At 58.4% G+C, this 57,671-nt stretch carries 52 protein-coding genes, 1 tRNA gene and 1 pseudogene (2 of these 54 running past the window's edge); 28 read left to right on the forward strand and 26 right to left on the reverse strand.

Annotated features, from left to right (window positions below):
- Together proB and obgE are read right to left on the reverse strand one after the other, a co-directional pair.
- On the reverse strand, window positions 1-1,012 hold the 5' portion of the coding sequence (gene proB / locus YH63_RS08170) for a glutamate 5-kinase (protein ID WP_046828034.1). Its footprint begins 134 nt before the window's first position; only the first 1,012 of its 1,146 coding nucleotides appear in the window; its start codon is at window positions 1,010-1,012; its stop codon lies beyond the left edge, outside the window.
- Window positions 1,013-1,058: 46 nt separating this feature from the next.
- Complete coding sequence (gene obgE, locus YH63_RS08175) at window positions 1,059-2,132, reverse strand: GTPase ObgE (RefSeq protein ID WP_046828033.1); 1,074 nt, start codon at window positions 2,130-2,132, stop codon at window positions 1,059-1,061.
- Between the two features lie 225 nt (window positions 2,133-2,357).
- Here obgE and YH63_RS08180 point away from each other — a divergent pair, with 225 nt between their 5' ends.
- Together YH63_RS08180 and YH63_RS08185 are read left to right on the forward strand one after the other, a co-directional pair.
- Window positions 2,358-3,278: a DMT family transporter gene (locus tag YH63_RS08180; protein ID WP_046828032.1), complete on the forward strand. Its 921-nt coding sequence runs from the start codon at window positions 2,358-2,360 to the stop codon at window positions 3,276-3,278.
- A gap of 5 nt (window positions 3,279-3,283) precedes the next feature.
- Window positions 3,284-4,210, forward strand: a complete 927-nt coding sequence (locus tag YH63_RS08185; protein WP_046828031.1) for a DMT family transporter — start codon at window positions 3,284-3,286, stop codon at window positions 4,208-4,210.
- A gap of 4 nt (window positions 4,211-4,214) precedes the next feature.
- On the opposite strand, the gene YH63_RS08190 is transcribed toward YH63_RS08185, so the two are convergent.
- The 3 genes from YH63_RS08190 to rplU form a co-directional block, all read right to left on the reverse strand.
- Window positions 4,215-4,802, reverse strand: coding sequence for a GNAT family N-acetyltransferase (locus YH63_RS08190; RefSeq protein WP_046828030.1), 588 nt, complete (start codon window positions 4,800-4,802; stop codon window positions 4,215-4,217).
- 132 nt (window positions 4,803-4,934) lie between these two features.
- On the reverse strand, window positions 4,935-5,204 hold the full coding sequence (rpmA, locus tag YH63_RS08195) for a 50S ribosomal protein L27 (protein WP_046828029.1): 270 nt from the start codon (window positions 5,202-5,204) through the stop codon (window positions 4,935-4,937).
- A gap of 56 nt (window positions 5,205-5,260) precedes the next feature.
- Window positions 5,261-5,761, reverse strand: coding sequence for a 50S ribosomal protein L21 (rplU, locus tag YH63_RS08200; protein ID WP_046828028.1), 501 nt, complete (start codon window positions 5,759-5,761; stop codon window positions 5,261-5,263).
- Window positions 5,762-6,128: 367 nt separating this feature from the next.
- On the opposite strand from rplU, the gene YH63_RS08205 reads away from it, so the two are divergent.
- From YH63_RS08205 to YH63_RS08235, 7 genes are all read left to right on the forward strand, one after another.
- Entirely contained in the window at window positions 6,129-7,205 is a 1,077-nt protein-coding gene (locus tag YH63_RS08205; protein WP_046828027.1) for an ROK family protein, read from the forward strand.
- A 202-nt stretch (window positions 7,206-7,407) separates the two neighbouring features.
- A tRNA-Ser gene (locus tag YH63_RS08210) sits at window positions 7,408-7,497 on the forward strand.
- Between the two features lie 316 nt (window positions 7,498-7,813).
- Window positions 7,814-9,865, forward strand: a complete 2,052-nt coding sequence (locus YH63_RS08215; protein WP_205717108.1) for a hypothetical protein — start codon at window positions 7,814-7,816, stop codon at window positions 9,863-9,865.
- Between the two features lie 389 nt (window positions 9,866-10,254).
- Entirely contained in the window at window positions 10,255-10,563 is a 309-nt protein-coding gene (locus YH63_RS08220) for a hypothetical protein (RefSeq protein WP_137325150.1), read from the forward strand.
- Window positions 10,560-12,308, forward strand: coding sequence for a relaxase/mobilization nuclease domain-containing protein (locus YH63_RS08225; RefSeq protein WP_137325151.1), 1,749 nt, complete (start codon window positions 10,560-10,562; stop codon window positions 12,306-12,308). Before YH63_RS08220 ends, YH63_RS08225 begins: the two co-directional genes overlap by 4 nt.
- A gap of 555 nt (window positions 12,309-12,863) precedes the next feature.
- Window positions 12,864-13,193 (forward strand): DUF2336 domain-containing protein, encoded by a 330-nt coding sequence (locus YH63_RS22005; protein WP_083992604.1) that lies wholly within the window; start codon window positions 12,864-12,866, stop codon window positions 13,191-13,193.
- A gap of 42 nt (window positions 13,194-13,235) precedes the next feature.
- Window positions 13,236-13,601, forward strand: coding sequence for a PilZ domain-containing protein (locus tag YH63_RS08235; protein WP_083992603.1), 366 nt, complete (start codon window positions 13,236-13,238; stop codon window positions 13,599-13,601).
- A gap of 218 nt (window positions 13,602-13,819) precedes the next feature.
- Here the strand turns inward: YH63_RS08235 and YH63_RS08240 are convergent, their stop codons facing one another.
- From YH63_RS08240 to YH63_RS08250, 3 genes are all read right to left on the reverse strand, one after another.
- The gene (locus tag YH63_RS08240) at window positions 13,820-15,820 is read right to left on the reverse strand and encodes a putative bifunctional diguanylate cyclase/phosphodiesterase (RefSeq protein ID WP_052753839.1); all 2,001 of its coding nucleotides are present in this window, start codon (window positions 15,818-15,820) and stop codon (window positions 13,820-13,822) included.
- A gap of 9 nt (window positions 15,821-15,829) precedes the next feature.
- Window positions 15,830-16,369 carry a heme NO-binding domain-containing protein gene (locus YH63_RS08245; RefSeq protein ID WP_046828018.1) on the reverse strand — a complete coding sequence of 180 codons (540 nt, stop codon included), beginning with the start codon at window positions 16,367-16,369 and terminating at the stop codon, window positions 15,830-15,832.
- 257 nt (window positions 16,370-16,626) lie between these two features.
- Window positions 16,627-16,845, reverse strand: coding sequence for a PilZ domain-containing protein (locus YH63_RS08250; protein WP_246658124.1), 219 nt, complete (start codon window positions 16,843-16,845; stop codon window positions 16,627-16,629).
- A 375-nt stretch (window positions 16,846-17,220) separates the two neighbouring features.
- Between YH63_RS08250 and YH63_RS21600 the strand changes: the two genes are divergently transcribed.
- Complete coding sequence (locus tag YH63_RS21600; RefSeq protein WP_170978672.1) at window positions 17,221-17,397, forward strand: hypothetical protein; 177 nt, start codon at window positions 17,221-17,223, stop codon at window positions 17,395-17,397.
- Between the two features lie 753 nt (window positions 17,398-18,150).
- On the opposite strand, the gene YH63_RS08255 is transcribed toward YH63_RS21600, so the two are convergent.
- Window positions 18,151-18,369 (reverse strand): hypothetical protein, encoded by a 219-nt coding sequence (locus YH63_RS08255; protein WP_046828017.1) that lies wholly within the window; start codon window positions 18,367-18,369, stop codon window positions 18,151-18,153.
- Between the two features lie 180 nt (window positions 18,370-18,549).
- Window positions 18,550-18,807: a helix-turn-helix domain-containing protein gene (locus YH63_RS08260; protein WP_046828016.1), complete on the reverse strand. Its 258-nt coding sequence runs from the start codon at window positions 18,805-18,807 to the stop codon at window positions 18,550-18,552.
- A gap of 96 nt (window positions 18,808-18,903) precedes the next feature.
- Here YH63_RS08260 and YH63_RS08265 point away from each other — a divergent pair, with 96 nt between their 5' ends.
- Entirely contained in the window at window positions 18,904-19,383 is a 480-nt protein-coding gene (locus YH63_RS08265) for a hypothetical protein (protein ID WP_046829667.1), read from the forward strand.
- A complete protein-coding gene (locus YH63_RS08270; protein ID WP_046828015.1) occupies window positions 19,380-19,889 on the forward strand; it encodes a hypothetical protein in 510 nt (169 codons plus the stop codon). Before YH63_RS08265 ends, YH63_RS08270 begins: the two co-directional genes overlap by 4 nt.
- Window positions 19,890-20,047: 158 nt before the next feature.
- Here YH63_RS08270 and YH63_RS08275 read toward each other — a convergent pair whose 3' ends face one another.
- From YH63_RS08275 to YH63_RS08290, 4 genes are all read right to left on the reverse strand, one after another.
- Window positions 20,048-20,827: a hypothetical protein gene (locus YH63_RS08275; protein ID WP_046828014.1), complete on the reverse strand. Its 780-nt coding sequence runs from the start codon at window positions 20,825-20,827 to the stop codon at window positions 20,048-20,050.
- 31 nt (window positions 20,828-20,858) lie between these two features.
- Window positions 20,859-21,656 (reverse strand): UPF0489 family protein, encoded by a 798-nt coding sequence (locus tag YH63_RS08280; protein ID WP_046828013.1) that lies wholly within the window; start codon window positions 21,654-21,656, stop codon window positions 20,859-20,861.
- A gap of 14 nt (window positions 21,657-21,670) precedes the next feature.
- Complete coding sequence (locus tag YH63_RS08285; protein WP_137325152.1) at window positions 21,671-22,318, reverse strand: hypothetical protein; 648 nt, start codon at window positions 22,316-22,318, stop codon at window positions 21,671-21,673.
- A 150-nt stretch (window positions 22,319-22,468) separates the two neighbouring features.
- Entirely contained in the window at window positions 22,469-23,833 is a 1,365-nt protein-coding gene (locus tag YH63_RS08290) for a DUF5623 domain-containing protein (RefSeq protein ID WP_246658026.1), read from the reverse strand.
- 252 nt (window positions 23,834-24,085) lie between these two features.
- Between YH63_RS08290 and YH63_RS08295 the strand changes: the two genes are divergently transcribed.
- Window positions 24,086-25,942, forward strand: coding sequence for an ATP-dependent nuclease (locus tag YH63_RS08295; RefSeq protein ID WP_046828011.1), 1,857 nt, complete (start codon window positions 24,086-24,088; stop codon window positions 25,940-25,942).
- A complete protein-coding gene (locus YH63_RS08300) occupies window positions 25,939-27,663 on the forward strand; it encodes a UvrD-helicase domain-containing protein (protein WP_205717109.1) in 1,725 nt (574 codons plus the stop codon). The genes YH63_RS08295 and YH63_RS08300 overlap by 4 nt, the downstream gene beginning before the upstream one ends.
- 171 nt (window positions 27,664-27,834) lie before the next feature.
- Here YH63_RS08300 and YH63_RS08305 read toward each other — a convergent pair whose 3' ends face one another.
- On the reverse strand, window positions 27,835-28,164 hold the full coding sequence (locus YH63_RS08305; RefSeq protein WP_137325153.1) for a hypothetical protein: 330 nt from the start codon (window positions 28,162-28,164) through the stop codon (window positions 27,835-27,837).
- 11 nt (window positions 28,165-28,175) lie between these two features.
- A complete protein-coding gene (locus YH63_RS08310) occupies window positions 28,176-29,831 on the reverse strand; it encodes a DUF6538 domain-containing protein (RefSeq protein ID WP_046828009.1) in 1,656 nt (551 codons plus the stop codon).
- 226 nt (window positions 29,832-30,057) lie between these two features.
- On the opposite strand from YH63_RS08310, the pseudogene YH63_RS22010 reads away from it, so the two are divergent.
- The 3 genes and pseudogenes from YH63_RS22010 to YH63_RS08320 all read left to right on the forward strand — a co-directional run.
- Window positions 30,058-30,243: pseudogene (locus YH63_RS22010) on the forward strand (DUF6538 domain-containing protein); the annotation flags it as partial.
- A 12-nt stretch (window positions 30,244-30,255) separates the two neighbouring features.
- A complete protein-coding gene (locus YH63_RS08315) occupies window positions 30,256-31,752 on the forward strand; it encodes a site-specific integrase (RefSeq protein ID WP_170978673.1) in 1,497 nt (498 codons plus the stop codon).
- Window positions 31,753-31,904: 152 nt separating this feature from the next.
- Window positions 31,905-33,017, forward strand: a complete 1,113-nt coding sequence (locus tag YH63_RS08320) for a hypothetical protein (RefSeq protein WP_137325154.1) — start codon at window positions 31,905-31,907, stop codon at window positions 33,015-33,017.
- An 83-nt stretch (window positions 33,018-33,100) separates the two neighbouring features.
- On the opposite strand, the gene YH63_RS22015 is transcribed toward YH63_RS08320, so the two are convergent.
- Window positions 33,101-33,319 (reverse strand): helix-turn-helix domain-containing protein, encoded by a 219-nt coding sequence (locus YH63_RS22015; RefSeq protein ID WP_083992602.1) that lies wholly within the window; start codon window positions 33,317-33,319, stop codon window positions 33,101-33,103.
- A gap of 405 nt (window positions 33,320-33,724) precedes the next feature.
- On the opposite strand from YH63_RS22015, the gene YH63_RS08330 reads away from it, so the two are divergent.
- The gene (locus YH63_RS08330; protein ID WP_052753836.1) at window positions 33,725-34,813 is read left to right on the forward strand and encodes a hypothetical protein; all 1,089 of its coding nucleotides are present in this window, start codon (window positions 33,725-33,727) and stop codon (window positions 34,811-34,813) included.
- A gap of 394 nt (window positions 34,814-35,207) precedes the next feature.
- Window positions 35,208-35,786: a site-specific integrase gene (locus YH63_RS21805; RefSeq protein ID WP_246658125.1), complete on the forward strand. Its 579-nt coding sequence runs from the start codon at window positions 35,208-35,210 to the stop codon at window positions 35,784-35,786.
- An 18-nt stretch (window positions 35,787-35,804) separates the two neighbouring features.
- On the opposite strand, the gene YH63_RS08340 is transcribed toward YH63_RS21805, so the two are convergent.
- The 5 genes from YH63_RS08340 to YH63_RS08360 form a co-directional block, all read right to left on the reverse strand.
- The gene (locus YH63_RS08340; RefSeq protein WP_046828005.1) at window positions 35,805-36,356 is read right to left on the reverse strand and encodes a hypothetical protein; all 552 of its coding nucleotides are present in this window, start codon (window positions 36,354-36,356) and stop codon (window positions 35,805-35,807) included.
- Window positions 36,353-36,703 carry an STAS-like domain-containing protein gene (locus tag YH63_RS08345; protein ID WP_046828004.1) on the reverse strand — a complete coding sequence of 117 codons (351 nt, stop codon included), beginning with the start codon at window positions 36,701-36,703 and terminating at the stop codon, window positions 36,353-36,355. Before YH63_RS08345 ends, YH63_RS08340 begins: the two co-directional genes overlap by 4 nt.
- An 11-nt stretch (window positions 36,704-36,714) precedes the next feature.
- The gene (locus YH63_RS08350; protein ID WP_137325155.1) at window positions 36,715-37,863 is read right to left on the reverse strand and encodes a hypothetical protein; all 1,149 of its coding nucleotides are present in this window, start codon (window positions 37,861-37,863) and stop codon (window positions 36,715-36,717) included.
- 108 nt (window positions 37,864-37,971) lie between these two features.
- Window positions 37,972-42,039 carry an Eco57I restriction-modification methylase domain-containing protein gene (locus YH63_RS08355; RefSeq protein ID WP_046828002.1) on the reverse strand — a complete coding sequence of 1,356 codons (4,068 nt, stop codon included), beginning with the start codon at window positions 42,037-42,039 and terminating at the stop codon, window positions 37,972-37,974.
- Between the two features lie 372 nt (window positions 42,040-42,411).
- Entirely contained in the window at window positions 42,412-42,837 is a 426-nt protein-coding gene (locus YH63_RS08360; RefSeq protein ID WP_083992600.1) for a helix-turn-helix domain-containing protein, read from the reverse strand.
- A 143-nt stretch (window positions 42,838-42,980) separates the two neighbouring features.
- Between YH63_RS08360 and YH63_RS08365 the strand changes: the two genes are divergently transcribed.
- From YH63_RS08365 to YH63_RS08380, 4 genes are all read left to right on the forward strand, one after another.
- Window positions 42,981-43,574: a hypothetical protein gene (locus tag YH63_RS08365; RefSeq protein WP_137325156.1), complete on the forward strand. Its 594-nt coding sequence runs from the start codon at window positions 42,981-42,983 to the stop codon at window positions 43,572-43,574.
- 290 nt (window positions 43,575-43,864) lie between these two features.
- Window positions 43,865-44,695, forward strand: a complete 831-nt coding sequence (locus YH63_RS08370) for a chromate resistance protein ChrB domain-containing protein (RefSeq protein ID WP_046828000.1) — start codon at window positions 43,865-43,867, stop codon at window positions 44,693-44,695.
- Complete coding sequence (chrA, locus tag YH63_RS08375) at window positions 44,692-46,095, forward strand: chromate efflux transporter (protein WP_083992599.1); 1,404 nt, start codon at window positions 44,692-44,694, stop codon at window positions 46,093-46,095. Before YH63_RS08370 ends, chrA begins: the two co-directional genes overlap by 4 nt.
- Before the next feature lie 92 nt (window positions 46,096-46,187).
- Window positions 46,188-47,513 (forward strand): NAD(P)/FAD-dependent oxidoreductase, encoded by a 1,326-nt coding sequence (locus YH63_RS08380; protein WP_046827999.1) that lies wholly within the window; start codon window positions 46,188-46,190, stop codon window positions 47,511-47,513.
- Between the two features lie 59 nt (window positions 47,514-47,572).
- On the opposite strand, the gene YH63_RS08385 is transcribed toward YH63_RS08380, so the two are convergent.
- Window positions 47,573-49,564 carry a DEAD/DEAH box helicase gene (locus YH63_RS08385; protein ID WP_046829661.1) on the reverse strand — a complete coding sequence of 664 codons (1,992 nt, stop codon included), beginning with the start codon at window positions 49,562-49,564 and terminating at the stop codon, window positions 47,573-47,575.
- Between the two features lie 255 nt (window positions 49,565-49,819).
- On the opposite strand from YH63_RS08385, the gene YH63_RS08390 reads away from it, so the two are divergent.
- Window positions 49,820-50,236, forward strand: coding sequence for a DUF1236 domain-containing protein (locus tag YH63_RS08390; protein ID WP_046827998.1), 417 nt, complete (start codon window positions 49,820-49,822; stop codon window positions 50,234-50,236).
- A 67-nt stretch (window positions 50,237-50,303) separates the two neighbouring features.
- Here the strand turns inward: YH63_RS08390 and YH63_RS08395 are convergent, their stop codons facing one another.
- From YH63_RS08395 to YH63_RS08405, 3 genes are all read right to left on the reverse strand, one after another.
- Complete coding sequence (locus tag YH63_RS08395; RefSeq protein WP_046827997.1) at window positions 50,304-51,104, reverse strand: FAD binding domain-containing protein; 801 nt, start codon at window positions 51,102-51,104, stop codon at window positions 50,304-50,306.
- Window positions 51,105-51,178: 74 nt separating this feature from the next.
- A complete protein-coding gene (locus YH63_RS08400; protein ID WP_046827996.1) occupies window positions 51,179-53,533 on the reverse strand; it encodes a xanthine dehydrogenase family protein molybdopterin-binding subunit in 2,355 nt (784 codons plus the stop codon).
- Between the two features lie 82 nt (window positions 53,534-53,615).
- Window positions 53,616-54,101 carry a (2Fe-2S)-binding protein gene (locus tag YH63_RS08405; RefSeq protein WP_046829660.1) on the reverse strand — a complete coding sequence of 162 codons (486 nt, stop codon included), beginning with the start codon at window positions 54,099-54,101 and terminating at the stop codon, window positions 53,616-53,618.
- 312 nt (window positions 54,102-54,413) lie between these two features.
- On the opposite strand from YH63_RS08405, the gene YH63_RS08410 reads away from it, so the two are divergent.
- From YH63_RS08410 to otsB, 4 genes are all read left to right on the forward strand, one after another.
- Entirely contained in the window at window positions 54,414-55,091 is a 678-nt protein-coding gene (locus YH63_RS08410; protein WP_205717121.1) for a 3-oxoacid CoA-transferase subunit A, read from the forward strand.
- Between the two features lie 51 nt (window positions 55,092-55,142).
- Complete coding sequence (locus tag YH63_RS08415) at window positions 55,143-55,796, forward strand: 3-oxoacid CoA-transferase subunit B (RefSeq protein ID WP_046827995.1); 654 nt, start codon at window positions 55,143-55,145, stop codon at window positions 55,794-55,796.
- Between the two features lie 294 nt (window positions 55,797-56,090).
- Window positions 56,091-57,590 carry an MFS transporter gene (locus YH63_RS08420; RefSeq protein ID WP_046827994.1) on the forward strand — a complete coding sequence of 500 codons (1,500 nt, stop codon included), beginning with the start codon at window positions 56,091-56,093 and terminating at the stop codon, window positions 57,588-57,590.
- A gap of 3 nt (window positions 57,591-57,593) precedes the next feature.
- Window positions 57,594-57,671 carry the 5' end (the start) of a trehalose-phosphatase gene (otsB, locus tag YH63_RS08425; protein WP_046827993.1) on the forward strand. Its footprint extends 735 nt past the window's final position, so 78 of the gene's 813 nt are visible here — the first part of the coding sequence; the start codon lies at window positions 57,594-57,596; the stop codon falls past the right edge of the window.

Genomic DNA, 57,671 nt, shown 5'->3' on the forward strand with positions numbered 1-57,671 from the left:
CCGCGTCATAGGCCACAAGGCCGCGGCCGATCTCGTGGGTGTCGGGCCCGCGCACCACCACGGCGTCACCGCGTGCGAATTGCCCGTCGACCCGGATCACGCCCGCCGGCAGCAGGCTCTTGCCGGCGCGCAGGGCCGCGACCGCCCCCGCGTCGATGGTGAGGGTGCCTTTCGGCTCGAGCGATCCGGCGATCCAGCGCTTGCGCGCGGTGACGGGATTGGCCGGCGTCAGAAACCAGGTGCAGGGGCCGCCATCGGCGATGGCCTGCAACGGGTGTTCGATCTTTCCGGACGCGATCAGCATGTGCGTGCCGGCGCTGGTCGCGATCTTCGCAGCTTCGATCTTGGTACGCATGCCGCCGCGCGACAATTCGGATTCGGCGGCACCTGCCATCGCCTCGATGTCAGCGGTGACGGATTCGACGACGGGAATGAGTTTCGCATTCGGATTGGCCGACGGCGGCGCAGTGTAGAGCCCGTCGATGTCCGACAGCAAAATAAGCAGGTCCGCGCTGGTCATGGTGGCGACGCGCGCAGCAAGCCGGTCGTTGTCGCCGTACCGGATTTCGTTGGTGGCGACGGTGTCGTTCTCGTTGATCACCGGCACCGCGCGCCATTCGAGAAGCTTGGTGATGGTCGAGCGGGCGTTGAGATAACGCCGCCGCTCTTCGGTGTCCTGCAGCGTGACCAGAATTTGTCCGGCGCCGATGCCGTAATGGCCGAGCACGCCGGACCAGATGCGCGCCAGTTCGATCTGGCCGACGGCGGCCGCCGCCTGGCTTTCCTCAAGCTTGAGCAGGCCGGCCGGCAGTTTCAGGCGGCTTCGCCCGAGCGCGATCGATCCGGATGAGACGACGAGCACATCCTTGCCCGCCTGATGCAACTTGGCGATATCGGCGGCGAGTGCGGCGAGCCAGGTCGTGCGGACTTCACCGGCGGCCGCGTCGATCAGCAGCGACGATCCAACCTTGACGACGATACGACGGAAATTCTTGAGCTTGGGGTTCAACATCGGAAATCAGCGTGTGGTGGGCATAAGTTGAATTGCGAGCAGCGTGTCAGCGGCCGAGCGGGGTCCAGCCCGATGGCTCCGGCTCTGCTTCCGGCGCGCTTTCGTTCGCTCGTTTGGCTTTGGTGGACACCGGCGCTTCGCCGATCACGGCCAGCAATGCCCGCAGCGCTTCCGGCACGCCCTCGCGCGATACGCCGGAGATCAAGAGCGGAGTCTTTTTCGCAGCCCGCTTAAGGCGCGCCTTCTGATCCTTGAGATGTTCGGGCGACACGGCGTCGATCTTGTTGAGAGCGACGATCTCGATCTTGTCGGCGAGGTTGCCGTCATAGGCTTCCAGTTCGCCGCGCACGGTCTTGTAGGCCTTGCCGGCATGCTCGCTCGTTGCATCGACCAGATGCAGCAAGACCCGACAACGCTCGACGTGTCCAAGAAATCTGTCGCCGAGACCCGCGCCTTCATGCGCGCCCTCGATCAGTCCGGGAATATCGGCCAGCACGAATTCGCGCCCGTCGATGCCGACGACGCCGAGCTGCGGATGCAGGGTCGTGAAAGGATAGTCCGCGATCTTCGGCTTCGCCGCGCTGACCACCGAGAGGAACGTGGACTTGCCGGCGTTCGGCAATCCCACAAGACCCGCGTCGGCGATCAGTTTCAGCCGCAGCCAGATCCAGCGTTCCTCGCCCGGCAATCCCGGGTTGGCGTTGCGCGGCGCGCGATTGGTCGAGGTCTTGAAATGGGCGTTGCCGAAGCCGCCATTGCCGCCTTGCGCCAGGACGAATTTCTCGCCGACCTCGGTGAAGTCGTGGATCAGCGTCTCGCGATCTTCGTCGAAAATCTGCGTGCCCAGCGGCACCTTCATCACGATGTGCTTGCCGTTGGCGCCATGGCGATCCGACCCCATGCCGTTCACGCCCTTCGGCGCCTTGAAGTGCTGCTGGTAGCGATAGTCGATCAGGGTGTTGAGGCCGTCGGCGACCTCGACGATGACGTCGCCGCCCCGGCCGCCATTGCCGCCTGACGGGCCGCCGAACTCGATGAACTTCTCGCGGCGAAATGCCACGCAGCCGTTGCCGCCGTCGCCGGAGCGGATGTAGACCTTGGCTTCGTCGAGAAATTTCATCGGTTTTCCGTTACGCCGCGATCGGCAAAAGCCCGGCTTTTCGGGTCCGATCGCGCTTGTGTGTATGCGCCAATGTATGCGCCATGGGTGCCTGAGCGGCAACCCATTCATGCATGATATGGCTACAAAGGCTGCATTTGTAACGGTTGCCGAACCGCTATCCGCCTTCTAAACGACGTCATCGGTTCGTTTTTTTGACGAATTAACGCTATCCGGCGGCACCCCATGACCATGCTTGCGAAAATCTCCGCCAATGCCGGAAACCGCTCGGCTGGGCTCGCGGGCATCGCGCTGATGCTGCTGGCCGTCTGGCTGTTCTCGTTCGGTGACGCGGTGGGGAAATACATCGTCGCCACCTATTCCGTGGGGCAATTGCTGCTGCTGCGCGGTCTGGGCTCGATGATCCTGCTGTCGCCGCTGATCTGGCGCAACCGGTCGCAGTTTACGCGGATTCGCGGGCCGGGTTTGCAGCTTCTGCGCGTCGTGCTCTCCACGGCCGAAGTCGCCGCATTCTTCGCCGCGTCGATCTACCTGCCGCTCGCCGATATCATCACCTACTATCTGGCGGCGCCGATTTTCGTCACCGCGGGAGCGGCATTTTTCCTTGGGGAGCGGGTTGGCTGGCGAAGATGGGTCGCAATCGCGATCGGTTTCAGCGGCGTGCTGATCGCCCTGCAACCCTCGGCTCAGACGGTGAGCTGGCCAGCGATGATCGCGCTCGGCGGCAGCATGTCGTTTGCCGGGCTAATGCTTGTGACGAGGTCGCTGCGGGATACGCCCGACATCGTGCTGGCGTCGAGCCAGTTTGCGGGCACCATCACCTTCGGCGCGATCATGGCGCCGCTGGGCTGGGTAACGCCGCCGCTGGCGGATCTGGGTCTTTTCCTGCTGGCCGCCTGTATTTCGGTCGGCGCGCTGCTCAGCCTCAACCGCTCCCTGATGCTGGCGCCGGCCAGCGTCGTGGTGCCGTATCAGTATTCGATGATCGTCTGGGCGGTGATCTTCGGATACGTAGCGTTCGGCGACGTGCCCTCCGTTGCTACACTGTTGGGAGCCGCGGTCATTATCGGCGCCGGCTTCTACATTTTCCTGCGCGAGCGCGCTCTTGCGAGCGAAGACCCGGTGGTGGTGCCCCCGCCGGGCTGACGCACATGACGAGTCCACTCAACCCTTCGAGCGGTGTAACGCCGCGATCCTCGACGCTGTCTGGCATTCTGTTCATGCTGGCGGCCATCACGATATTCTCGCTGGTCAATGTCTTCAGCAAGATGATGGTGACGGCTTATCCGCCGGCGCAGCTTTTCTTCATCCGCGGTTTTGCGGCTATTGCGACGTTGCTGCCGTTTCTCGCGCGGGACAATTTTGCGGCGGTACGCAATGTGCCGCGGCCCGGATTGCAGGTGCTGCGAATGGCGCTGTCGGTCGCCGACGGAATGCTGTTCTTTACAGCGATCAAGTACATTCCGCTGGCGGATGCGACGACCTGCTATCTCGCGGCGCCGATCTTTGTCACGGCCTTCTCTGCGATTTTCCTGCGCGAACATGTCGGCTGGCGACGCTGGACGGCGGTGGTCGTCGGTTTCATCGGTGTGCTGATCGCGCTGCGCCCGACCGGCGCGGCTATTTCCTGGCCGGCATTGATCGCGCTGGCCGGATGTCTGTGTCAGTCGGTCTTCATGATCGTGACGCGCTACGTGCGCGGGACGTCGAATTTTTTTCTGGCCATGACTCAGGTCGTGGGCTCGTTCGTCTTTGGTGGAATCGTGTCCGCCTTCATTTTCCTTCCACCGACATGGCTGATTGTCGGCCTGTTGCTCGTCAGCGGCACAGTCAATGTGGTCGCCGTGCTCTGCCTCAATCGCTCGCTGATTCTGGCACCCGCCAGCGTAGTTGCGCCGTTCCAGTACACCATGATCGTGTGGGCCATCGTGCTCGGATTCCTGGCGTTTGGCGATGTGCCGTCGCCGAACACGATGATCGGGGCAGCGATTGTCGCCAGCGCCGGAATCTATATTTTCCTGCGCGAACGAAAGGTGATGCACCGCGAGCCGGAGCCCAATCCACCGACGGTGGTTTGAGGCATCACCGCCGCGTCGAGTTGCTCCAGCTTTTGATCGACGCCCACACGCTGCGCTCCAGCTTGAAGCGGTCGACCGGGGTCGATGATCCAAGCGCCAGGGAGCGGTGCAATTCAACGCCGGTCCACTGGAAGCCGCACTTCTCCAGCACATGACGCGACGCCGGGTTCAGCACCCGCGCTCCGGACAGCAGTTCGTCGATGGCGAATTCCTCGAACGCATAATCGATGACGGCACGCGCGGCCTCCGTCGCATAGCCCTTGCCCCAGTGATCGACACCGAAGCAGTAGCCGAGTTCCGGCGCGTTTTCGTTTCCCCAGCTCACGCCGACAAGCCCGATCGCGGCACGCTCGTGCTCGACCAGGAATACGGTGTCGATGGTGGCGGCGATGGTGGTCACGAAGCTGATCGCATCGTCGACCGTATAGGGATGCGGGACGCGGCGTAAATTAATCGACACGCGCTTGTCGCCGACGACACGCGCAATGGCTTTTACGTCCGCGAGCGTCGGCTGACGCAATACCAGCCGATCGGTCTCGAGGACGACGGCTCTTGATTCCCGCAACGTGGGCGTTGGCTTTTCCAGTAACATGGTCAGGCTCCGTGATGTGCCCGTCCCCAAAACGAGCAAAACAAAAGGGGAGGCCGGTTACCCGTCTCCCCTTCGAGCCTTCCAGTGCTCTGCCGGTTCAACGAGACCCGGCAGACGCGATGTGTCTACCGTTTATTCAGCCGCTTCCGCCGTCGGAATAACCGAGACGAAGGTGCGGCCGTTGGCTTTGGCGCGGAATTCGACTTTGCCTTCGATCTTGGCGAACAGGGTATGATCCGTGCCCATGCCGACGTTAAGGCCGGGATGCCAGGTCGTGCCGCGCTGACGTGCAATGATGTTGCCCGGAATCACGTGCTCGCCGCCGAACGCTTTGACTCCGAGGCGCTTGCCTGCCGAGTCGCGTCCGTTGCGCGATGAACCGCCTGCTTTTTTGTGAGCCATGGCTCCGTCTCCAAAATTCGCTTTAAGCTATAGACCGATTCCTTGACGGAATCATTTCACTTTTCGTCGCTCTTCGCCTTCGGCGCGGCTTTCTTGGCCGCGGTCTTTGGCTTGGCGGCGGCTGTTGACGCTGCCTTCTTGGCCGGAGCCTTCTTGGCGACCTTGGCCGGAGCCTCGTCACCGTCCACCGGAGCGGCTTCGATCTTCTTTTCGCGCTTCGGACGCGGACCCACGGTCGGGGCCTTGCCGTCGGTCAGAATCTCGGTGACGCGGATCACCGTGATTTCATCGCGATAGCCGCGCTTGCGCTTCGAATTCTTGCGGCGGCGCTTCTTGAAGGAAATCACCTTCGGGCCGCGCTTGTGGTCCAGCACTTCGGCGGCCACGGATGCGCCCGAAACGAACGGGAATCCGAGGACCGGCGTGTCGCCGCCAACCACCATTACTTCGCCAAGCTGCACGATCGTTCCGACATCGCCGGCGATCTTGCCAATCTCGAGCACATCATCCGGAACGACGCGGAACTGCCGGCCGCCGGTTTTGATGACTGCGAACATCGTTTTTATCCTTCGTGTTCGATTCCGATGCTCGGATGAATCCGGCCCGGCTTCTTGTTCAGTCGCTATGGGTTCACCGCGATCATCATTTGATCATCGCGAAATCTCTGCGCTATCGGGGCTGCTCTCGTACTGGAGCGGTCCGGCCGATCGCACAAAAACAAACGGCGCGAGAAATTCCCGCGCCGGGTGAGGGGTCTTACATCGGGAAAACGCCATGAGTCAAGAAAAAGCGCCCCAAAAACCGGCCAGAAATAAGGGATTTCGGGTCTTTCGGGGCGTCTCGGACCGCCAGCGGCAAGCTGCCCCGAAACCATCCGGTTCCCCGGTCGTTATACCCCGCAACAGAGGCAAGGGGCATCGGGATATGGCTGAAGACACGCTGACGACCGCCGGTATCGGCAATCATGGGGCGGCACGCCTGCCGTCGGTCGATATCGACAGCTACAATATCGAACTCAAGGATGAAGACGGCTTTCTGGGCGACCGCGCCAGCAAGGGGGCGTTTCAGGATATCCTCGATAAGTGGCGGAAACCATTGAAGAAAAATGGCGATGACCCGCTCGGCGCCAAATCGACGGAAGACATCAGCAAGAAGAGGCTGGATGAGATCCTCGTCGGCGAGGATGTCGAAGCCGCAGCGCTGATCCACAGCGCCATCGAGGAGTTCGCGCAGGAACTTGCTTACGTCACGGGTCGCTTCCTCAAGACCAAGGCCTGGGACAAGACCGAGGCGATCATCGTCGGCGGCGGCTTCCGGCAAAGCCGGATCGGCGAACTGGCGATTGCCCGGGCGGACATCATTCTCAAGGCGGGTGGCGCAAAAGTCAGCCTGATCCCGATCCGGTTTCACCCGGATGAGGCGGCGCTGATCGGCTGCGCGCATCTGGCGCCATCATGGATTTTCGAAGGGCACGACAGCATCATCGCTGTCGATATCGGCGGCACCAACATTCGCTGTGGTGTGGTCGAAACCCGCCAAAAGAAGACGCCTGATTTGTCGAAGGCGTCGGTCTGGAAATCCGAACTCTGGCGTCATGCCGATGACGAGCCGACCCGCGAGGGCGCGGTGAAAAAGCTGGCCGGATTGCTGAAGGGCTTGTTGAAAGAGGCGGAAAATAAAGGCCTCAAGCTTGCACCGTTTATCGGCGTCTCGTGTCCCGGCGCGATAGATGCGGACGGCTCGATTGAAAAAGGCGCGCAGAACCTGCCGGGAAACTGGGAAAGCAGCAAATTCAACCTGCCCGCCAGTCTGATCGAACTGATCCCGAGCATCGGCGATCACGACACCGCGGTGCTGATGCACAATGACGGCGTGGTGCAAGGCTTAAGCGAGATTCCCTTCATGCAGGACTACAAGCGCTGGGGTATCCTCACCATCGGCACCGGGCTCGGCAACGCGCGCTTCACCATGCGCAATCCGAAAGAGAAGAAGAAAGGGTGAGGCGCGAAGCTTGCGGCGGGGGCATGCACGGGTTCGAGGTTTGGTGCCGCGCCCCGGAAGGCTGTCGTGGCCTTGGCGTTTCTGGCGAGCCCAATCCATTCCCTCAAAATGGCACGAAAAGGCTGCCGGTGCCTTGTCTGGACCGGCATCCTCGCATAGAACTCGCCCCGCGACCCGGCGGGAAACCGCCGTTTTGGTACCTGGAGAGGTGGCAGAGTGGTCGAATGCACCGCACTCGAAATGCGGCATAGGTGCAAGCCTATCGGGGGTTCGAATCCCTCCCTCTCCGCCACTCGCTAATGCAACGCGAAAAACCCAATAAAACCGGGCATTTCTCAAACCGTCAGAAAATGACGGTGTAGAACCACGGTGTAGAACCGTGCGGGCCCAAATTGTCATCATTTAGGTGCCGACGGAAGCCAAATCCTCTGCCTTCGAGCAGTAGCATGCTTAGCAATAAAGCAGCCTGACGGGCCAGTATGGTTAACAAGGGTTAACCGTAGAATTCCTTTGGAATTGACCAAACCCCTCATCCCGGCCAATTAATTTCAGGTCGAGCCACGCCTGCGCTGGTTTTCCGGAGCCGTAGGAGCTTCCGGATTAGTCGAATGGATCCCGGTGGCCCGCCACAAGCGGTGTTCCGGGACGGGGCGGCCTTCTACGCATCGAATCTGATGCGGCCTACTCGTCGAAAGGTCCGGAAGCCGGACACGTCCCTCAAAAATCAATGCACGAACCGGCTTCTCGCCTGTAGTTGTCGCGATCCGCCATTGGCGCCCAAATCGCTGGTAGCTGCCTTCTTCGGTCGGGAGTCGGAGAGTGCGCAAACGGACGACGGCGAAAATATGAACAGAGCTCCTCTCATTAGAACGCGCGCGCAGGCCGCCAATTCCAACCGACGCATTGCGCTCGATCACAACTTGGCCGACCGATTGGAGCGTCGTGGTGTTCGCGCCTACAAGGCGGGAGCCCCCGAGTACTATGTCGATCTCGCGACAAAAGGTGAATTCATCGAGTCGCGTGGCCGGCCGTTAGTCAACAGTGCACTGTTCGGTTCGCAGTATATATTGGAGGTCATGCGCCTGCGGCGCGAACTGATTTCATATGAGAGGCAGCACGGGCGCGCTGATAACATCGTCTCAATCACGATCCGACCGCGGCGCGATCTGCACGATCCAGCAACCGGTGAACTGCTTCTCGATCCGCGCGGTAATACTCCCGTCCGCAGCCTGCGACGAGCCCACACACTCACACGAACAGAAATCCAGGGCGCTTTGGAGTACATGCAGAGCGACGGTTGCCAGTGGTTGCGGCCGCTCGTCGTGGGCCGGCATTGGGATCCCCTCGATGGCGGTGCTGCCTTCGATATCCACGCTCATGTTACCGCGCAGATCGACCCAAACCACTCATCTGCCGTTGTTGACTATCTGTACGGCAAATTCGGGAGCGATCGGGTTTGGCTTAGCTGGGTGGAGGAGCCTGGTGTCCGGCGCGACTTAATTGCGACGGCTTGCTACCCGGTAGCTAAGCTCGCGAATCGGGGGTTCAGCGATGTTACCGACAAGCATTTGCGTGAATTTTTTGAGCAGACTACCCGTCTGCGCCGGTTCGATGTCGTGGGTCCTCTTCGCGGTGCGAGGTCAAAGAGATCCAAATCAACCAGCACGGGTCTCGCCGCCGAATTAGCTGCTATTGCCGCAAAGTCGGACGAACTGTTGGACGCGATGAGCGCCGACGAAATTCTGACGCCAGTTGATGAGATCGATGACACCATAGTATCGGCAGAAGCGCAGCGGGACCGCAGCCCGATGGTCTCGCCGTCGGAATCTCGCGCCTTTGGCACGACGGACGGGACCGGCGCCGGTGATACCGCGACAGGCCGATCGCCACGACTGATTTGCTACCAATTCGCCTATATCGGTCAGACTTTGCGCTGGGTAGCACGCGTGGCAGACTATACGGGATGGAATGATCTTGCGTCGCGGTACGACTTGCGCCGCGACATTGCCTACGCGGAGGAACTGGCCGCGCAAGCGGCACACCTCTTGTACTTGACCCCGGTAACTCCCGAATCTTCTACGGACGAATCTACGGTCCTCGAATCTCTGATCAACTACGAGACCTTAAACGAGTGGGACCGTCAGCCGGAGGCCGCGACCCAGGCCTCCAAGTCCGGACACCCGACGGCGGAGCCGCAGAGTCATCAGTCCGCCGGCGGCAAGAGCCAGCCGGAGCCGGAGGCCGCCACCCAGGCCTCCAAGTCCGGACACCCGACGGCGGAGCCGCAGAGTCATCAGTCCGCCGGTGGCAAGAGCCAGCCGGAGCCGGAGGCCGCCACCCAGGCCTCCAAGTCCGGACACCCGACGGCGGAGCCGCAGAGTCATCAGTCCGCCGGTGGCAAGAGCCAGCCGGAGCCGGAGGCCGTCACCCAGGCCTCCAAGTCGAGACACCTGACGGCGCCGCAGATCTTAACTCCCGAATCGGGCGGTATGCCGCGCAGTATGGGATCCGGAAATAACTTAGAGGAGATGATCACAGTGGAGCTGAAAGTGGAGGGTGGCAGCGGTAGCACTACGGCAAGCGTGAAGATCGCGTTGCCACCCTCGCTATTCGCGCATAGGGGATCAGCTAACAGTCTTCCTCCATCTGCTCCCATGTAGAAATTCGCGTCCAAGCGATGTCGACGTCTTGGACGCTTCTAAGCCTTGCCGAAAATTGAGCCGTCTTAAGTCCGAATAATTCAGCGTTGCGAGCGACATTTCGCTGGCGCCGATCACCGCGCAACTTTCGCTCGCGTATCTGATCGTCATCCTCGCGTACACCTCAGGTACACTGTGATCGCGCGGAAGAGATTTTAACTTCCCAATCGACATTTCTCTGACGTCCAGCACAAACATCTGTGGCCACAACCACTTGCGCATGACGCGCGCACGATTCATCGTGATTGCGTGGCCCAAGCGAAGATTAGTGCGGAGAGACAGCAAGCCATGCGCGTCGTGGACACGCAGCTTGAAGGGGCTCCGCCCCGTTGACCCCGGAGGCTAGAACATTGGCGGAGAACGTCATCAAATTCAGAGTGGCCGGGGGCGACAAGCTCCTATTCGCGAAGGCCGCCGCCGATGCCGACATGACGCTCTCGTCATACTTGCGCCGCGCCGGCCGCATGGCCGTGACCGGCCGGATGATGACACGGCCGATGCTCACCGAAGCGGCACACATGCGCCGCCTCGCCAATAGGCTTGCCACGATGGCCGAGAGCAAAGAGGTTGATCCCGAGACACTTGCGGCGTTCGCAAAATCCGTCGCCGGCGAGATTCACGCCATCGCCTCGCGCCGTCTCAATCAGGTTGCGCCATGAACCTGAAATCCAAGCGCGTGAAAGCTCGTGGCCAAGCAGTCCAGCGTCTTATTAATCACCTCACCAATGGCGACGACAACGATGAGGTTGAACTCGTTCGCGGCAATATGGCTGATCTGAAAGATTGGCGGGACGATGCGCTCCGGTTCGGGCGCGAATACAGCGTGCGACATTGGATCGCTTCGCCAGAGCGAGAAATTACGACCGAACAGTTCGATACTTTGATCGGTTGGCTGGCGGCCGAGTTTGGCTTCGATCCAGCCGTCGCGATCGCCTGGAAGCACCGTAAACAGCGAGCGACGCCAGACGGCTGCCCACATTTTCACATTCTTGTGAACGAGGTCGATCCAGCCTCGGCGGGTTCGGTGATGTCGTCCTCGCATGACTATGCCCGGCACCAAAAAATTTCGATAGGGTTATCACTGATGTGGGGCCATCCGGTGACCATCGGTCCGCACTGCAAGTCTGCGGCCGCAGCGCTGAAGGCCGAAGGCTTTGAGGTCCCCGACGAACTCTCTCGGCAGTCTGGCAATCATGGGCAGGGCTTTGATGAGCGTTCCCATCAACGCCTCAAGCGCAGCGGCATTGATCTGCCGCGTATTCGGGTGCTGGTCACCGAAGCTCTTGCTGCCTCGCAAAGCCTTGAGGAGTTCGAGGGCAAGCTCGCTGCGATCGGGCTGCGGTTGGAAGCTGGCCGAAAGGGCGGAATGCCGGTCCTGATAGCGAGCGACGGGGCTACGTTTGTAGGGTCGCTGTCGCGGCTGACGCGTTTCAACAAAGCTGAGCTCAAACAAAGGATGATATTCAATGGCCGATACTCTTCGTCAGCCACCTACCGCGGAGCAGCTCCTCCGGTTTCTGATTCAGCAGATGAAACCGGTCTCGAAGCTGGCAAGCGCGATGGAGGATCCGAACCAGCCCGCAGCCCTCGACACCCTGATCCGGCTGCAGGAGGAAACAGTTCTGGCGGTGGATCGGATACACGAACGCCTGGAGCGGTTGGAATCGCGGTTCAGCCAGCCGCCGCCGCCACGGCGCTGATGCTGCGCATCGGTTGCCATCGGCAACATGTAAGACTCTTGGATCTGCTCTCCATTGCGCGGCGAGCCGCCATGGCTCCGCCAGAGCGCGTCGATTTTGAGTTGCATGAAAGTATCGAAACCGAAACGGCGATCTTAAATCAATCCGACGATCTACCCGAGCCATCTGCTCTTCTGGCGGCGAGGCGCGCTGTCGACAAAGCGACAGGGCGGCTTCGTGAGCTTGAACGTCGATCGTCAGATCTTGATCGGCGGATCGAATGTCTGCCGACGCCAACCATCTGGAATCACTTGATGAGATCGTCGCGTGAAGCGGAAAAAGAGCGGCTTCAAACAAAGTCCGAAGCAATTTTCGCAAAGGTCAGGACGGCTCGATCAGCACTCGCCAGCGCGAAACACGCCCTCGCTACCCAGCAGGCGAAGTTCGCGCAGGAACGCAGCCAGCACAGCGCAGCACTCGCGACACGCCAACAGCAGGCGATGAAGTTCATCAAGATCGGAGAAATCGCGAGAACCCGCCTCGCTCGGAATCCTGAACTTGGGTTTGCCGGCCTCGCCCATGTGCTGCGGCTTGCGGCACTGCCTCGGGCGCGGCACGCCGCCTTGGGCGGTGATGAGCACAGCGAATTTGGTGGCCGGGACGACGTTGTGCTCTATGACGAATGGGGCAAGCCGTACAAAGCCAATCCGCAGGCGTCTTGGTAAGCTTGCTCTCAATTGCCGCAAGCCGCCGTGGACGAGCGGCGCGGCGGGCCATGCGACCCGCCATGGATATCGCAGCGATGAGCGAAACCGCCTGCGTTGAGTCTTTTTTCGATTTGACAGCATGAATCGGATCGCATGGACTTGCGGTTGCAGCCCTTGCCTCGGGCGACGTTCGTGATGGAGCCATTACAGGATCCCGCAAGCTTATCGTCGCAGTCGTTACGGAGTTTCTGCAACTCCAATTTCGGATGGGAATATGCTGTCAAGGGTGCCGGCTGGCTACAAGATCGCGTTCAAGGCAAAGAATGAGGTCCGCTCTATCCTGGAGTTTGTTCCCGAAGGTCAGCCGAGGCGTCGGCGAGGCCACCCATGCGATCCACTTCCAGCTCAGCGCGATGGCGCTCGCGAATGTCGAGGGCAAGTCCCGCGCAGGCAAAAAACAGGATCGCCAACGATACCACCGCGACCCCGAGCGCAAGCCAGCCCGCCGGCGTATTTCGACCGGGTCCGTTTGGTCGGCCGGGACGAAGTCGTGACTTCCAACGCCAGTAAGATCTGAACGCGCTCCGGACATTTGCCTCGACTCGCCAATATGAGGAAACAGTGGCGGGCCTTTCGCTTCTGTGCTCGACGTCCATCGAAATCATAAAGCCACTGATGGAGAGCCCCCGCGACGAAGGTCTACTTATTGCCTGCAAGGGAGCGGGTCTCAGTTGGCAAACCGTTCGCGCCATCCTGGCGTGCAAGTTTCCGCCCGGGGAGATACCGCACAAATCGATGGAAAAGCTTGAAGCAGAGTTTGGAAAGCTGACCAGGCCGAACGCCGAACGCTTGCTGCGGTTTTGGCAAGTGCGACAGGCTGAAGCGCCTAGCAGCCTTGCATAGACCTTATCAGCTTGCCGACCTTAGCACGGATGGAATCGTCATATGGCATATGGAAGCAGAAAGAGCGAGCGGGTCAATTTCGAGCGCGGGATCGATGTCCATATCATGGGCATTGATGGAACGTGGCGCCGGGAATGCACGATGTGCGATGTATCGCAAACCGGCGCCCGCTTGGCCGTCAAGGGCACAACAGAAGGGCTCGATCTGAAAGAATTCTTTCTTCTGCTCTCAGCGACGGGTCTCGCTTACCGGCGATGCGAACTCGTGCGGCTGAGTGGCGATCAAATTGGTGTGCGCTTTGCCCGAGCAGAATCTGCCAAGAACTCGGCAGTTCGCCGATCAGCCGCATCTTTGGTGCGTTTACCGCCGATTGATTCTGATACGAGTTGTTCGAAACCAAAACGCTGAGAGAAACCTTTCTCAAGAAGGGGACTCGCCTCTTCTGCTTGTCCGATTAGGTCCGCTCGCGTCTGCTTGAGGTCAAGTACGAAGAACCACGGCCTGGATGGAATGTCTGTTTTGCACTCGGTATCGGAAACTCGCCAAATTGCGTCCAGCTCCCCGACCTCCCGTTGCAACGGTCTGCTTTAAGCTAACACCTGCGTGGGAAGCTCAAGATGCGCCGATCAGTTGGTGGTCCGTGCCGTAACCTTGGAGTGCGGTGCAGAGCTGTCCAGGAGCGCTTCGAGGTCGTTTGACGGAAGCGGTTTCGAGAAATAGTAGCCCTGCGCGTAGTGGCATCCCATATCCGCGAGTTGCCGGATCTGCCCTTCATGCTCCGTACCTTCGGCGACGACATCGATTTTCAGATTTTCCGCGAGATCGAGAATCGCGCGGATGATCTGTGTCCCTTCGACCGTGATGCCGAGGCCGGTTACGAAAGACCGGTCGATCTTGAGCGTATCGACCGGAAGACGATGCAGATAGTTGAGCGATGAATATCCTGTTCCGAAATCATCGATGCTGATCCGCACGCCGAAGTCGTGCAGCGCCTTGAGAACAAGGATCGTTCGCTCGGGATCGCTGATAGTCACGGTTTCCGTGATCTCCAGCCGGACGCTGCGCGGTTCCAGCCCCGCGCCGGACACAGCGCGCCGGACTTGATCGATGAAATCGGGCTGAATGAACTGGCGCGGCGAAATGTTGATGCTCATGGTGAGCGGCTCGGGCCGAGAGAATTTGGCCTGCAGTTGCGCCAGCAACCGACACGCCTCGCTCAACACCCAGCCGCCGATCAGAACGATCAGCCCGGTGTCCTCGGCGACCCCGATGAAGTCGCCCGGGGGAACGAGATCCCCCGGTCCGCGCTGCCAGCGTATCAGCGATTCAAAGCCGACGATGTCGTGGGTCTCGAGTGAGACGATCGGCTGGTAATGCAGGATGAATTCATTGTTGGCGAGCGCGCGTCTGAGGCTGCCTTCGAGCCTCAATCGCTCGACCGCAATGTCGTGGAGGCCAGTATCGTAGAGCTCGACACGCCCGCGGCCGAGCGATTTTGCGCGGTACATGGCGAGATCGGCATTGCGCAGCAGGGTTTCCGACGATTCTTCCGTGCCGGTGATATTGGTCACGCCGATGCTGGCGCTGGCATAGATTTCCTGGCCACCGATCAGGATCGGCGTTCGGAGCGTTCCGATCAGCAGCTCCCCGATTTGCATCGCCTTGTCCGGACTGTCGAGTTCCTCGAGCAGTACGGTGAATTCGTCGCCTCCAAGCCGGGCGAGCGTATGGGCTACGGAATCCTGCTGCAGAGCGCCATTCAGACGCTGCGCGATCTCGATCAGAAGATCGTCGCCCGCGGCGTGGCCCAAACTGTCGTTGACCAGCTTGAAACGATCGAGATCGATGAACAGAACAGCAAAACATTCACCGGAAATGCGTTTTGCGCGAGCGATCGCACGGTTCACGCGATCACGAAACAAGACCCGGTTCGGCAGGCCGGTCAGACCGTCGTGTGAGGCGTCATGGATCAACCGGTCTTCAGCTTGCTTGCGTTCGATCACGCGGCCGAGCTGGATGCCGATCTGGCCCAGCAGCGTGAGCAGCGCCGCGTCGGGCTCTTGCTCCTTGTAAGAGAAAAACTCCACGACCGCGGCCACATCGCGCCCAACGAGGATCGGAAACGCCATGCCGCTTTTAATGCCGCACGCGGCAACCGCGTCAGCGCGCAGAATATTCCGGTCGATGGCCAGGTGCTGTAGCCAGACCGGTGTTGCCGAGGCGAAGACGCGGCCGGGAAGTCCTTCACCACAAGCGAATGACGTCGCCGTCGTTGCCTGGATCATCGGTTGCAGCGCATCCGTGTCCGTCGCATAACGCACTTGCAGGGGTTCAAGGCGAAGGTCTTCGCTGCTGCGATGGACGATATAGGCTTGACCGAGCGGCCATTCCGTGAACTTGCAGATTTCCTTGATGGCGAGGTCAAACGTGTCCTCAATCGAGGTGCTCTGATTCGAAGCCGCTGCGATGGTCTCCAGCAGTGCTAATTGCTGCTGTTTTTCATAGAGCTCGCGTAGACCCTTCTCAGCGATTGCCTCAGCCTCTAGTCGCGCGGCACGCTCGCGCTGCAGCCGACGCTCAATTCGGAGGATTTGGAGGGCGGGGTCGGCCGCAACCTGTGGCAACATGTGTTGCACTCAGGCAGCCCACTTGATCTCTAGCAAACATTTCTCGTCGCCATTGTGCATGCACTCGCGATGATGAACGTCGGCGTGATCGTGGTAGTGGTCGGCGGCGCCTTCAATGAAACCCTGTGCCAGCATGCACAGCTTGCGCTGCGAATGGTAGGCCATCATCATTGAACCGTTATCGCTTGGTTTGAAATGGAAGAACGGGCACGATGCTCCCGTGTAGAGCTTGCGGACCTCGGGATGGATAATCTTGTTGACGCTGAGAACAAAATCCCGTGAGGACTGATGCGACTCGAACAATGACGGGTAACGCGTGGCCAGCAGCGGCATTGCCGACTGTCCGAACCAGCGCAGGATTTCGCCGGGCGTTTTGCCGAGTACTTCGGCGGAGGTTGTGACCAAGGAGACGAGTTCCTCGTCTGCGTAGTTGCCAAGCGAAGTGTAGGCGCCATCGACGCCGGCCTTGTCGACCAAATCTTCCCAGACATCCTGGCTGAACTGTTGGGTAACGACTTCTTCCAGGACATTGAATATAACACCCTTCATGACTCAACCTCCTGTTGGCGCATGAATTCGCAACACCGGCCGTTCAGCGTAACAGTAGTTGCCTACCAATCCCTTAAGTTAGGTTTCGTGGATAAATGATCGAGTTTGAGCGGCGCAACATCGATGGACCCGTAAGAAACATTCTACGCACCAGTTTACAGCGTTCCAGGTTCGGGGAGAAAATCGCAAAGCTGAGGAAATGCACCAGATCAGCGTAAATCGCACGGTTTGCTTTGTGAGCAGCGGAGAAGCCACCTTCATTTTGCTGATCTGTTTGCGAAGGCGTGTCCAGTTTGCTCGCCGTTTAGTCGCACCAGTTCGCATCGACGATACACAAATCCTGTCGATGACAGCAGCAGGAAGAATTCTTTCAGATCCAATCCCGCAACCGAGCCGTTGACTGTGAGGAGAACGCCACTTCCTGAGACATCCATCATCGCGCATTCACGACGCCAGGTGCCGTCGAAATCCATGATGAGCGTATTACCGCCGCGCTCGGAATCTACGCGCTGGCTCCCCCGATGTTCTTTTCACATTCCACCCCCAGATTGGGGTGCTGGCTCCGCGCTTTAATGCAAAATGCGCGCTCCAAGTCTTTTCGATCTTAATAGGCTGGCGCGAACTTCTGACCAACGCCAAGAGCCGAGCTGAGACGATCAACGACTCCATTGTTAAGCGAATTGGTGAAAATTGGTTAACATCGGCAAGCGCGCACAAGGAATGTCACGCCATCCCATACTTCGCAACTTGGTCTTGCATTTTTCGACCATGCGAATAGCTTCTCTTCATTCGTCACCACAGCGATCTTTTGCGCAATTGGAGTTCGCTAGACATTCTTAGTGGGGGTGAAAATGACCAATATCCGTAGCTTCTCGGTGATCAAGCAATCGTGCGAACCTGTCACGGCGGAAGAGGGTCTTCGCATGATCAAGACCTTCGAGAGCATTGCCCGCAAGAGTGACCGCGACGCCGTGATCGCATTCGCTGAGAGACTGGCACGGCTTGGCAATGAGCCGGTTATCCGCTGACACGGCGATTGATCATTTCCTGGAGTCATCCCCTGATGGAACCGCCGGGCTCAGGCGTGAAGCCAAGCAGCAGCCTGACGCCTCGCCCCTAACAAAGCGGCGCAGGCTAACTCGACACCGACCCGACACTTGAGCGCATCACTTGGGCGAACATCGACGCGCCGGTTGCGCCTCGGCGAGCTTGCAGCGCTGATCGAAAGCGGCGACGTGAGTGAAGATGCGCTGGAGCGGATGGCCGAATTGCTGGGGCAGGTCCATTCTGTGCAGATAGGCCGAGCCTGTCGTCTGCACTGGAATCGACCCTGAGCGCAGTTCTATTGAGAAGCATTAACTGTCCGGCGGTATGCTTTCTGCTAAACTCCAATTTTAGGCAGTTCTTATGTTCAGATTGCCGAATTGCAAAATTTGCGACACGCCAATGTTCTGGTCTTGCGTCGAGCCTTGGAAGGAACGCGACGTAAGAACATATCAGTGCCAAATGTGCCGAAACGTCGAGCAATTTTTGACCCCTCGACAGGCATTGCCACCTCAACGGCCGTCTGAGTAGCGAAGCGGTACGGATGGTCGTTCCCGTGTACCGAAAACCTAAACCCGCACGTAATGGTGATGAAGTCCGCCAAGGATCGGGCGTGAAACGATGATTTCGGTTCGCTGAATCAGGCGAGAGACCGGCGCATCTTTATCTATTGACCGACGAGTGATTATTCAAAAGGCATACAAATTTGTGCCGTCCGCTGAATCGAGATTTCCGCGCTACTTGACCTTCTGAAAAGTCCACATTTTCATGTCCCGCTTGTTGCCCGACGGCGGCGTCACTGTGATGGTCTTCTGTTCGCAAGCGATGATTGTCCCGCCTGGTGTAATGTTGCGTGGAATCGTGTCGATTGCGGGCCGGTTGTCGCCAAACCGACATTCTTCCGCCTGAGCAATGGTCGCAAACACCATAGAGGCGACGATAATAATCGCGCGCATGCAGTGAACTCCCATGAAGTTATGGGAGGCTAAAGCAAGGTTTCTTCCGGGTTCGTGAATCCGATTGTGAGAAACCGAGGGTATTCGACAGCATTGTCGATTGGCTTGCATTTCAGAGGTATCGCGCCGCGTGGCATGGCCAGATCCAGCTAAAGCCGACCAAGCTCGCAAATGTCGGAGCTACGTACCCGCCTCAAACAACTCCACAAATGGGATCTTGAAGGCAGCAGCCAAGGCTTCAAGCGTGGAAAGAGTCGGATTTGCCCGGTTGTTTTCGATCAGGCTAATTGCGGTCTGTTCTAACTTCACCTTGGCCGCCAGTTCGTCCTGCGTCCAACCCTTTTCTTTGCGGAGACGGCGCACATTGCGGCCAAGCGCCTTCGCAGTCTGCGAAGTGCGCGCAGGAAACCGTTTTCCGAATCCAGACCGAGACGCCATAACGCACGGTCTGCTGATGCCTCAAATCTGGTCCATATGATAAATCATATATTTAGGACTGGCGGCCATACTGTCCTTCTTTCAGGAGCAAGCGAGATGGGTCTTTTTCAGATTGAAGGCACGATTACATCAAAGGGCGCGAGCCAGCACGACCATAGTGGCCGGGTGTATTCGTTTATTGAGTTGACTGAGGCCAGCGGACGGCGAGTCAGAGTTGAAACGGTCGGAGTTTCATCAGCGATCGATGTCCATCTTGAACTCGGTGCAACGGGGACATTCTATTTTGACCGCCTGATGGGATTTTTAGCTCCCGGCGCGAAGCATCTTTGGGGTGTCAAATCTAGCAGCGGAGAGGCCTGCTTCGACCCGACCAATGTTCGATTCATTGTCGGGATGCGTCATATGGGCCAGGGTCTGATGCTTTCGCTGTTCATCATTGGACTCCCTCTAGTTGCTTTCTCGATACTCGAGATACTGGGGTCTGCTGGAAGCCGCCTTGCTCGAGAGCAGCTATTCTATGGCTCTACCGGCAATGAGCGGCGTCATGTCCGGGCGCAGGAAGCTGTCCGGATATGAAGTCATTCGTTGGCGTGATTGCGCTCGTGATGTTGGTATCCCCGGTGCTTGCTCAGGGGAGTATCTATACATCGACGCAGGGCACGGCATGCCGTGATATGGGCTCGCAATCTGCGCTCAACATCTGGCGATGTCCGGGACCTGCCGGCTATGCGGTAGAATTTACCGACGAAGGCAACGTTGCTGGCGTGGCCATTGGCCGATCAGCAGATAGGCGAAAATTCGGCCATCCAATAAGCTGGCGGGGAGCCGAGCGGGTGTTCGGAGACAAACTCGAATGGCGTCTTATGAACGGCGTACCTGCAGCGGCAATTTTGCGAATCTGGCGGGTCTCGACCGACAGAGAGGGAACCGACCGCACAGTGCAGGAGCTCTTGGTGATGCGGTTGTCGCCACAGGGCACGTGCCAAGTTCAAGCTGTTGATGTTCGTCAGATCAACGCAAATGAAACTGCGCAGCAGTTAGCAGATACCGGGACGTGTGTAATTTCGGAGCAATTGGACTAGCCATGCACGCGACAAATCGTTTGTCGAGTTGCATGTGTAAGTGCTGGTGCAGCAGCGTAGCCTTTAAGTAACTGAGAGCAGCAGTGGTCCGCGCCGTGGATTATGTCAGCCCACTTGCGGTTTGCTTGTCGAAAGAGAATCACCTCGAAAGGACGCGCTCAGAAGCTAACGGCCCGCCGTCGCGTATTCTGAATCTGAGCCAGGCTTTGTTGCCGTTCGACCTTGTAGTCGAAATAACTGTCTATTCCAGCAAGAAACCGCGATCCGGCGAAATACCATGCAACGGTTGATCCGTCGTCTTCGACCATCCAATCGCCGGCGATATAATGCGGCACACTGTGAAACAGTAAAGTCAGAGAGATCGCCAGTCCTCGCGACAGCAGTGCATTCAACGCCTCCACATCCGCGCCACTTTCCTTGCCGGCTGTCCGTCCGGCATTGACGGCTGCAATGCGCTCCTGAATCTGGAGCGGCGTCAGATGCACATAGTTGGACGTCAACCCATAGACACGTCCGACTTCTTCCCCGAACGGCTCTTTCAGGTCGTCAGGCAGCATTGAGAATTCAAGATTCTGCTTGATCGAAATGCGCTGAGAGGAAAGCTCCTTGTCGAAGCGTTCAAGCTTTGCCTGGATCGTCGAGGCGTAATCCTTTTGCTGGACGAAACAAAGCTTGATCGATGTTTCGATAATAAAGCGTAGCTCCCGTTTTGCCACGCTGATCAAGCCCTCCATGCTCAGTGTCACAATCGAGATTGCCGACTGCAGGAAATCTTGAGCGAGATAGGACAAGAGATGATTGTCGAAATAGGCCGGGTCCCGACGCGTATCCTGGATAATGAAGTTCAGGGCGCCGAGATATGATAATATGATGTCGTTTGTCGTCTTGAGCGGAGAAACCAGATCAGCAGGCAGATCTTCAATCTTTGTCGTCTTCACTGTCAGCCGATCTCTACTTTTTAATGCCTTATCAAATGCCGGTGGCAATCTCGAAATCAATATAGTCCGAAAGGACGGGAATGAGTTTATCCGTCTCGATCGGAGTATAGCCGGGAGATTGGCAGACGATAATGAAATCAAACGGCGTAGCAGCCGCAAATTGGGTGGAAGATATCTTTTGAAAAGGGATTGCCGGCTCCAGGCGATGTGGAAGTTGTCGTAGTCGATCAGGGGACATTGTCTGAATCGCTGCCTCTATGCCCTCAGGAACGAACCTCATCTCGATGACGTTAGTGGCAACATCGAAGTCACGAAAAAAGAACGGCATCAGATCATCCCCGCCCGATGGATGATGAACGTAGATCAGCGACTTGAGCCAGCGACAAGCAAGTACGAATGCGAGGTAATTTGCCGGGGACATTTTAGCATCCCCTTCCCGTAAGATGGCGGCGGGCCGTTGATGGCAGTCCACCCCAAGGAGACGAGAACCAACATCGACCCAAGTGCGATCAAACATCCCCGTGCCCAGATCGGCGTGGGAATCCATGTGGATTAGATCGAACGCCCCGTGCCGTGCTGCCAGCGCCCCAATTATGTCAAAAGCCTCATCGTGATCGACGATGAAACGGCCGGGAATGCGACCGCGACGCGGATTGAACCCACATTTCTCTTCGAGAAAGAGCCGTAACCGCTCCGGACTCCACGCGCCGAGTGTGGACGGCTGTCGATGCCGGCCACAGTCAATATTGTCAAATCGCTCAAGGAAAAGATCGAGATCGATATCGGCTACGGTATAGCGACAACCATATCCTCCCGACGCGACGATCATTTCGGATCCTGGGCCTATGCGGCGACGGCTTGAGCAGGCGACGCAATCAGCATCGTGTAAAATTCATCGGCGATGTCCCGGGCAACATCGGGCAAGAGGTTATCGATTGTCCCAACAAACGACGTTCCGTCAAACATTGCCTTCCCGGGACTATGGCGTGCCAGCGCCTGAAACCTTGCAAACATCTTGCGGACAAGATCGGCGCCCCTGTCTTCTCCGCGATGGGTATCATCTTCTGGATCACGCGATATGCAATCCCAATTCAGCTTCGCGTATCTGGCCCTCAATTCGATGTAGAGGTCAGGAATATTCAGCCACTGGCACGCGTAGAACCAGCGATTGCTCGCGGCCAGATCACCATTTTTGAATTCAGCCCAGGGCCGCAATGGCATTGCCGGCGAACGAATGATGGCAACCAAGGGCGCCCCATCGACAGCAGTGTAGCCGAGCTCCTGCAAACGCGCCGAAAACCTCGCTGGATCAAAGAAGCGCGCGGCGGGATGCTTCGCGACCGGAGTTGCCAAGAGCGAAGCATAGGTTCGAGAACCGAGGCCCGCCGCGAACGCCTCGGTTCGGTGGGTTGGTTTCACATGCGGGAGGGCCGCGCGCATGGACAGTTTCGCGTATTCGATATTGTCGTGTACCAGCAGCAGCAAGGCCAAGGTGATCGTCCTTAGTTCAGGATCGCTGATCGCCGATTACCAAGCGATCCGAAGGAGCGGATCACGATGAAGTCGCAAGCAACTCTCTTTGACCCGGCGACAGGTCTGGCGGAGTGACCAACTTGGAGCCTAGGTGATTCGACTTTGTTTTCACAAGGTCGGCGCACCCCGATTGATATGCTGGCGCCTAACTTGCGTTGTCCGCGCCGGAGCAGCTTTCCAGGAGCGAAGTGATGCGATCGCCAGATCGGTTTTCTTCAGCAAATCTCTTAGCGGGGGACATTCGGGATAGTGCCGGATGAGTGTCGCCTTGACCTCATCGAGGCTCGTAATATGCCGATCCCAGCTCGCAGGGGTCACGCTGAGCGGATCATTCTCGGGAAGTTCGTGATAATAGAGATCGAAGAACACCTGATCTGACAGTTCATCGCGCTTGTATTCACACTGCACCCAGTTATCGAGTTCGCAGCGGGTCGCATCGACGCGCCGTTGAACACCTGCGCGTTCTTCCGTTCCGATCAGGACAGATTTCAGAAGCCGGCCGACCGACTCGTGCCCGTCAATGGGCATGCGAGTCTTCGGACGACGCCGCGGTCCGGTCAGAAACATCTCGTATTCGACCGAGTTATGAGCGCCGCCCCGCTTTCCAATCGGCTTCGCTTCGCGAGACTTCGCCTCGATCTCGGCCGCCTGCCCGGGACTGATGAATGCGGGGGTGATCGGCCGTGACTCTCCGTCCCAGTTAGACACCACGATCGGCGCCTGCGCCTTGGCAAGCCGCGAAATGATGGTCTCAAGGGAGTATCCCTTCGACATATCGGCCAGAAGGAACAGCCACGTCCCATTATCCGGGCGATACATTCCCTTCCATGGCGAGAGCGCCACCGCCCAGCCATAACGCGAGGCCCACGCCTGCTGCTGCGGAGTCACGCTGTTGCTGACGTAAGGTTCATTGGTGCGGATGAATGTTTTGGCCGCCGGGTCGTACCATGCTGCATCATGATCCGAGCCGGGCATCCGGTTCTGAAAGTCCCCTCCCGGGAATGATCGCTTGGCGTTCGAGGGAACGAGTCCAGTCGCCGCGATGAACTGGATTGCCCTTGCGGCTTTACAGGCGGCCTCGCGCGCAAGCTCCTGCGATGACGCCGTGTGCATATCGGTAATATGATCCGGTCCTTCGCGGCGGATCGTCCCCAGGCCTCTTGACGCCCCGTACTGCGCCGGCTTCACCAGTGCATCGAGAGGCTTGCCGAGAGGCATCCTAAGAATCTCGCACCCCGTCGCCTTCGTCGTGCGATCACGCCAAAGAACGGAAATGTAGAGGCTGAGAAGCGACTGCGGCGCAGGATTGCCTCCGCCAATCGCCCGAAGCGCGTGCATGTAGTTTTCGTAGCCAGCCGCGTGCGCGGCCTTGTTCAGGGCAACGGCATGGGCAATGCCGTCGGACTTCTTCAATCGCTTGGCGAGTTGCTTGATACCCTCGATCGACGAGGGACGGATGTGATCGTTCGACACGTCAGGTCTCCCGGCTCTTTGCGAAGTGTCGCCCGTCAACCACCTCTCGAGCCCGACATGACATGACGGGAACGATGGAGCAGGACAGCGCCTCAACGGCTTCGCTACGACGGGCGGCAGGCTCCTGCCGGGAGCCGACTCGGCTATACCACAACCTTGGCTTTCGGGGAAGGATGACCGCGTCCCCGGCAAGACGATTGCCTTCACATAGGCAGATGCGATTCGGATCGAAAGGTTGGGGGACGAAGGGGCATGTATCTCGACAAGCTAACGCTGAACAATTTTCGATCCTTTGCGGAGTCGGAAATTCCGCTGTGCAAGGATCTCACTCTGCTTGTCGGAGAAAACAATGGCGGCAAGAGCAACGCGATCGATGCCATTCGTCTCCTGACTGCTCCGCTGGGTGGGCGCCGGGAGATATATTGCGAGCCGACCGATATCCGGTTCGGTAGTACAGAACGGAAGTTCGAACTGACCGCTACCTTCGCGGAGTTGAGCCCGGCTCAGCAGGGGCGGATGATATCGGCCGCGACCGACGCGGCAATCAGTGGATGTGTCTTCGGTCTACAATACGACGAGACAACGGGGCGCTTTCCGATTCGACCGGCTTTGTGGGCGGGGCATCAGCGGGGCAATCCCGAGCCCGGGTGCCACGAGATGGTTCGTCACGTCTATTTGCCGCCGCTTCGCGATGCGAAGCGCGCGCTCGCCTCGGGTAATCCGACACGGATTTATGCGTTGCTGAATCACTTCCTCGAAGGCGGTGATCCGGAGGATCTGGCCAAAAGCCTGCGGCGCGGCGTCGAGGCGGAGATCCTTGGCAAAGTCGGCGAAGCCGTCGAGGTCGGATTGAGTGCCCTGACGGCCGGTGTCCGTCGCCAGGCGGCATCGCTGGGTTTCGCGAGCGACGAGAAGCTGATCGATATCGCGCGTGACCTCCGCTTCAAGCTCGCCGATCATGGTATCGAGCCCGAAGACCTCCGTTACTCGGGGCACGGTTACGCGAATCTTCTCTACATGGCCACGATTGCGGTCGAACTCGAGAAGGTTAACGACGCCGATCTGACACTCTTCCTCGTCGAAGAGCCGGAGGCGCATCTTCACCCTCAGCTTCAGGCAGCGGTTTTGAGTTTCCTAGACGAGCAGGCCGAGAAGTCGCGCAAACCCCGCGAAGGCCACCAGGGGCCAGCGGGAGAGTTGCAGGTGATTGTGGCGACCCATTCACCGAATCTGTCGGCGTGGGTTGAAAGTAAGAAGCTCGTCTTTTTCCGCTCCTTCCTTCCAGTGCCAGTGGAGGGATCTACCGGTGACGCAGGAGAGGAACCGCAGCCGCTCGCCGGCGTACCTGCGGAGATGATGCCGGAAATCGAGCCGAACCCGGTCATGCCGGTCGATCGCCCGAGGCGGGTAACGCGCTGCATCCCGCTCGCAGTGCTGGCGCTTGATCCTGTCGAGCGCCGCAAGGTTGATCGCTATCTCGACGTCACCAAATCCGCCTTCCTTTTCGGAGGTCGCGTACTCCTCGTGGAAGGTATTGCCGAAGCGCTTCTGCTTCCCGTCATAGCCAAGAAGATCGTGCTGAAGGACGATGCCGAAAAGCTACGCCTGTTTCGATCGGCCGTATTCGTGCCGATCGACGGGGTTGATTTCCAGCCTTACACCAAGTTGCTGCTTTCGCCGTTCAACGAGGTTCGGATCGCGGACCGACTCGTCGTGTTGACGGATGGCGATGGCGGCGAAGTAGCGGAAGGCGCGGTCAAGCCAGGCGCCGCGCGCAAACGCGACCTCGAGGCGCTCGCTGCGGGACTTGGCGCGACCGAACTCCTTGAAGTCGTCATCAACGATTATTCCCTGGAAACCGAGCTGGTCCGCGCCGACAACGCCGCCGTCCTCAAGGGGGTCTATCTCCAGCTTCACCCACGTTCGGGTGACAAGTGGAACGCAGCGGTTGCGCAGGCTGGTGCTGCCCAGGCTGTGGCGATCCAAAAGCTCTTCGAGACGACACGCAAGGGCGACTTCGCGCAACTCCTTGCAGAGGAGATCAACAAGGGCGCGGCCTTCACCGTGCCGGGCTATTTGAAGACGGCGATCGAGGCCCTGGTGAAATGATCGCAAAGCCGTTCGAGCCAACCGACGAGCAGCAGCGGGTGATCGAGCATATAGGCTCGGCGTTCATCGCGGCGTGTCCGGGCGCGGGGAAGACCCGCGTCATGGTCGAGCGAGCGCGGAGGCTTCTTAGTAGTGGGCCACCGGGTCGCGGCATTGCCTTTCTGTCCTTCACCATCGCCGCCGTTTCCGAACTGGAGGATCGGCTACGCCGGGAGGGCCTGGTCGAGACGCCGGCGTTTCCGCACTTCATCGGAACCTTCGACGCGTTCCTCTGGCAATTCCTCATCGCGCCGTTTGGTGTCGATGGCTGCGACGCCAAGCCGAAGCTGATTCCGGACAAGGACGATCGATCGATTCAGCCGTTTCCTGCCGCGCAGGCCCTGCCGCTGGAATGTTTCGACCGCGTGACGGGAGACGCCATCCCGGCCATGATCCAGCGCCACGGCTTTCGTGGAAGGATCAACGCGCACGAGACGGCGGCGCGAAACACGCGCGCGCACTTTCTGGAGCGCGGCGAACTCGACTTCGCCGACGCGCGTTCCGTAGCGCTCGCCCGACTGCGCGATCCGGTATGCGGGGCGGTCTTCGGCCCAGCGTTTGCGGCGCGCTTCCTCGAGCTCATTGTTGATGAGGCGCAGGACTGCAATCCGGTCGACCTGGAGATCATCACCTGGTTTCGCGCGGTCGGTGTGCCGGTGAAGGTGATCTGTGATCCGAACCAGGCGATCTACGGCTTTCGGGGCGGCGTAACGCGGGAACTTGGTCAGTTCGCAGAAACGTTCGGAGAGGCCGAGCGACTGCCCATGAACGGAAATTTCCGGTCTAGCGGGCATATCACGAAAGGCGTGGCGGCCTTACGTGCGACCAACATGCGCGCCGCAATCGACGAGGCGCTGGGAGAGCATCGCGAAGAACCAACGGCGGTTCAGATCCTGTCCTATTCGGGCAGGGGTGTCCCATCGACGATCGGGGCGAAATTCCAGGAGCTCACGGCAGCAATGGGACTCGCGGCGCGAGATTGTCCCGTCGTCTCAGCGACCCGCCGGGCCGGCGCAAACGCCCTTGGCCATCCTCAGGATTCCGGGGTCCGGGACCTCAGCTACAGACTGGCGGTCGCCGTGAGCGATTTCCACTTTTCGTTCGAGCTTGGCGGCCGGAAGGAGGCGCTCGTCGCCATTCACCGGATCATGCTCGAATTGGGCGGCCGCATGGGCGGAAAGACCTATCACCAGCATCTCATAGACGCTGACGTGGCCCCCGATGCGTGGCGGCCAGAAGCACTCGCTTTGGTTCAGACGCTCCGCTTCAGCCCGGAGCGGTTCGCGACCGCCGAGGCATGGCACGACGAGGCACGCCGGCTGCTGGCGCCGTTGCTTCCGGCCGGCGGCCAATCCATCAATCAGCGTCTTCGCCGTAACGGCGAGCTGGCGAGGGCATTGGCGGTCGCGCCTGCGACCGGCCATCCGGCACGGACTATCCATAGCGTAAAGGGGATGGAGTTTCCTGCGATCTGCGTGGTGATGTCGCCGAGTACCGCGAAGGGCATCGTCGATTTTCTGGCTAGTGATGCTGCGGACGACAATGAGGAAGCCCGCAAAATCTATGTCGGTGCATCGAGGGCGCAGCGACTGTTGGCGATCGCGTTGCCCCGTACCCAAGCCCCTCGCTTGAGGGATTTGATGACGGGGATGGGCGGCGTGGTCGAGCTCATCGCACTGTAGCGCCGTTTGTCACTCGGCTGGTCTCGGGGGCTCGGCGGGGCATTTGGCTGGATTGCGTTCCGGTTTATTTGGGTGGGCGTAGCCATAGCCGCGATACTTGAATTCTTACTCGTCCTCACTGGATAAGGTTCGACTTCCTCACACCGCCCGGTGATGTCGGCATGTGAGGACCTAGGCTGGGCTGCCTTTCTTGTCTATGTCGGCTTCGCAGACAGCGACGTACTCCTCCATGAGGTCATCAATTTTTCGATATGCGTGCTCGAAAAGCTCTAACGCACCGATAAGGCAGTTGAGAACCAGACGCTCGGAATTTTTTGTGTCGCGCAGCCCGCGCCCGAAGTGCGTGATGAGAGTGTTATCATCACGGGTCGAAAAAATTGCTGCCGAGCCAGCCCAATTCGGATGAGCGATTTCGCTCAACCGTTCGTAAGCGCCGAAATAGCCGGGTATGATCTCGTCTAGTTTTTGAACCATGGTCAGTGCGTTGATTGCTTCGGGCATACGGCACCAAGTTAAGCCGCTCGCGTCGCTCGCGCGTCCTTTCTGGCTTCCTTCGCGGCTTCGTCGGCCTCGATCTGCGCTCGTGTGCGGCGGGCACGCTTGTGCGGTGCTGGCGGAGCTTTCAATGCCGAGATTCTGAACGCCGGATACTTTTCTATTTCAATCGACATCGTTTCAGCCCACCGGTCGCCGTAGTCAAATCCGGAATTGGAGTTCTTCGGTCGGTGACCTGTGATGTGTCCTTCAACCTCTCTGTCCATTGGGATGCGCCGCGCCACGCTTTTGAATGTGTGTCTCCAACCATGATTCGGCTTGATACCGTCCGGAATCAGATTCTTGGAGTGCAGCCATTCGGCCAATCGCTCTGCAACTTTTTTGAATTGTGGGTTGCCGGCCTTACCGCCGCGTCCTCTATCTGGATCATAGAACAGCGGTTTTCCCGACTTCCGGCGGCGATCGACGTAGTCTAGGAAGCCTTGCTCTCTAAGGTGGGAATGGATCGGAACGGTACGCCACTGCGCTGTCTTCTCAAGCGACGGTTTGATCTGCATGCACCATATACCGGTCTCTTTGTCCTTGGCGACGTCGTCCGGATAAAGCGACGTCACCTCATTGACCCTGGCTCCTGAATAGCAGCACAACCAAGGCAGCCAGCGACGGGCCGCAGCGGTCTCTTCAGAGATCAGATGAGAGTGGCCGTCGAGCGTTGCTGTCAGGATGGCTTCAGCTTCCTTCTTGGTGAAGCCCTTCTTGCGTGGCCGCAGGCTGTTCGTAGCGACGCTATTGCGGACCCTAATCTGCAAAAACGGATTTTGGGCCAGCCGTCGCCGCTCGACCATGAAGCCGGCCGTCGCCGACAACGATGCTATCCAGACGTCGCGGATCGACTTTTCGGCGTAGCCCTCGGCCTTCAGATGGTCGGCCCACTTATAGCCATCCGCCGTTGTCATCTGGGCTAGGTCACGGTGTTTGAGCCACTTGCAGAACGCCGCGATCTTCGGTCGCCAGCGCTTCGCCGTCGGACCGTCCTTTCCGCCCTTCAAGGCACCATTCTCGACGTACTCCTCGAACGCCAACACCAAGTCGAGCTTGGGTGATGTTCTTTTCGGCAGCTTCTTCAGTTCCGGGTTAGCGCTATAATCGCCTTCAGCAGCTCGCCCCACGTCGGCCACCGCGTCCCGACGAGCTCTAAGGTATAGCGGTTTGAACCTCTCTACATCGGCAGGCGAGGCGCTGACGCCCTCTCGCTGTAAAAATTCGCATACCGCCTCGTCTAGTGCCGCAGCGTCATCCGCGTTGTCGGGATCGGGTATGCCGGCGGCCATGCGCATGACCGAGAATCCGGTTGGGTTGGCTATGACTGCGTCCCGGGCGGTGATGTGTGCGACCCCGCGCAGGGCGTGCAGATCCTGATGTGACAGGGGTTCGATTTCCGGCACGAGGTTCGAAGCTGCTGCCGGCGCGACAAGGCGAGCCCATTCGGCTTCGATGGCTGCGGAAATTTGGCCTATACGCTGATTGGCCGTCCGGAGATCGGTAGTGTCTAAAGACCGCCAAACCTCACTCTTTCCAACAAGAGAGCGCAGCTTTTCGGGGACTTTTTTGCGGAGCCACCAAGTGTTGACCTGGCTACCGTTAGCTTTCTTGGGACGGATCGGAGTAGGCATTCTTACGCTCGGCATGGTGGAGAACCTCGGTGTAGAACCGACGGTTCAAGAAACCCCGAAACCAGCGTATAAAACTGTATCTATTGGGCTTTTCGCGTGCCTCGGTGGCGAGTCCCTCCCTCTCCGCCAGTTTCGTGTAACCTGCTGGGTTACCAACGAAATTTCAGACAGTTATTCGGCGACTTCCTGAACTGGGACATAACCCTGGTACAGAACCGAATTTTTTATGTCCTACTCGTCGCTTCATCTCGTGAAACGTGGCCGTAGCTACTATTTCCGGCGTGCGATACCGGACGATCTCGCAAGCCTACTATCTTCACGCGAGATCAAAATCTCTCTGCGCACTTCCGACGCAATTAACGGAAAAATACGCGCCCGGTATTTGAGCAGCACACTCGATTTGGCGTTCAGGGATTTGCGACAGATGACAACGATCTCCAATGATGTGATCCGCGAGCGCGCGAAAGACTATTTCAAGAAGCGTCTAAGCCAATCGCTTGAACATGTGTTTCTTCTTCCGCTTGATAAGACGTGGGATCGGCTTGCTGGGGTAGGCTATCTGCAGGATCACGAGGCTGAACTCCGCGCAAGGCTAGCAGAGCAAAATTTCACTCCTAGCATTCAGTCAGACGCACTCGGTCTTTTGGACATCGCCAATCTCACCCCGGCGATAAAGGCTTCAGAGGCCTTCCATTACGCGTGTAACGCGATTACGCGCGCTAAAATCGAGGACGCTCGAATTCTGGCCGCCCAGTTCTCAGGGCAATATGACAAAACGTTACCGCTCGATCCATTGTTTGCCGGAATTGTTGTAACGGAGCTTCCCCCGCTTCCTGGGGAAAAGCCAATTCAATTAGGTCACACGCTGGCGTCGGCAGCTGATGTATTTTTCAAGTTTAAAAGCAAGAATGATTGGACGGCAAAGACAGCGGCAGATGTCAAACGGGTCCTCGCCCTTGCGTTAGCCCGGATCGGAAGCGAGCGGCCAATCAATTCTGTTGGCATCGAAGATGTGAAGGCGGTTCGTGATGCCCTTGGGCTGCTTCCGCCAAATTACATGAAGGCATCATCTAATAAGGGGATCAGTGTTCAAGAAGCTATCGACGCGAACATCTCGGGCGTATCGCTCTCCATTAAAACCCAAGATAAGTACTTTACGATGTTCCGGCAGTTTCTGATCTGGGCTTCTAATGAAGGTTACATCGATAAGGTGCCGGGAGCCGGCGTAAAGGTTGCAGGGGTTTCAAAGCTTTTGGCGGGTGAACAACGGGGCCCGTATTCGCTTGATCAGCTGAAACAGATATTCTCATCGCCGATTTACACGGGTCATAAATCTACTGTTGTTCGTCACAAGCCAGGAAAGCTGTTGATCCGGGATGGCAAGTTTTGGGTTCCGCTCATCGCGCTTTATTCTGGAATGCGCATGGGCGAAATCGTCCAGTTACTTGCTTCGGATATCAAGGTTGAAAGCGATATATGGTACTTTGATGTGAGTAAGGGCGAGGGAAAGTCTCTCAAGACAATCTCAAGCAAGCGCCGTGTCCCAATTCATCAGCTACTGATTAAGATGGGCTTTCTGAAGTATGTGAAAAGCTACGCCAGCAATCAGCGTTTATTCCCTGAAATAGAAAAAGGAAAAGACGGATACCACTCACATAACTTGAGCAAATGGTGGGGAAGATATTCGAAGCAGGTTAAATTCAAGTCTCCCAAAACGGCATTTCATTCCTTCCGGCATAATTTTTTGGATGCTCTTCAGCAACAAGGTTTGCCAGAGTATTTAAACAAGGCGCTGATGGGGCATGCGGATAAGAGCGTGCACAGCCAATATTCAAGTGGTGTAAAAGTCAGTGTTTTAAAGGAAGCGATAGACAAGGTGTCGTTTGATTTTGATCTTTCGCACCTCGCGTTAGAGAATTAAGGCGAGACCTATGCGGCGCTGACCGCATATTTTCTCAGGCGGACGTGCGGGGTGCATGGCCCCTGAACTGTGCCACCTCGCGAAAAACCATTTGTGCCAGGAGACAATCGATCCCTAGTTAGGTCATCGATATAATCTCGCTGGAGGGTGCGGTGGCTTCTCAACTTCCACTAGTTGTTTCGGATACTAGTCAGCTTACGCTTGCGGATAAGCAAAGGCGGACGGCTACTGCCGAGCTCTCGCTATCCTACGGGCCGAAATCGCTTTGGTTGGTAAACATCAATGGGTTTGTCGGGCCAACAATTTTCTCAGCGAGCGTGACATCAGCTGTTCCTGAGAAAATCATTCAAGAGCCCTTTTTCAAAGAGCCGCCAGCCCTTCATGCCACACAATGTCACCTTCATAAGTATGAGTACCAAGGTGTGGTGCATACTGAGAAAACGATTACGACAGAGCCGCAACATATAATCGACTGCCGAACTTTGAGCGCCACCGCTCTGCGTCGAAAATACAAGGCTGAGGCAAGCTCTCATCGAAATATGCTCCACCGAGCACTGAGGCGTGGGAATGTCATCCATCCCGATTTTCAGAAGTTCTGCAGCTTTCTGACGCACATTGGCCCCGTGCCATGCGGGGGAGCATCGTTGGATCGCATCAGCAACGACGACCTGGAATACGCTCCGGGTAAAGTGCGGTGGGCGGACAGGCGAACCCAAAATTCAAACAAGGGCGACACCTTGCTCTTTCAATGTTCGCGTTCAAATAAGAACTATACAGCGTCGCGCCTGGCAAAGCTTCAGAAGGTATCGCCAAACACTATCCGGACGCGCCTAGCGCGGGGGTGGAGCGACGACGAAATAATTGAAGGCAAGCGCCAAGACAGGTCGCTCCGATCTAGGCACATATCTCAACAGTCTTACCTTCACAAACAAAATGATCGTACTCAGCTTCCGACCCGCGAAAAGACGAGCGGCGAACTTGCATGGGAGAAAAGAGCTAAAACTGCTCAGTGGTATCGTGATCACGAAGGCGAGGAATATTGTATAGCTGATCTCCAAACGCTCAATGAAGTTGCCGGTGAGTGTGGCTTAAGTATTAGCCGCGAGGCCCTTAAGCGAAAGTTCGCCAAATGGTGGCCGGATTGGAAGCCCCACCTGCGGATAGACCGCCTACCGGATTGGGCCAAGGAAATGATTGCGGAGATCGAGGGGTGTTCTCTGATAGAGATTGCGCAGCGCAAGGGTCAGTTGCACGATCTTCTTTAAGAGGCTTGAAAACGCGTCGTGCCGCCACCGTGCTATGCGGGTAACTTGTCCTGAAAAAAGTCGTATGTTGAAAAACTACAAGCTCAGTGTTGAAAAAGAGCAGCTAAGTCAGCTTTGCGGTACATTAATTTTCGGCTCTGCTTTACTCGGGGCGGCATTTTGCCAGCAGCCTGCAGTCGTCGAAGTGTCCGTACCGAAAGGCCGTACTGAACGGCTGTCTGTTTAATAGAAAGAAGGGGAGAGTTTTCGGCGCGTGTGCGCAGCACGTCCAAGTCTGGAAAGTGTTCGCCATCCCTGAGCATGTGTATCCCTGTGCATCTTCAACAGTTAAGTTTGCATAGTTCCGCAAATGCGTCCGGTAAACAATGCCAGGCAGCTTTAATGGTCGCAAGTGCGTGCCGATCCTTTCGGGGACATGCGTCACTGAGGGACATGCTCAGGGACACGGGGAAAAGACGTCGGATACCCCCTTTGAAAATGAATAGGCTGCTCCCATCAAAGCTTTAGCAGTCATTGAGCCATCGTTTCTTGGTGATGGAAAAGTGTACCTCTAAGGGCATCCCCGCTCAGGACACCGTCTCGGCGCGAAGCTGTCGGCGGAGTGTATCGGAGGCGCATAAGAGGACACCCCTTTACAAGGTGAAGATCAGGATCATCGTCTATAGTGGGTTTTAAGTTTCACGCTCCCCGCAACAAGCGAGGAGAGCATGAACGGACGAACGATTTTACAAGATGCCAAAGATCGGCTGGCCGACGAGGTTCTTGGGACAGCCATCGCAGTTCCGGAGCCTTTAGCGGTTTCCCCATGGGTGGCGATGAGCCTGCTTCAGAAGGCAATCCGCCGAAGTGAGACGGCACTCGCGTTGCAGGCTGCAGTGACGCTACTGCAATTGTCACCCGAACGCCTCTGGCGTCGGATCGGCTGCGTCGCATTCGAAGATGTGGGAGTAGCCGAACTCGAATGGCTATCGGTAACTACCGCCGCTCTATCGGGGAAACGCTATCGGACGAGCATCGGGAGCGAATGGCAGATTGCTAGCTACCTCGTCTCTCGAATGTCCCAAGGCAGTCAGTGCCGAAGCGCGGATGACCTGCTCCTTACTGCCGAATTGCACCCCAGGTATCGACGAGCGCGCAGCGAGCTTGCAGGCAAATCCACCGCAGATTTGTTGCGTATCGTATCCGGCTCGGCAGACCTTCCGGTTCGGGCAATTGCCGCCTGGTACGCTATTGGAACAGATCGCCGTCCATCACCCTACCTCTTTGAACGCAAGGGCGATCCCGGCGCACTGTTTGACTGGATGTGCGAGGCCGGGCTTCCTCACACCGTCGTTGAAATATCGAGAGAGGGTTTCCGCAGGGTGGGCGAAGTCCTTTGCCCGTTTGTCGCTCTACTGAGTTCGACACACCTTCCGGCGCAGTTACCAACCGAGGCGGATACCTTTCCCCCGGAAGTATTGATCGGCGACGGCATACCGAGTTGGGCGTTCGATATGTATACGCGAGAAGGTAGGGCCGCGTACCAAGCTTTCCTGCGGGGAAACAGCCAAAGCGCCAAATGGGTTCGAACATTCGTTCCTAAGCCGGAGCGGGTCCAATTTCTCGGGACGGCGATATTCCGCGTCGAGGGTGGTCTGGTCAAAAACCGCCTTCGTTGGGACACCGGGGATTGGCTGAAGCGTTCCGTCGATATCGAGTGCCACGGTCCGCGTTGTTCTGACGCCACGGAGCTATTGGCTCTCGTACGGGCCGATATTCCCAGCATCAACGAGGCGAGGGCAGCCCATGTCGGATGATCTAAATCGCTATAATCCTCCATTCTCGAGACCCAAAAAACCCGAATTGGCACACCTCAGTGCAATTAATGACAGGCCTGAACTTACAGATAAAGTTCGGGCATATGTTCGTGAGAGCCTGTCTCCAAGTACTCAAATCGCTTATCTCAGCGACCTTCTTCATTTTGAGGGCTGGGGCGGGCGTATTCCTGCCTCACCCGAGACGGTGGCGGAATACATCGTCGCACACGCTGACAGTCTTAGTGTTGCCACCCTCAACCGACGTCTTGCCGCAATAAGCAAAGCCCATCGATCCCATGGCCTAGCCACCCCAACATCCACCGAACTCGTCAAATCTACAGTACAGGGCTTAAGACGCATCAAAGGTAGCGCTCAGCGACAGGCTAAGCCCCTCATGAAGGAAGACTTAGTGGCAGTACTGGACGTTATCGGAGGGCGGCCTAAGGACGTGCGCGATTGCGCACTGCTTCTACTAGGTTTCGCGGGCGGCTTCCGAAGGTCTGAGTTAGTCGGGTTGGCTTGCACAGACGTTGAACCTGTCCGTCAGGGTATTGTAGTCAACCTCCGCCGCTCAAAAACCGATCAGAACGGGGAAGGGCGTAAAATCGGTATTCCGCGCGCAAAGGGCCGGTGGTGCCCGGTTGCGTCGCTAGAACAATGGCTAGATCGCTCTGGCATCACCGAAGGCGCCCTGTTCAGACCAATCGACCGTCATCATCGAATTGGCATGAAACCGCTGTCAGGCGAGGCTGTATGCCTGATCGTAAGGGATCGGGTTCGGTCGGCTGGTATCAATCCAGTCGGTTACTCGGGTCACAGTCTCCGGGCGGGGCTTGCCACCAGCGCAGCTCAGGCGGGTGTATCGAGTTGGAAAATTCGTCAACAAACAGGGCACGCGTCGGATGCGATGCTTGCCCGGTACATTCGGGACGGAGAGCTTTTCACAGCTAACGCAGCGGGAGCACTGCTTTGAAAAAGCATTCCATCGCGGTCATGTGTCTGGTTTTGCCCACAAGGCCGGGTTCGTTTTGCCTTCCTTCCACCAAGTTGGCAGGGAAAGTGATCGATGGCGGTTCTCGCCCATGGTGCGTGCTGCACTCGAGAAAGGCATTGTATTGTGATGTGCTTTACGTATTCCAAGGATAACGGCCGAAGCCGTCTGCATTGAAAGCCTTGTACGCAGTACATCCGCTTCGCGCTTTTCTTCAGTGAATTCCCCGCCGGTAAGTGCGTCTAGTAATTCAGACATCAACTCGTCGAGGATTGCAGCTTCTTCGGGTGAAAACCTTAATCGCAACTCAGCGTACAACCCGTCGCACAGGTCCTGCGCTCCCCTTATTCTGGCTTCTGCAAGGAGCGCTTTGTTCTGCTCATCATATTTTGTCGACCAGTATTCAGAGGCCTCCAAAGCGACGCTGTGGACTGCCTCGCAAACTTCGTCGCATCGCGAAGCAAATTCGTCACGCCGCATTTTCCAAAAGTTAAATATTGCTCCCACAAGAGCGCCAATCAATGCGCCAATTAAACCCGAGAGAAGGATCATGGCTTCGGCAACAAACTACGCGCCGCAGCATCGGCCACATACGTTTCCGCTCTCTTCTTATGATGTTTGAAACGCGATGTGTGTGCCTCTATGCGGAGATGTCTCTTCAAATCGGCCTCTGAAAATCCTTCTCTTATCAGTCCGCCAAACGCCTCTTCTAAAAATGAGGAGCCGTATCCGGCGACATCGTCAAGAATGACGATCAATACCTCGCCTGATGCTTGCACTTCCTTCAGGGCGGGGATCAATTTTTCTTCGCGAAACGCTTGACCACTAAACTCGCCGTTCCTTCGGTATCGAGGTCCGGGATATCGGCTAAAATCTGTGGCGATTGAAAGCGTTCGCATTTTATCCTCTTCTACACTTGAATTCGCCATTCAATCAGCGTGCCGCCGATGGAATGCTCATAGTTCCTGCTCACAACTTTCTTCCCGCGTTCCCAAATATATTCGCCCCTGTTGCTTAGAATTCTCAACCGCCCCTCTCTTGCGCGCTCGGCTACTTCTAACATGGTATGTAAACCCTTCCCATGCTGCGGGAGGCCGGTTTTAGTTTTTGAAATCTTCATGGCAAGTCTGATGCTTATATCATCTCTAACCGTCCCGATTTCTCCGCTCCCGGAAAAACGTCGCAGAAGCTTTTCAAGCATCCCCCAATGCTCCCATTGGGGGAGACTAACGGGAATAGAAACGCCTTGATCATATACCGCTACCGTGACCGTCTTTAAATTGGTGTCGATAGCACCCGTCATCCACCATCTGCGCAGGATTGGAAAATCCCATGTCTGCGAAGGCGGGTATGCCCACATATGAGAATTGAGCGCGGCTTCGAGCATTCCACCGTAGGGCTCAGCGTACAGTAAGCGATCACGCTCATCTGGCGGCAGTAAGCTTCCCAGATGCTCTTGTAGGCGACCGAGAGCCTCTCCTTCGACTTTTTCGCCGGAAAGAAACTTCAAAACCCTTATGTGCTGCTGACCGTCATCTCCGACGGCGTGTGGCTGCATCTCTAACAACTCATGAAAGCCAACAGAACGTAAGACCCTCATCACGTCTGGGTTCCAAAGATGCTCGTCAACAGTATGTGGCTTGTAACCGAGAATATGCTTCCGTCGATCATAGATCGATGCAAGCACTAAGGCAGCAGTAGGCGAGATCATCGTAGCTGGCTTGAAGTCGAAATACGTTTCGATCCTGTGCGATCCGCGCTTCCTGATTGGAGGTAATCTTCGTTTTTGTACTGCATCCTGCCAAAGAGACCGCCGCATGCCTTCCAAAAAAGCCAAAGTTTCTTCAGTGTTGTTGTCCAAACAAAAGGTCGCGGGCATCGGTTTAGAGCTATATGCCCAAGCTCTTCGATAAGTTCCGTCTCTAAAGACCATCACTTTTTTTGGAGAAGAACCGGCGCGCTTTGCGCGCTTCCATTCTTTCCAAACTTGCGATCTCCAAAGACACCAATTTGCGTGTTCCTTGAGATGATTTCGTTGCCTTGGTGTGGTGTAGCGCAAGGCACTCTTCTCCGATCAATTGCTGGTGCGGGTCGACATTCGAGCCCGGTTAAGAGCAAGGTGTTAGATGGCAATTTGATTATGCGCGGTTTCGCGCGCTTTTCCTCATTAGCCCTCGACCACAGCGTCTGGATGCCCCGCCGCAAGCGCGTTCATGTAGGCGAGGCAAAGGTCGCGAGAGCGGTAGCGATCCCAGACGTCCGTTTCCTCGCGGTGGACGATAGGAAAAGTGGAGTAGACGTAGCTCACATCGTCTCGGTCCAGAACTCCGTAGAGATGGAAAAAGAGCGCGTCGAGCTTCGCCCGCAGGTGCAGTCGGCGCTCTTCGTCCCAGATGAAGGGCGGCTTTACTAAGCCATCGGCTTCCACATATCCAATAGCGCTGGCAAAGGGGGCCATGTCTTGCGCTGTATAGGTGAGTTCAAGCACCGCATCACGCACGATCCTGCCTGCCGTCATGTTTCCGAACTTCACACGGTCGAAGGCTTCTTGCGGGACCACCGGAAGCTGTTCGACGATGTACCAACTCGCGTGGTTGCCTAGAATTTTAGTTCTTGCAATGAAATCAGTCATCGCCGAGTTCAGGTTCGCCAGTAGTAGCGTCTGAGCGTTGGCTCGCTCGGTCGGATCGGTGATCTGCATTTGTATCAGTGGTAGCGTATGACCAGCTGCGTAAGGCGGCAACAAGGAGGAAATGATCGAGCGTGCGTTAGTCGTGGACGTTACGTCCTTAATAGCGATCTCTACAGACAGCGGGATCGCCTCCCGCACATAATATCGCGGCTCAGGATAGAAGCTGGGGTCCAGATGCTCCTCAAGCGTTGTCTCAAGTCCCTGCCCCGAGCGGTGGACGTTCTTGGCGACGACGACGATCCCGGACGCGCGATGGTCATATGCCTGCACCATCTTGCCTTCGTATAGCGGCACCCAGTCGCCTTCCGCATTGCGGAAGCGGTGGCCTCCGATTGGATATGCTCCCTCTCGGCTTTCAAGCTCATTCCGGGTACGGAACATGGCGCTGTCATTCGCCATGTGGAACATCGTTGTGTATTTTACGGGCCAAGCCCGTGTTTCGTCACCGTTCGAACGATCAACGAGAATAGGGTATCGACTATAAATCTGCGTCGAGATGTCTTTGTCACGCCCGGCTCTGTAAATGGGTGCAGTGTGACTATTCGGGTTGACGTGCTCGAAGTGTTCGAGGGTCATTCCGAAGACCGTGCCGTCTTGCTCAAGCTCGCCGACGTCACGCACGAATGACGCGAACTTGCAGCCGTCGAAGGCCGTCGCAACTGGCGAGAAGACTAGCACGCAGAACTTGAACCTGTAGTAGACATCGGGGAAGAACAGTTTGCCGTCGCGCCGTTTATTGAAGAAGTCATAGACGCACTTGGCTGTCTTGTTCTCCATGAGGCCGGAAAAGAACCTCTGCGAATTCGTCTCAGTCGCAATACCAGACGGGACAAGTAGGCCTACCATTCCGTCCGGTTTACACAGATGCTTGGCTCGTTCAATGAACAGCGAGTTGATGTTCGTGTCCCCGCCCGACAGCAACGGGTAATCCCTACCCTCACGGGCCATACGACTGGCGGTTTCGGCGCGATTACTGGCCTTGTCAAAATCGGCTGTTAGCGGATCGGCCTCATTGACCAGCCGCTCGATGAGCTTTTTTCGATCAGCCGCACGAGGGGCAAGGGCAATCGCGGGTCTGCGGGCGGCGAACCATTCCACCTGCTGGAGTTTTATCCGGTCCCAAGGCGGGTTGCCTACAATGGCATCGAACCCGCCATTCAGCCCATCGGCCTCCCAATCAGTCCAGACACCGGGAAATGTTACTTGCCAGTGCAAAAACCGCTCTTCTTTGATGAGTTCACGCACAGCATTGAGGATTGGTAGGAAATTCGGCGTGTCGCGTCCCACACGGATTTCGGTTCGCCCCATTGCAATTTCTACCGGATCGCCAAATTGCCCGTCGAAGAAATGCTTGATCAGCGCCACGCTCTGACGGTCGCGCAGGTTCAGCCAGTCGAGGGCGTGGATAAAAGATAACAAGGCCGAAAGCGGTCTGGTCATCTCGGTGATTTGATCGAATATGTGTGATGACTTTTCGGCTTCCGCGATCTCAGCGTCGGTTAGCCCCTCAACAAGCTGCATTTGCGCCGCTGACTGGATGGCGGATCGGATTGGGCCATGCAGCACCAACGGTGATCCATACCGAGTGACCTTCTCAATCCCGGCCTTGACCCAGGAACCGAACAGGCTGTCCCCAACCCGCAAGTGGTGATCGAGAAAGCTCAGAGGTGCGCCTACGGTGAAGGTGTGGAGCCACAGAGCCACCTTCGCCAATTCAACAGCCATAGGGTTCTTGTCGACCCCGTACACACAGCGCTTGAGCACCATGCGGCGGATGATGTGACGGTCGTCAAGCTGGTCTTCATCGACGCTCCAGCCTCGCGCCTCAGCGTTGCCCATAATCGTGTTGCGGATCGCCTCGATGCGCTCGGCGAGTGGCGAGATATAATCTCCCCAAGTCACCTGCGCTTCGGCCTCGGCCATCGCGTCAATGATCTGATCGGTTATCTTGTCCACCACGCTGACGAGAAAGTGGCCCGATCCCATTGCCGGATCGCATATCTTGAGTTCAAGAAGCCGCATTGCCGGGTCTAGACGTGTCAGGCCGCCCATGCGCCGACTGCGAGGGGGCTGTGCCTCAAGCTCGGCAACCTTCGCCGTAAATGCCGCCAGATGGCGGTTCACAAGTGGTTCCAGCGTTTCGTCGAGGATTAGGTCAACTAGATCGTCCGGGGTGTAGTAGCTACCCGATCCCTTGCGAGCGAAGATGTTGGGGCGAATGAGGACGTCACCATCCTCACGGACGATCTCATGTTCGAGCAGGCGCTCATAAATCGAACCCAGCTGCTGCACGCTCAAATCGCGGTAGTTGATATAGCGCCGTCCCTGCTCGGATTTTACGAAGGACAGGGTGTCGACGACGTTCGCAATTAGAGTGTCTCCGAGCCGTATTTCGTTGAGCAGCGGGGTACGATCCTGATTGAACAGGCCTCCGTTGTAGGGAGGCAGGCCGATGTCGGCATCGCCCTTATCAATGGCGCGGCAGAGGTCATCGAGAACCGACCAATATCGGGCGGCGGTGGTCGAGAAGGCATCACCGGCATCCATCCGCTTGCCCACATCAAGGCGAACCCGCTCGCGCAAGCCGTAGTCCTCATACCGGCGCTCGTGAACCGGCAGGAGGTCTCTGTCTTCGGCATAAAGGATGAACAACAGTCGATAGAGTAGGACCAGCGCCGCATCCCGCACATCGTTGAGCGGCGCGGCTGGAGCTGCCGCTGCAATGCCACGTGCGAGTTCGGGGAAAGCGAAGCCGAACACCAAATCAGAGAGGTTCTGAGCAACCCGTTCTTCATAGAACCTTCCCTCATCGAGGGCTCGCTGATGGAAAGTTCGGTGATCGGGGCTAGGCAAAAATGCCTGACGCCGGAACACAAGGACGAACACTTTGAACCAGTGATGCTGCTCGTCGCTGGTAAGTTTGAACAATCCCTCATTATGCCCGGGGACCCCGATGACGGCCGCAAGATCGATCTCGAAGAATTGCTCAGCAACCGACCGAGCGCCGGAGTAATAAAGTCGCCAGCGGGCACCGTTGGTCAGAATACCCCATCGCAGCTTTCCGCTGGTCAAATCATCAACCCGGCGCAGATATCGCAACATCTGAGTAGACGGAGCCGTTACCTCATCGCGTTGATCAGAACGGCGGTCGAGGGGGCGGTTCCAGCGCTTGCTTTCAACGATAGCCGCGCCCAACTCATACCGCCGCCATTCCTCTGCGTGCTCGACGGCCCTCTCTTTTGCGGGGGCGTCTGCAAACAGCAACCCATCAGGCACGTCCTGGCGGCCCTTCGTAGTCAGGTTTTGTTGCTTCAAACTGTCTGCCCACCCGAGGAGTGCAAGCACCCGCCAGATTAGATCATCCTCAGTATGGGTCTCGTTGGGGGTCTGGGCGGTGGGAAAACGGGCGAAAACGCCTGCGATGTCGTCGCGTAGCTTTAGGAGTTCTGCATCGCCTAACGCTAACCAGTCTGGCAGGTCTGTGATTGCCCCCTCAATAAAAGCATTGGAGAAAAGGCTCCCCTGAAAACCACCTGAAGCCAAGTTTGTACCCCGCCTAATTCGCTGTCCCGCGCTTCTAGATACCGCAGTCTAGAAATGGATCAAACGCTTCCTTGAAATGCAAAAATGGTAAGTGCTGTCAGGCGAAGTAAAGGACCGCATAATCGCATCTAGCGCCACCATCCAACCTATCAGCTCACCTTGAGCCAAGGCAGCCAGGACGAAATCACCCTCGCCCCATCGCCAAATTGGGGCCCCATCACATTCGGACCCCAGTCATTGAGCCGTGGCGCAGCAGGTTGGACGAATGGTGAATTTCGGGCTCTGTGTTGATTTACGCCTTGAAATATGGAGTTTCGGCGGGGAAAATTGGCTAGAAATTTTGTAGGCGATTTTCTTCAAAAATGCGTCGATCTAGTGAGCTTTCCGATTTGCCTTCTTGGAAGAGCTTAGCGGTTTTGTCGACCTGCCCACTGGTGCTGCACCGGGGCTGCTGGACGCTTTCTTACCGCGGCTTGAAAGCGCGGCATCCAAAATGGACTTTACCCAGATCAGGTCGGCCTCATCAAGTTGAGCCAACGCAGCGGAAATCTGTCCGTAAGCACCTCGGCTCATTGAGCCGGTCGGCAGATCGCTAGTGAACAGCTCGGCTGGGTCAATTTTCAGAGCTTCGGCCAAACGCTCGATAGCGGGAAAGCGCGCCCCTGTAGCTCCGACCTCCAGCTTGGAAATCATGTCCACGCTCAGTCCTGCTGCCTCGGCAAGCGCTTCCTGAGTATGCCCTAACCGCCTTCGGTGAGCTGCAAGTAGCCGCCCAAATCTTTTCCGTAGGTCCGCCATCGTGCCTCCAAGCAGAGGTGTACGAGGCGGCTAAGAAAAGCGGCAGTGATTACAATTACTTGTAGATGTCTAATCCGTAATACATTTGCAATTAATTGCATTTGGATTACGGTTTTTACGAAATCCGTAATCGGGAGGAAGCATTGCTGGAACTGTTTATTTTGTTGTTTCTTGGATCGCTGCTTGGCCTGTGCTTCGGTCTTCTCGGGCTGCTGTTCAAGCGAGTTCGCAGGTACGCCAGCGTTCTGAGTGGGATGTCGCTAGCAACCTTGATTTTCGCACTTGCAGCGAAGCCGGATGCGTTGGCGAAAAAGGACTTACAAAGCCAAACACAATCGCAAGGTCCAAATCCCGCCATTCAGCCTATCGATGTCCGGTTATTGGCGTGCGGAGCCAAGCCATGCCGCCACATCGATGGTCGTTCGATTGTCGAAAATATCCAGCGTCAAATGCACCAAGCTCGAACGGACTGCCGGGAGGTCCGCGACGTGTTTTGGCTTCCCGACGCAAATCCAAACCTTATTGATCATCTCTGGACGATCTACATGGTCGTTTGTAGCGACGCGAAAGGCGACCAGCTCTATCAGGTCGTCCATGCTGCTGCAGACCGCGAGATCGTTATCCGCAAGTTCTCAGGCGACGCTATGGACACCAAGACAATCAAATCTGCACCATTCAATCAGTTGTTTTCCGTCAGCGAAGCAGCGCCGTTACAGTCGCCACTTTCGGGCCAATGATCCCGAGCCTCCACTGGTACAGAATTCTGGTACAGTTTCTTGCCAAAACCCGAACCGAGGAAAGGCGGTCTCCGCTTAACTCTCTGATATCATTATGGAGCGGATTTCTGGGTACTTCTCCCTCCCTCTCCGCCAACAAATTTCCCCATGCGCGGTGCCGGGCTTCAGCCCAACTAATCCGCAATTGACAAAATTGCACTCCTTGATTTTACTTCAAGCCATGGGGAAGCGATCTCCCCACAAGGCGACATGCCCAAGAATCGCGTCCCGTTTTTCAACAAGGACGCATCATGTCAGCTATCAACGCACTTTCACCCGATAAGCTTGCCCGTCTGATTGGTACGCCCGCGTGCCCGGTACTCGTTGATGTCAGGATCGACGAGGATTTCAACGCGGACCCGCGATTGATTCCTGGCGCTATTCGCCGCAGCCACAGGGAAGTCGCCGAGTGGGCGCCGGGCTTTTCAAAGCGGACCGTCGTCGCGATCTGCAGGAGGGGACACAAACTCAGCGAGGGTGTCGCGGCGTGGCTGCGTCATGCCGGCGCCTCCGCCAACATTCTTGAAGGTGGCATTGAAACGTGGGCGAAGGAGGGGCGCCCGCTTGTTCCTGTGTCCAAGCTTCCTGCCCGCGATCCACAAGGGCGAACGGTATGGGTTACACGCGCCCGACCGAAGATCGACCGCATCGCCTGCCCGTGGTTGATCCGCCGGTTCGTCGACCCTTCCGCGCTATTTCTTTTCGTAAGCGCCTCCGAAGTCGAAGCTGTTGGAGAGCGCTTTGGTGCCGTTGCCTTCGATATTGAAAACGTCCACTGGAGCCATCGCGGAGAGCTTTGTACGTTCGATGTTATGGTCGAGGAATTCGGGCTGGAACTCGAGCCGCTCAAGCGTCTTGCGACCATCGTGCGGGCGGCGGATACAGCGCGCCTCGATCTTTCGCCGGAGGCACCCGGTCTGCTTGCGGCTTCACTGGGATTGTCGCGAATGTATTCCGACGACCTCGAACAGCTCGAAGCGGGTCTGGGGCTGTACGATGCCTTCTATCGCTGGTGCCGGGATGCCACCGACGAAACCCACAATTGGCCATCGCACAAAGCGAAAGTGAAAGCGAAGGCATGATCGACGTGACCACGCCGCCAGCGGCTCTGCACGAGCGGACTGCTCCGGATTTCCCGAGTCTGGCCGAAGCATTTTGGGTCTGGCTGCGGGTGGCGATGCTCAGTTTTGGCGGCCCCGCCGGACAGATCGCAGTGATGCACCGGATTCTCGTCGAGGAAAAGCGCTGGGTTTCCGAAAGCCGGTTCTTGCACGCCCTCAATTACTGCATGTTGTTGCCGGGCCCCGAGGCGCAACAGTTGGCCACCTATATCGGCTGGCTGATGCATCGGACGCGCGGCGGCATCATGGCGGGTGGCTTGTTTATATTGCCCGGCGTCGTCGCCATCATGGCGCTGAGTTACGTCTACGCTGCATTCGGCAATGTCGGATTCGTTGCCGCCCTGTTTTTCGGTCTGAAGGCGGCGGTGCTGGCCATCGTGATTCAGGCCGTCGTTCGTGTCGGCAAGCGGGCGCTGAAGAACCCGGTCATGCAGGGACTCGCGGCCGCGGCATTCGTCGCGATCTTCTTTTTCGATGTTCCGTTTCCCATCATCATCCTGGTTGCTGGATTGATTGGCTACTTCGGTGGCCGGGCCGAGCTTGCGGTGTTCGCCGTAGGCGGCGGGCATGACAGCAAAAATTCCACGGCTATGGTCGATGCCTTGCTGGGCGATGAAGTGCCCTACCACGCACGCCCGAATCTTGCGCGCTCCCTCCGGGTGGCCGTCGTTTGGTTGCTGTTGTGGCTGATTCCCGTGGCCGCGCTTCTTCTGCTGCTCGGAGAGCACAACGTCTTCACGCAGATTGCGGTGTTCTTCAGCAAGATGGCCATGGTGACGTTCGGCGGCGCCTATGCGGTGCTGGCGTATGTCGCGCAGCAGGCCGTGGAGAACTACCATTGGCTGCGTCCGGGCGAGATGCTCGATGGATTGGGCATGGCCGAGACCACGCCCGGTCCGCTGATCATGGTGTTGCAGTTCGTGGGCTTCATGGCCGCCTTTCGCGATCCCGGCACGCTGTCGCCCATGATGGCGGGAACGCTGGGCGGGCTGCTGGCGACCTGGGTGACCTTCACGCCTTGCTTTCTCTGGATCTTTCTCGGCGCGCCGTTCATCGAGATGATGCGCGGAAACAAGGCGCTGGCGGGGGCGCTCTCCGCGATCACCGCCGCGGTGGTGGGCGTGATCTTGAATCTGGCGATCTGGTTCGCGATCCACACCGTTTTTCGCGAAACATTTCCGGTGCGCGGTTTCGGATTCTGGTTCGAGGCACCTGTGCTCAGGAGTGTCGATCCGTGGGCGCTTGCGCTGTCGCTCGCGGCGGCTGCAGCGATATTCCGCTTCAATGCCGGAATGTTGCAGACGCTGGCCGCCTGCGCCTCGGCGGGGGTGTTGCTTTATCTGGCTGGGATTCTTGGATGAGTCCGATGGACGATGCATTTCGCCTCTCGCCGGCTTGCCTTGCACCGGATTTTGCCGCCAACTCATGTTGTTTTTCTTTGCGGAGAGACATCATGGAGCGGTCGGCCGATATCCCGGGTGGGAAAGACAACGCGGTGGCAACAACCGGCCGTCATCGCGTCGTCGTGGTCGGCGCAGGCTTCGGTGGACTGGAAACGGTGCATCGGCTTGCGGGTGTGCCGGTCAGCATCACGCTGATCGATCGGCGCAATCACCATCTGTTTCAGCCTCTGCTCTATCAAGTGGCGACGGCTTCGCTGGCAACTTCGGAGATCGCGTGGCCGATACGGCACCTGCTGAGCGGACGGCGGGAGGTGACCACGCTGCTTGCATCGGTCACAGGTGTGGATGTCGCGGTGCGGCGCGTTTTGCTCGAGGACGGCGACGCGCTGGATTACGACACGCTGGTGCTCGCAACCGGTGTGCGGCACGCCTATTTTGGTCACGATGAATGGGAGCCGTTCGCGCCGGGGCTGAAAACGCTCGAAGACGCCACGACAATCCGTCGCCGTCTTCTGCTGGCGTTTGAGCGCGCGGAGCGTGAGAGCGATCCGCAGCGGCGCGCGGCGCTTCTGACATTCGTGATCGTCGGTGGCGGTCCGACCGGCGTTGAACTCGCCGGAACCATCGCGGAGCTGGCGCGGGTGACGTTGCCGCCGGATTTCCGCAACATCGATACGCGAGCCGCGCGCGTGGTTCTGATCGAGGCGGGGCCGCGCGTGCTCGCGGGTTTCGCCGAGGATCTGTCCGACTACGCACACCGCTCGCTGGAGCGCATCGGGGTTGAAGTGGTGCTCGGGCGAGCAGTGTCCGAATGCAGCGCCGATGGCGTGATTTACGGCGGCGAGGTTTTGAAATCGAACACCATCCTCTGGGCTGCCGGCGTGCGGGCGTCACCGGCGGCGGAATGGCTCGGGGTGCCGCTTGATCGTGCCGGGCGGGTCATTGTCGAGCCCGACCTGACGGTGCCCGGTCGTCCGGAAGTATTTGCGATTGGCGATACGGTGACGATCGCCGCGCCTGACGGTCAGCCGGTGCCGGGCATCGCGCCCGCCGCGAAACAGCAGGGGCGATACGTCGCGGACGTGATCAAGACGCGGTTGCGCGGCGAGACATCGCCCGCGCCGTTTCACTACAAGCACGCCGGAAGTCTTGCCCAGATCGGCAAGCGGCTGGCGGTGATCGATTTTGGCCGGATCAAGCTGCGCGGCGCACTGGCGTGGTGGATTTGGGGAATCGCGCACATCTATTTTCTGATTGGCGTGCGCAACCGGCTCAGCGTCGCGATCAGCTGGCTCTGGAACTACCTGCGTGATCAGCGCAGCTCACGGCTGATCACCCAGGGACGCAGCGCGCCGGAGTATCCCAAGCAGCCTTAAGAGGAGAGACGCGAAAGCCGTTGGCTTTCGGCGCTCACGCCCCAACGCAAAAGAGGAGGCTATCCGCCTTTGCGATGCTTCTTTTTCTTCGGTTTCTTGGCAAGGCCACCCTTGTCGACATCAGGCCAACTCTGGCGATCCTGGCTCTTGCCGGGCTTCGGACCTTTGCCACGCGGAGGCGCGTCTTCGAAGCGGCGAGTGTCGTCCCGCTGAGGTTTTCCGCTGTGCTTCGGCTTGTCGTAGCGCGGCTTGTCCTCAAATCGCGGCTTGTCCTCGTGCCTAGGCTTCGAGTCGTAGCGCGGTTTGGCGCTGAAATCCCTGTCCTTGTGCGGCGGCTTCCGCGGGCGCTTGTCGAAGGATGGGGTATCGCCCTGCGGTCCGTTCGGCAGCGCCTCGATGCGGATATTGTCTTCCTTGTCGGGGCGCTTGATCTTGGCGGTAAACTCGTCAACCGCGTTCGCGGAAATCTCGAACTCGGTGCTGGCATCGAAGATGCGAATGGCGCCGATATCCTGTTTGCCGATTCCGCCGCGACGGCAGATCATCGGCAACAGCCAGCGGGCCTCGGCATTCTTGTTGCGGCCGATGGCGGCGCGAAACCAGACGCTGCCTTCGGGCATCTCGCCGCGTGATTTTGATTTTGCGCGTGGCGCACGGTCGTCGCCGCGCGGCTCGCGGCTGTCGCGTCTTGCGCCGCGATCCTCGCGCGATCCTCGGTCGTCGCGTGACCGGCCACCCTGACCGGGATCGAGAATATCTTCAGGTGAGGGGAGGCGCGAGCGATAAAGGCGCGCCAGTGCCGCTGCGATGTCTTCCGCCGAGCGTTCGGCGAGCATCGCGCGCGCCAGCACCAGATCGTCTTCCGTGGTTTCTTCACCGAACAGCGCGTCCTGCAACATGCGCTGCTGATCGAGGGTGCGGATCTCCTCGACGGTCGGCGCGGTGCCCCAGGCCACATCGATTCCTGCCATGTTGAGTAACAGTTCGGCACGGCGCTTGCGCGCGGGAATCACAAGCATCACGCTGATGCCCTTCTTGCCGGCGCGGCCGGTGCGGCCGGACCGATGCTGAAGCACCTCGGGATCGTTGGGCAGATCGGCGTGAATCACCAGACCGAGATTCGGCAGGTCGAGACCGCGTGCCGCAACGTCGGTGGCGACGCAGACCCGCGCGCGTCCGTCGCGCAGCGACTGTAATGCCTTGGTCCGTTCGTTCTGGGTCAGTTCGCCCGATAGCGCGACCACGGAGAAACCGCGTTCGAGCAAGCCAGCCTGTAAATGATTGACCGCGTTTCGGGTGTTGCAGAACACGATGGCGCTCGGCGATTCGAAATAGCGCAACACGTTGACCACAGCGTGCTCGACGTCGCCCGGGGCGATACGGATCGCGCGATACTCAATATCGGCATGGCCGCCGTCGCCGCCAGCCACTTCGATGCGAAAGGGGTTGTTCTGATATTGCTTGGTGATGGAGATAATCGTGCGCGGCAAGGTCGCCGAGAACAGCAGCGTACGGCGCGTGTCCGGCGTGGTCTTGAGGATGAATTCCATATCTTCGCGAAAGCCGAGATCGAGCATCTCGTCGGCCTCGTCGAGCACGACGGCTTTCAGTTCGGAGACGTCGAGACGCTTGCGGCGGATATGATCGCACAGCCGACCGGGCGTGCCGACCACGATATGGGCGCCGGCTTCAAGCTCGCGTTTCTCGCGCTGGGGGTCCATGCCACCGACGCAGGAGACGACGCGGGCGCCCGCATAGGCATAAAGCCATTCCAGTTCGCGATGAACCTGCAGGGCCAGTTCGCGCGTCGGCGCAACGATCAGCGCCAGCGGTGCGCCTGCTCTGGGCAGGCGCTCGGCGTCGCCGAGCAGATCGCTTGCGAATGCCAGCCCGTAGGCCACGGTCTTGCCGGAGCCGGTTTGCGCTGACACCAGCAGGTCGCGGCCGATGGCATCGGGGGCGAGCACCGCCGTCTGGACCGGTGTTGCATCGTTGTAATTGCGCTCGGCCAAGGCGCGGGCGAGCGGGGGACTTGCGGACAGGGATTTCACGTTGAGACCTTGATTGGCGTTGTCGCCATGAATGAGATTGAAACGGCTCAATGCACGCACGACGCGCGCATCTGGTAGTTTCAAAGAAATCGATGAATTGGAGGTGCTTTATGCCAGTTTTGGCCAAAGAGCCATCAATAAGTGCTCCTGTTGTCATCAGAATAAGGCCATTCCGCGTTCTCGCCGCCACGGCAGGAACTATTGGGGGCCCGGCCACTTGTGCTTCCCGACAATCTTCAATCGGGAGTTTTGAATATGAAACGGACTTTGATGGTTTTGGCGATGATTTCGACTGGCGCGCTCATTCCGACGGTGGCATCGGCGCAGGGCGTTCCGGGTGGAATCGAACGCGGCGCGCGTGAAGGCGAGCGCGCGGCGGGTCCCGTCGGTGCGATTGTGGGCGGCACGGTCGGTGGTGTGGTCGGCGGCGTTGCGGGCGTTCTTGGCGTCGATCAGGGTCCGCGCTTCCGCAGCTATGTTGTCGAGCAGCGTCGCCCGTCTTACCGGTATCAGAATGACCTCGCGGTCGGTGTCGTTCTTCCGGAAGAAGGCGTGACTTACTACGACGTTCCCGCAGAATATGGCGTTCGCGACTATCGCTACACCGTGGTGAACGATCGCACTGTTCTGGTGGATCCGCGGACCCGTCGTGTGGTTCAGATCGTCGAGTAAGTCGCGGTCGCTCACGAATAAAAAAGGCCGCCCCAAGGGCGGCCTTTTCATTTTCCATGACTAAAAGTTAGCCCGCTGCGGCAACGGCGCGTTGCGCCATCACCTTGATGAGGTTGGCGCGGTAGGGCGCCGATCCATGGATGTCCGCCATCAGCCCGTCGGCTGAAATCGTCACACCGTCGAGTGCGTCGGCAGACCAGTTCGCCTTCAAGGCCGCCTCGATGGCGGGCACGCGCATCACGCCGTTCTGCGATGCGCCGGTTGCGGCGACGCGCACGTCACCCGACTTCGTCTTGGCCACGAACACGCCGGTCAGCGCAAAGCGCGAGGCCGGATGGCGCATCTTCGCATAAGCCGCCTTCGCCGGAATCGGGAACGAGATTTCGGTGATGATCTCGCCGTCCTCCAGTGCGGTGGTGAACAAGCCCTGGAAGAAATCATCCGCCTTGATGCTGCGCTTGTTGGTTTTCACCGTGGCGTCGAGGGCGACCACGGCTGCGGGAAAATCTGCCGCCGGATCGTTGTTGGCGATCGAGCCACCGATGGTGCCGCGATAGCGCACCGCGGGATCGCCGAGCACCGAGGTCAGATGCACGATGGCGGGAATCGCTTTCTTTGCATCCGTGCTGGTGAGGATGTCGTAGTAGGTCGTCGCCGCCTTGATGACCAGCGCATCCGCGGTCGCGGACACCCCGACCAGCGCGGGAATCCGCGCGAGGTCGATCACGTCGGAGGGCTGTGCGAGGCGTTGCTTCATCACCGGCAGCAGCGTGTGGCCGCCGGCGAGGTACTTCGAGTCGGAGCCCTTCTTGAAGAGCGCGACAGCGTCATCGACGCTGGAGGGACGGTGATAGGTTGTCTCGTACATGATGCTTCTCCCTACGGATTCTTGCTGCGCATGATCTGTTCCGAAAACCGGTAGCCACTTTTCGGGATCATGCGCTACTCCGCGGCCTGTTGCTGATGGATGGCGTGCCACACCCTGTCGGGGGACGCCGGCATTTCAAGCTTGTTGTTGCCGATAGCGTCGGTGATCGCGTTGATCACCGCCGGCGTCGAGCCGATGGCGCCGGCTTCGCCGCAACCCTTGATGCCGAGCGGATTGCTCGGGCACAGCGTCATGGTGTGTGACACCTTGAACGACGGCAGATCGTCGGCGCGGGGCATGGCATAGTCCATGAATGAGGCGGTCAGGAGCTGGCCGCTCTTGTCGTAGACCGCGCCTTCAAGCATCGCCTGTCCGATGCCTTGCGCAAGACCGCCGTGCACCTGACCCTCGACGATCATCGGGTTGATCAGGCGTCCAAAGTCATCGGCTGCGACGAAGTTGACGATATCGGTCTTGCCGGTGCCTGGATCGACGTCGACCTCGCAGACATAAGCGCCAGCGGGGAAGGTGAAGTTGGTCGGGTCGTAGAACGCGGTTTCCTTCAGGCCGGGCTCCATGCCGTCCGGCAGGTTGTGCGCGGTGTAGGCGGCAAGAGCGACCATCGGCAGCGCAATCGCCTTGTCGGTGCCGGTGACCTTGAACTCGCCGTTCTCGATGACGATGTCGTTTTCCGAGGCTTCAAGTTGATGCGCGACGATCTTCTTCGCCTTGGCTTCGACCTTCTCCATCGCCTTGACGATAGCGGACATGCCGACGGCGCCGGAGCGTGAGCCGTAGGTGCCCATGCCGAACTGCACCTTGTCGGTGTCTCCGTGGATGATCGACACCTGGCCGATGGGAATGCCGAGACGATCGGCAACCACCTGGGCAAACGTCGTCTCATGGCCCTGACCATGGCTGTGCGAGCCGGTGAGGATTTCAATGGTGCCGACGGGGTTGACCCGCACCTCGCAGGATTCCCACAGGCCGACGCCTGCGCCGAGGCTGCCGACGGCTTTCGACGGCGCGATGCCGCAGGCTTCGATGTAGCAGGAGAAGCCGATGCCGCGCAGCTTGCCGTCTTTCTTGGCCTGCTCCTTCCGCGCGGGGAAGCCGGCATAGTCGATGGCTTTCAAGGCAGCGTCGAGTGAGGCGTTAAAGTCGCCGGCGTCATAGGCCATGATCACCGGCGTCTGATGCGGGAAGCTGGTGATGAAGTTCTTGCGGCGCAGCTCGGCAGGATCGACCTTGAGCTGCCGCGCCGCGGTTTCCATCATCCGCTCCATCACGAAAGAGGCTTCGGGACGGCCCGCGCCGCGATAGGCATCGACCGGCGTGGTGTTGGTATAGACGCTGACCACCTCGGCGTAGATGTTCGGGATGTTGTATTGCCCCGACAACAGCGTGGCGTAGAGATAAGTCGGTACCGACGAGGAGAACAGCGACATGTAGGCGCCGAGATTGGCGTGGGTTTTTACCCGCAGGCCGATGATCTTGTTGTCCTTGTCGAACGCCATCTCGGCCTTGGTCAGATGATCGCGGCCGTGGGCGTCGGTGAGAAACGCCTCGGTGCGGTCGGATGTCCATTTTACCGGACGGCCGGTGCGCTTGGAGGCCCACAGCGCCACCATTTCTTCAGGATAGATGAAGATCTTGGAGCCGAAGCCGCCGCCGACGTCAGGCGCAATCACGCGCAGCTTGTTTTCGGCAGCGACGTTGTAGAACGCCGACAGCACGAGGCGCGCGACATGGGGATTTTGTGACGTGGTATAAAGAGTGAAGTGCTCTTCGGCGGAATCGTATTCCGCAACCGCCGCGCGCGGTTCCATTGCGTTGGGCACCAGCCGGTTGTTGGTGATGTCCATCGACACGACATTGGCGGCCTTCTTGAAGGCCTCGCCGGTCGCGGCCTCGTCGCCGATGCTCCAGTCATAAATGACGTTGCCGGGCGCTTCGGGGTGAAGCTGCGGCGCGCCGGATGCGATGGCCGAACGAATGTCCGCGGCCGCCGGCAGTTCTTCGTACGTTACCTCGACGGCTTCCGCCGCATCGCGCGCCTGATTGCGGGTTTCCGCGATGACGACAGCTACCGCGTTTCCGACAAAGCGCACGGTTTCCGGCGCCATGGCCGGCCACGCGCCCATTTTCATCGGCGAACCGTCCTTGGAGTGGATCATCCAGCCGCAGATCAGGTTGCCGATCTTGTCATCCACGAGCTGCTGGCCTGTCAGCACATCGACCACGCCCGGCATCTTCATGGCGGCGGCGACGTCGATGCTTTTGATTTTTGCGTGGGCGTGCGGGCTGCGGACGAACGACGCATAGGTCATGCCATGGAGGCGGACGTCGTCGGTGTATTTGCCCTTGCCGGTGATGAAACGCTTGTCTTCCTTGCGCACTACCCGTGCGCCGATACCTTCAACACTCATAATCTCGACCTTTCCATAAGGGCTGCCTTGATCGCGCGAGCAGCGCGGGCAGTTGCACATCTGATTATTGAGTCGTCGCGGATCATTCCGCGGCGGCAGAAACCTTCATGCGCCCGGCGGCGTCGAGCACCGATTTGACGATGTTGTGGTAGCCGGTGCAGCGGCAGATATTGCCTTCCAGTTCTTGGCGAACGGTTTCTTCGTCGAGCCCGGCGGGATGGCGCTGCACGATGTCGATGGCGCTCATGATCATGCCCGGCGTGCAATAGCCGCACTGGAGACCATGATTGTCGCGGAATGCCGCCTGCATCGGGTGCAGGGTGTCGCCCTTTGAAATACCTTCGATGGTGGTGACGTTGGCGCCGTTGGCCTGGCCGACCATGGTGGTGCAGGATTTCACCGCGCGGCCGTCGATGTGAACGATGCAGGCGCCGCACTGGCTGGTGTCGCATCCGACATGGGTGCCGGTAAGGCCGAGATGATCGCGCAGCAGATGGACCAGAAGGGTCCGATCCTCGACATCAGCAGACACCGCCTTGCCGTTGACCGTCAATTTGATTGTAGACACAAGCACCTCCCCAGTGATTTCCAGAAAACGCTTTTTGTAATTGTTCTAATTAACAACCGGCGCGCAAAACTTTGCAACGTCGATTTTCGTCGCGGATGTCATCGCGCGATCATCTGGACGTGAAGCGCATGCGCGATACGTCGCCCGATCGCGCAACTCGCCAGATGCAATGTTCATTTCGCAGATGCGAAAGAGGGCTGCTTTCTGCATCCCCTCAATGCCGACGCGAGGTTTGATTGACGCGTCCTTTTTGCCTAGGCTCGATCGATCAAAGGCAAGAAAATAGAACGCTAACAAAGGAGTAAGGTGGTGATCGACAAGCGCGTAGAGTCGCTGGCGGCTGCGGTCGCCGGCGTGCAGGACGGTGCGACCGTGCTGGTGCCTGGTTTTGGTGCGGTCGGTGTCGCCGACAATCTCCTCGAAGCGCTGCACGATCAGGGAGCAAAGGAATTGACGATCGTCGCCAACAATTCAGGCAACGGCGATCATGGTTTGGCGCGCCTCATCAACTCCGGACGTGTGCGCAAGGTCATCTGCTCTTATCCGCGCTCGGGCGACTACAGCGCCTTCCTGAATGCCTATCGCGCCAAGAGCCTTGAACTGGAATTGGTGCCGCAAGGCACCATCAGCGAGCGCATGCGGTGCGCCGCCGCCGGTCTCGGCGGTTTTTTCTCGCCGGTCTCGGCGGGCACCAAGCTCGCCGAAGGCAAGGAGCAGCGGGAAATCGACGGCCGGCTTCATGTTTTCGAGAAGCCGCTGAAGGGCGACATCGCACTGGTGAAAGCGGCGAAGGCCGACCGCTGGGGCAATCTCACCTATCGCAAATCCGCCCGTAACTTTAATCCGGTTTGCGCGATGGCTGCCGAATTGACCGTGGTTGAGGTCGAGACCATGGTTGAACTCGGCGCTCTCGATCCGGAAGCCGTTGTGACCCCTGGAATTTTCGTCGACAGAATCGTCGTTGCCGAACCGCGCAAGATTGGGAGCTGACACGTGACCCTTGATGCAACCGCCCGTTACACCCCTTTGACGCGTCACCAGATGGCATGGCGCGCTGCGCAGGATTTGCCGGAGGGTGCTTACGTCAATCTCGGCATCGGCATTCCGACGCTGACCTCGGGCTTTGTGCCGAAAACCCGCGAGGTGATCTTTCACAGCGAGAACGGCGTGCTCGGGATGGGCGGTCCGCCGAAGCCCGGCGAGGAGGATGAAGAGCTTACCGATGCCGGCAAGAACCTGACAACGCTGGTGACTGGTGGTTGCTACGTCCATCACGCCGACGCGTTCCTGATGATCCGCGGCGGCCATCTCGATGTCAGCCTGCTCGGCGCATTCGAAGTGTCGGAAAAGGGCGATCTCGCCAACTGGACCACGGAAGACACGGAGTTTCCACCCGGCGTTGGCGGCGCGATGGATCTTGCGGTCGGCGCCAAGGAAATTCGCGTCCTCATGGAGCACACCGACAAGAAGGGACAGCCGCGCATCAAGTTCCGCTGCAGCTACCCGCTCACGGCGGCGGGCGTGGTGAAGCGCATCTACACCAACTACGCGGTGATCGATGTTGCATCGGCGGGTCTCCTCGTGGCTGAAATGATACCGGGCATGACGCTGGAGACATTGCAGGCCATGACGGAACCCAGACTGGAACTCGCTCCAGGCTACAAGGACATGATGCCGCCCGCGCGGGCGGCTTGACCCACCAGTGGAACCCGCAGGGCCGATCGGGTCACGCGGGTTCCATATGGAACCACTCTCTTATCTCGGTGTTGGTACTACGGACGGCGGCGAATGTATCCGCCGTCGTGCGAAACGGCATGGAACCACAAGTTCCGGGCCGTTCCGCTGACGTGTTGCGTTCTGGGGAGACCCTGCAGCGCAGAATTCCAACACCTGCCGTGATGCATTGCATCCGGCGGTGCCCGCCATCGTTTCGCCGATCACGGCGTCCATCGAAGGGTCGAGAGTGGAACCGGGAGAAGGGACGGCGGGATGTCAGCTTTGACAAGCATCCAGATGTCCCCCGCACAGACCTCACCGCGACAAAGCGCTTCCTCTGTCGCGCTCGCTCAAGGGACTGTCGAGACAGATATCCCCGCACGTCTGGATTCGCTGCCGTGGAGCGGATTTCATACCCGCGTGATCGCGGCGCTCGGCATCACCTGGATTCTCGATGGTCTTGAGGTGACGCTTGCGGGTGCATTGTCGGGTGCTCTGAAAGAGAGTCCGGTTCTCAAGTTCACCAACACCGATATCGGCATCGCCACCAGTGCATATCTTGCCGGTGCGGTTCTCGGGGCTATCGGCTTCGGCTGGCTGACGGACCGGATCGGACGCAAGAAACTGTTCTTCGTCACACTTGCGGTCTATCTCGCAGCTACAGCAGCAACGGCTTTTTCGTGGAGTCTCGCAAGCTTCGCATTCTTCCGGTTCCTGACCGGTGCGGGCATCGGTGGTGAATACACCGCGATCAATTCGACCATTCAGGAGCTTGTGCCTGCGCGTTATCGCGGTCGCACCGACCTGATCGTCAACGGCAGTTTCTGGATCGGAGCAGCGATAGGTGCGGTGAGCGCAATCGTGCTGCTCGATCCGAATGTGATCGATCCTGAAAAGGGCTGGCGGCTGGCGTTTCTAACCGGCGCGGGTCTCGGCCTGATCGTATTCGTGATGCGGTTCTGGATTCCCGAAAGCCCACGCTGGCTGATAATCCACGGCCACCCGGAGCGGGCCTTGAAGATCGTGAACGATATCGAATCCTCGGTGATGGTCGAGGCGCGCGGCAGCGGTTCTCAGTTACCCAAAATAAAGCTGAAAATGCGCACGCATACCCCGCTGCGCGAGGTCGCCGTCACCCTGTTGCGGACCTATCGCAGCCGCTCTTTGGTGGGACTGTCGCTGATGGTGGCGCAGGCATTCTTTTATAACGCGATTTTCTTCACCTATGCTTTGGTTTTGACAGATTTCTTCGCTATCCCCGCCGCAAATGTCGGCTGGTACATCCTGCCTTTCGCGGCCGGAAATTTTCTCGGGCCACTGCTGCTCGGTTCGCTGTTCGACACGGTCGGGCGGCGCACCATGATTGCCTTCACCTATAGCGTGTCGGGCATCCTGCTCGCCGTGTCGGGGTATCTGTTCTCGATCGGTGTCCTTAGTGCGCAAACCCAGACGATTGCCTGGATGGTGATCTTCTTCTTTGCGTCGCCGGCGGCCAGTGCTGCGTATCTCACCGTGAGCGAAACCTTTCCGCTCGAGATTCGCGCTCTGGCCATCGCGCTGTTTTATGCGATCGGCACCGGCATCGGTGGCATCGCCGGGCCAATGCTGTTCGGCGTGTTGATCGACACCGGTTCGCGCGACAGCGTGTTTGTCGGTTATCTGCTTGGATCGGCTTTGATGGTCGCAGCGGGGTTCATCGCGTGGCGTTATTGCATCGATGCCGAGTGCAAATCACTTGAGGAGGTTGCGCGGCCGCTGGCGGCGCAAGAATAACGAATGGATCATCGCGTGACTGAGAATTTTGCCGCAAAATCCATGGGGGACATGCTGTCCGCGCCGGCCGGAATCGTGCCG

The organism is Afipia massiliensis (assembly GCF_001006325.2).
GTDB classification, from domain to species: Bacteria; Pseudomonadota; Alphaproteobacteria; order Rhizobiales; family Xanthobacteraceae; genus Afipia; species Afipia massiliensis_A.

Excerpts from the sequence above, each read along its gene's own strand:
- obgE (WP_046828033.1), bottom strand. The coding sequence starts at position 2,132 with ATGAAATTTCTCGACGAAGCCAAGGTCTACATCCGCTCCGGCGACGGC.
- YH63_RS08180 (WP_046828032.1), top strand. The coding sequence starts at position 2,358 with ATGACCATGCTTGCGAAAATCTCCGCCAATGCCGGAAACCGCTCGGCT.
- YH63_RS08185 (WP_046828031.1), top strand. The coding sequence starts at position 3,284 with ATGACGAGTCCACTCAACCCTTCGAGCGGTGTAACGCCGCGATCCTCG.
- YH63_RS08190 (WP_046828030.1), bottom strand. The coding sequence starts at position 4,802 with ATGTTACTGGAAAAGCCAACGCCCACGTTGCGGGAATCAAGAGCCGTC.
- rpmA (WP_046828029.1), bottom strand. The coding sequence starts at position 5,204 with ATGGCTCACAAAAAAGCAGGCGGTTCATCGCGCAACGGACGCGACTCG.
- rplU (WP_046828028.1), bottom strand. The coding sequence starts at position 5,761 with ATGTTCGCAGTCATCAAAACCGGCGGCCGGCAGTTCCGCGTCGTTCCG.
- YH63_RS08205 (WP_046828027.1), top strand. The coding sequence starts at position 6,129 with ATGGCTGAAGACACGCTGACGACCGCCGGTATCGGCAATCATGGGGCG.
- YH63_RS08215 (WP_205717108.1), top strand. The coding sequence starts at position 7,814 with ATGGATCCCGGTGGCCCGCCACAAGCGGTGTTCCGGGACGGGGCGGCC.
- YH63_RS08225 (WP_137325151.1), top strand. The coding sequence starts at position 10,560 with ATGAACCTGAAATCCAAGCGCGTGAAAGCTCGTGGCCAAGCAGTCCAG.
- YH63_RS08235 (WP_083992603.1), top strand. The coding sequence starts at position 13,236 with ATGGCATATGGAAGCAGAAAGAGCGAGCGGGTCAATTTCGAGCGCGGG.
- YH63_RS08240 (WP_052753839.1), bottom strand. The coding sequence starts at position 15,820 with ATGTTGCCACAGGTTGCGGCCGACCCCGCCCTCCAAATCCTCCGAATT.
- YH63_RS08245 (WP_046828018.1), bottom strand. The coding sequence starts at position 16,369 with ATGAAGGGTGTTATATTCAATGTCCTGGAAGAAGTCGTTACCCAACAG.
- YH63_RS21600 (WP_170978672.1), top strand. The coding sequence starts at position 17,221 with ATGACCAATATCCGTAGCTTCTCGGTGATCAAGCAATCGTGCGAACCT.
- YH63_RS08255 (WP_046828017.1), bottom strand. The coding sequence starts at position 18,369 with ATGCGCGCGATTATTATCGTCGCCTCTATGGTGTTTGCGACCATTGCT.
- YH63_RS08260 (WP_046828016.1), bottom strand. The coding sequence starts at position 18,807 with ATGGCGTCTCGGTCTGGATTCGGAAAACGGTTTCCTGCGCGCACTTCG.
- YH63_RS08265 (WP_046829667.1), top strand. The coding sequence starts at position 18,904 with ATGGGTCTTTTTCAGATTGAAGGCACGATTACATCAAAGGGCGCGAGC.
- YH63_RS08270 (WP_046828015.1), top strand. The coding sequence starts at position 19,380 with ATGAAGTCATTCGTTGGCGTGATTGCGCTCGTGATGTTGGTATCCCCG.
- YH63_RS08280 (WP_046828013.1), bottom strand. The coding sequence starts at position 21,656 with ATGATCGTCGCGTCGGGAGGATATGGTTGTCGCTATACCGTAGCCGAT.
- YH63_RS08295 (WP_046828011.1), top strand. The coding sequence starts at position 24,086 with ATGTATCTCGACAAGCTAACGCTGAACAATTTTCGATCCTTTGCGGAG.
- YH63_RS08300 (WP_205717109.1), top strand. The coding sequence starts at position 25,939 with ATGATCGCAAAGCCGTTCGAGCCAACCGACGAGCAGCAGCGGGTGATC.
- YH63_RS08305 (WP_137325153.1), bottom strand. The coding sequence starts at position 28,164 with ATGCCCGAAGCAATCAACGCACTGACCATGGTTCAAAAACTAGACGAG.
- YH63_RS08310 (WP_046828009.1), bottom strand. The coding sequence starts at position 29,831 with ATGCCTACTCCGATCCGTCCCAAGAAAGCTAACGGTAGCCAGGTCAAC.
- YH63_RS08315 (WP_170978673.1), top strand. The coding sequence starts at position 30,256 with ATGACAACGATCTCCAATGATGTGATCCGCGAGCGCGCGAAAGACTAT.
- YH63_RS22015 (WP_083992602.1), bottom strand. The coding sequence starts at position 33,319 with ATGCTCAGGGATGGCGAACACTTTCCAGACTTGGACGTGCTGCGCACA.
- YH63_RS08330 (WP_052753836.1), top strand. The coding sequence starts at position 33,725 with ATGAACGGACGAACGATTTTACAAGATGCCAAAGATCGGCTGGCCGAC.
- YH63_RS21805 (WP_246658125.1), top strand. The coding sequence starts at position 35,208 with ATGAAGGAAGACTTAGTGGCAGTACTGGACGTTATCGGAGGGCGGCCT.
- YH63_RS08340 (WP_046828005.1), bottom strand. The coding sequence starts at position 36,356 with ATGATCCTTCTCTCGGGTTTAATTGGCGCATTGATTGGCGCTCTTGTG.
- YH63_RS08345 (WP_046828004.1), bottom strand. The coding sequence starts at position 36,703 with ATGCGAACGCTTTCAATCGCCACAGATTTTAGCCGATATCCCGGACCT.
- YH63_RS08360 (WP_083992600.1), bottom strand. The coding sequence starts at position 42,837 with ATGGCGGACCTACGGAAAAGATTTGGGCGGCTACTTGCAGCTCACCGA.
- YH63_RS08370 (WP_046828000.1), top strand. The coding sequence starts at position 43,865 with ATGTCAGCTATCAACGCACTTTCACCCGATAAGCTTGCCCGTCTGATT.
- chrA (WP_083992599.1), top strand. The coding sequence starts at position 44,692 with ATGATCGACGTGACCACGCCGCCAGCGGCTCTGCACGAGCGGACTGCT.
- YH63_RS08380 (WP_046827999.1), top strand. The coding sequence starts at position 46,188 with ATGGAGCGGTCGGCCGATATCCCGGGTGGGAAAGACAACGCGGTGGCA.
- YH63_RS08390 (WP_046827998.1), top strand. The coding sequence starts at position 49,820 with ATGAAACGGACTTTGATGGTTTTGGCGATGATTTCGACTGGCGCGCTC.
- YH63_RS08395 (WP_046827997.1), bottom strand. The coding sequence starts at position 51,104 with ATGTACGAGACAACCTATCACCGTCCCTCCAGCGTCGATGACGCTGTC.
- YH63_RS08400 (WP_046827996.1), bottom strand. The coding sequence starts at position 53,533 with ATGAGTGTTGAAGGTATCGGCGCACGGGTAGTGCGCAAGGAAGACAAG.
- YH63_RS08415 (WP_046827995.1), top strand. The coding sequence starts at position 55,143 with ATGGCATGGCGCGCTGCGCAGGATTTGCCGGAGGGTGCTTACGTCAAT.
- YH63_RS08420 (WP_046827994.1), top strand. The coding sequence starts at position 56,091 with ATGTCAGCTTTGACAAGCATCCAGATGTCCCCCGCACAGACCTCACCG.